Genomic DNA, 54761 nt, shown 5'->3' with positions numbered 1-54761 from the left:
GGCCAGGGATTTTGCGGTGTTCGACATCTCGTGAATTCCTTTCGGTTCTACATGCGGTGTCGTGATGACACGGAAACACTAACCCGAGGTTTTCCGGAGTTTAAGTCACGAGGCCGTGTCTCACATCCGCGTCAGAGCATGTGACCCGAAGGGGTGTGTGAAAGTGACTTAACCGTTTGCTTTAAAGGCGTTTTAATGTCGGTTGAAACAAAGCGGCCCCCGAGTGGGGGCCGCTTGCGTTAAAAATAGGGGGAATTGTTACAGAAGATCCGGCGGGGTGGCTTCCGCCGCCAGCGCCTTTGTAACATTTTCGAGGCTCTCGACCTTGGTCTGCTTTTCACCCAGGCGGCGGACGGAGACGGTGCGCTCCTCCACTTCGCGATGGCCGACGGCGAGAATGACCGGAACCTTGCCCACCGAATGTTCGCGGACCTTGTAGTTGATCTTCTCGTTGCGGATATCGGCCTCGGCGCGCACGCCGGCCTTTTGCAGTTCGGCAACAACCTCCATCACGTAGTCATCCGCCTCCGAGGTGATCGAGGCGACCACCACCTGGCGCGGCGCCAGCCAGAACGGCAGCTTGCCGGCGTGTTCCTCGATCAGGATGCCGATGAAACGCTCAAAAGAGCCCAGGGTGGCGCGGTGCAGCATGACCGGGCGGTGCTTGGCGCCGTCAGCACCGATATAGGTGGCGTCCAGGCGCTCCGGCAGCACAAAGTCCACCTGATGGGTGCCGCACTGCCAGTCGCGGCCGATGGCGTCGGTCAGTACAAACTCCAGCTTGGGGCCGTAGAAGGCGCCTTCGCCCGGGTTCAGTTCCGGCTCGATTCCAGCGGCGCGGGTGGCGGACAGCAGCGCGGCCTCGGCCTTGTCCCAGACCTCATCGGAACCGGCGCGGGTGTCCGGGCGGTCGGAGAATTTGACCGAGAACTTCTCGAAGCCGAGGTCCTTGTAGATGGTCGACAAGAATTCGATGAAGGTGGCGGTCTCGGACTCGATCTGATCTTCCGAGCAGAAGATATGCGCGTCATCCTGGGTGAAGCCGCGCACCCGCATAATGCCGTGCAGCGCGCCCGAGGGCTCATAGCGGTTGCAGGAGCCGAATTCGGCCATGCGCAGCGGCAGGTCGCGGTAGGACTTCAGGCCCTGCTTGAAGATCTCCACGTGGCAGGGGCAGTTCATCGGCTTCAGTGCGTTCACCGCCTTTTCGCGGGCGTGCTCCTCGTCAACCTCGACGATGAACATGTTCTCCTGGTATTTGTCCCAGTGGCCCGAGCGTTCCCACAGCTTGCGGTCGACCACCTGCGGGGTGTTCACCTCGACATAGCCGCCCTTGCGCTGCTGGCGGCGCATATAGTCCTGCAGCTGGGTGTAGACGGTCCAGCCGTTCGGATGCCAGAAGATCTGGCCCGGGGCTTCTTCCTGCATGTGGAACAGGTCCATCTCACGGCCCAGCTTGCGGTGGTCGCGCTTGGCGGCCTCCTCCAGCATGTGAAGATGCGCCTTCAGCTTTTCCTTGCCGGTGAAGGCGACGCCGTAGATCCGCTGCAGCATGGCGCGGGAGCTGTCGCCGCGCCAGTAGGCGCCCGCGATGCTCATCAGCTTGAACGCATCGCCCGGCAGCTGGCCGGTGTGCTGCAGGTGCGGGCCGCGGCACAGGTCCTGCCAGTCGCCGTGCCAGTACATGCGCAGCGGCTCATCGCCCGGGATGCTCTCGATCAGCTCGACCTTATAGGGCTCATTATTGTCGGTGTAATGCTGGATCGCGCGGTCGCGCTCCCACACCTCGGTGCGGACCTCATCACGCTTGTTGATGATTTCCTTCATCTTCTTCTCGATGGCGCCGAGATCCTCCGGGGTGAAGGGTTCCGCACGGTCGAAGTCGTAGTACCAGCCGTTTTCGATCACCGGGCCGATGGTGACCTTGGTGTCGGGCCAGATTTCCTGCACAGCGCGCGCCATGACGTGCGCCAGGTCGTGGCGGATCAGCTCGTTGGCCTGCGCCTCGTCCTTCATGGTGTGGATGGCGATGGTGGCGTCGCCGTCGATCGGCCACTGCAGATCCCAGTGCTGATCGTTGACGGTGGCGGAGATGGCCTTTTTGGCCAGCGAGGTCGAGATGTCAGCGGCCACCTGCGCAGGGGTTACGCCTGCGTCGTAGGATCGTGCATTGCCATCGGGGAAGGTGAGAGAGATTTGGGCCATTGGCTGGCTGCTCCTCGTCGGTTTGGCGCCCACAGAACGCCCGGTTGCGGGTATGTGTTTCGTCCGCGCGTTTTGCGGTCAAAGCCGGTGCAAGTCAAGGCGGCTTTGCACGTGATTGTATTCACGACGGAAAATCGGATTGTGTGCCTGTGCATGCGATGGCACATATGTGTATACTGTTAAGCGATTGAAAAATAACAGAAAAAAATGTTGCCATGCGTGGCAATCCGGGGCAGGGTGGCCGAAATCTTAGGCCCAATGGACATACCAGGAGTGTTCCGATGACCCGCCCGAACCCGAACTTTGACCTGACGGTTGAAGATGTGGATCTGATTGAAACCGCGCTGTGCCAGTCACAAAAGATACTGTCCCAGCGCCATCTGTCTTATGAGCATTGCGCGCATATCGAAGGCGGGGCCAGCCAGGAAAAGGCGGTGCGAACCAAGGAGGCCTTGGGCCGGATCCAGAGCCTGCTTGGCCGCTTGCAGACGCAGAAGGCCGACGGAGCACCGGCTGCCGGCCTGTCCTGATGCCTTACCTTCAGGCGGGCGTCCGGCCCGCCTGAAGGTAAGCGAGGGGCCGGCCCCTCGCGCTCCCCGGGATATTTCCGGCCAGATGAAGGGGATCCCGGCTCAGGGCGCGGGCGAGGGGACGCCTTGGCGGATCACGGCGGAATAGTCCGGGGTGAGGCCATGCGCCCGGGCGATGGGGGTGATGCTGCCGAGAGCGCGCAGCTCTTCGACGCTGCGGCTTTGGTCCAGCACACCCTGCTCCCAGGCGTAATCCGGCAGGTAGCCGTTGGCCAGCACCCGCCAGTCCAGCGGTACTTCTGCGGCGAAAGTGCGGATCAGCGCCATCACCACGGTCGTGCAATTGGTGGTGAGCGAATTGTACCACTGCGGCTGCGCGGCAAGGCTGTTGGCGGCCGCCACATAACGCAGCAGCAGGGCGCGGCCGGTGTCGGGGCTGACGCCGATGCGGAACAGCTGCACGTCTTCGCCGCGGGCGTTGGTGCGGGTGCCGACCAGGTCGCGCTCATCCGCGGCGATCAGCACCAGGGTGTTGGATTTGAAAAGGTCGGCAACGGGGGAGAAGCCGCCGCCCTCCTGGCGGCGCACCTCGACCGACCAGGCGATCTGCCCGCCGTTTTCAAAGCCGAAGCTGACGATCATATGCGCCATCTGCGGCCCTGCCCAGTAGGACATGAACAGGTCCACGGTCTGGAGCGCAGTCAGGTCGTAGCTGCGGGTTTCCCAGTTCACCGTGTAGTCTTCAGGCGTTTCCCAGGTAAAGTTGCGGACATCGGTGAGGGTGAGGATATCGCCCTCCACTTCGCCGGTGACCTGGCGGGCAACATCGGGGGACCAGTTGCCGCCCTCGGGCGGGGTGAGGGTGGACCACCACAGGATCACCGCAGCGAGCGCCAGGGCAAATGTGGTGAGCGCACGCAAGGCGCGTCGGCGGAACAGCCCGGCCATGACGGCCAGGCCCAGCAGGGCAAACCCGCCCGACAGGGCGGCGCGCGGCAATGTGCCGAAGGGCAGCCGGTACCACAGCGCCAGCGCTGCCCAGGCAGTGGCCAGCGCCACGGCGAGGATGGCAACGGCCAGCGCGGCGGTTTTGAAGAATTTGAACATGCGCATGGTCCCCCGGAAAATTTTGGCGGACCATAAGGAGGACGGCGGGGGGCTTGCAAGCAGGCTGTGCTGCCGCTTGCAGGGCAGGCAAAGCCGTGCCACATCTTGAGGAAAAGGACAGGAGACCAAAGACATGCCCGCCACATCGTTTCTCGACACCGCCCAAGGCCGCCGGATTGCCTATCACAAGAGCGAAGGGCAGGGGCCGTGCGTGGTGTTTCTGGGCGGGCTGAAATCCGACATGGAGGGCACCAAGGCGGTGCATCTGGAGGCCTGGGCCAAGGCGCGCGGCCAGGCGTTTTTGCGGTTTGACTACTCGGGCCATGGCGAAAGCTCCGGCACATTCGAGGAAGGCTGCATCGGGGATTGGCATGAGGACACGTTGGCGGCGGTGGAGCAGCTGACCGAGGGCGAGATCGTGCCGGTGGGCTCCTCGATGGGCGGCTGGCAGGCGCTTTTGCTGGCGCGCGAGATGCCGGAACGGATCAAGGGGATGGTGACCATCGCCGCGGCGCCGGATTTCACCGAGGATGGCTATTGGGCGAATTTCTCTGCGGAGCAGAAAGCGGAGCTGGAGAGCAACGGCTATGTGGAGCTGCCGAGCGACTACATGGAGCCCTACCACATCTCCAAGCGGATGATCGAAGACGGGCGCAAGCGGCTGGTGCTGCGCACGCCCCTGTTCCTGCCGTTCAAGGTGCGCTGCCTGCAGGGGACTGCGGACACAGCGGTTTCGACCCATACTGCGCTGCGGCTGCTGGAGCACGCCACCTGCCCGGACATGCGGCTGAACCTTGTGAAAGACGCCGATCACCGGTTTTCGGACGGGCCTTGCCTGAAAATGATCGAAGATGCGGTGCTGGACATTCTGGGCGAGGGCTGACGCCGCGCCATCGTCCCGGTCAGCGCCGGTCAGCGCCGGTCAGGCTGGTCCGGCCGAGGGTGGGCTTTTGCCGCCCGGTCAGCGCGGGCAGCGGCATTTTTGGACGCAGTTTGAAACGCGGGGGAAAGATGGATCAAAGAATAAGCCTGATAACGCTGGGCGTCCCGGACATGGAGAAAGCCGCAGCTTTCTATGAGGCGTTGGGCTGGCAGCGGGCAGACAGCCCGGACGGGGTGATCGCCTTTGACCTGATCTCGCAGACCTTGGGGCTGTACCCGCTGGCGGCGCTGGCGGCCGATATTGGTTTGGAGGAGCGGGAGCTGGGCACCGGTGCCATGACGCTGAGCCACAACACCCGCAGCAAGGAAGCGGTAGCAGAGCTGATGGCGGCCGCAGAAGCCGCAGGCGCCAAGGTTCTGAAGCCGGCAGGATGTGTTCTGGGGCGGCCATCACGGCTATTTCCGCAGCCCGGACGGGCATATCTGGGAGATCGCCTTCAACCCGTTTTCCCCGCTGGCGGAGAATGGCGCCTTTCGCTGGAACGGTTATTGAGCGTGGCGCGGCGGCGGCAGCGGTCGGGCAAATCGCTGGCGGCGGGAGGTTTTTGTTGATCCCCTGGCCGGCTATCCGCAAAGTCGGAACAACGGGTGGCAGGCAAACCGCGAGGGCAGGATATGCCTCAAGACCAGCAACCGAGCCGCGAACCTTTGGTTCTGCTGCCGGGGATGATGTGCGACGGCCGGATCTTTGACACTCAGATCAGGACCTTTTCCGGCAGCATGCCGGTGATGGTGCTGCCGCTGGCAGGCGGCGACACGGTGGAGAAGATTGCCGCCCGGATGCTGAGCCACCTGCCGCCGCGCTTTGCGCTGGCGGGGCTGTCGATGGGCGGGATCCTGGCGATGGAGCTGGTGCGCCGGGCGCCGGAGCGGATCAGCCGGTTGTGCCTGATGGGGGCGAGCCCGCTGGCGGAGACGCCGGAGCAGGCCGCCGACCGGGAGCCGCAGATCATCGCGGCGCGGGCCGGGCGGCTGGAGGATGTCCTGCGCGCGGCGCTGCCGATGGAGGCGCTGGCGCCGGGGCCTTTGCGGCTGGAGGTGCATAACCTGTTTTGCCACATGGGGATGGAACTGGGGCCGGAGCTGTATGTGGCGCAGGCGCGCGCCCTGCAGCGGCGGCCCGACCAGCAGGCCACGATGCGGCGGGTGCACATGCCAACGTTGGTGCTGTCGGGGGAGCATGACACCATCGTGCCGCCGGCCAAGCAGGAGCTGCTGGCACAGCTGATCCCGCACGCGCGTCTGGAGGTCATCCCGGAGGCCGGGCATTTCCCGGTGCTGGAGGCGCCCGATGCGGTGAACCGGGCGCTTCTGCACTGGCTGGCGGTACCTGCCTAAGGATACAGCGCCGCGCGCTGCGCTTTGCTGAGCAATTCGGGCTCGGCCACCGGTTTGCCGGTTTCCGCATCAAAGAATGGCGTCTCTTTCCAGCGGCCCGACAGGCGGGCGGTGATCATCCGGCTGAGGATGCCCCAGGCCATGACACCGCCGCCTTTGGTCCGGGACTGTTTGCCCGGGACAGGGAGGAAGGCCTGGGCGCGGATCTTGCCAAGCGCGGATTTGTCCTCGAACACATCAGAGCGCATCCCGGCAAAGGGCAGGCCGGGCTTGGCCAGCGTATTGGCAAACGGCGTGCCGCAGCAGGCGGCGTACCAGCGCAAAGGGCCGCGGCGGCCGAGGCGGATCGCCTTCAGCTGCTCTGCCCCTTGGGTGATGGTGATGGTATCGGGCGACAGCTGGAACAAATCGACCGGATCCGGGGCCGGATCCGGCTGGCCGTGATACAGCTCATTGGCGCGGCAGTCGGCGCAGTAGCAGACAACGCGGGTGCCGGTCTTGACACCCGCTGCTGAAACTTCGCCGCGCAAGGTCCCGCAATTGCAGGAGAATGCCAGGCCGGCAACCATCCCGTCAGGCGGCCGTGTTCTTGTTGGCCGGCTTGCGGGCCGGTTTGCTGCGACCGTTGGCGTTCATGAAGTCGATCACCAGCGGCCGGATGTTGTCGCGCCAGCTGCGGCCCGCAAAGATGCCGTAGTGGCCAGCGCCCGGCTCCACATGACTGGCCTTCTTGCTTTCCGGCAGGCCGGTGCAAAGGTCCAGCGCCGCGACGCATTGCCCGGGGGCGGAGATATCGTCCTTGGCGCCTTCGACGGTCTTGACCGCCACATCGGTGATCTTGCTGAAATCGACTTTGTGGCCGTTGACGGTAAAGTCGTTCCGGGCGATCTCGCGCTTCTTGAAGATCCGCTCCACCGTCGACAGGTAGAATTCAGCGGTCATGTCCATCACCGCCAGGTATTCATCATAGAAACGGTTGTGGGCATCGTGGTCCGAGGCCTCCCCGCGGGAGACACGCTGGATCTGGTCCATGAAGGCCTTGGTATGGCGCTCGCCATTCATCGACATGAAGGAGGAGAGCTGCAGCAGGCCGGGATAGACCTTGCGCCCGACGCCCGGGTATTTGAACCCGACCTGCTGGATCATGGTCTCCTCCAGCTGGCCCATGGTGACGCGGCGGCCGAAGTCGGTGACCTCCGTCGGGGTGGCGTCCGGGTCCACCGGGCCGCCGATCAGGGTCAGCGAGGAAGGCTGCGCCTTGGGCTCGCGCTCCGCCAGGTATGCGGTGGCGGCCAGCGTCAGCGGCACCGGCTGGCAGACCGCGACGACATGGGTGTCGGGGCCGAGCTCGCGCATGAAATCGACGAGGTATAGCGTGTAATCCTCAATATCGAATTTCCCCGCGGAAACAGGGATGTCGCGGGCGTTGTGCCAGTCCGTCACATAGACTTCGCAGTTGACGATCAAGCTTTTGACGGTGGACCGCAGGAGGGTGGCGTAATGGCCGGACATTGGCGCGACCAGCAGCACCTTGCGCGGCTGTTCCTCGCGGCCGTTGACCTTGAAATGGATCAGGTCGCCAAAGGGGCGTTCCACCACGGTGGTGATATCGACCAAGTGGTCCTTGCCGTCTTCGCAGGTGAAGGTGCGGATGCCCCAGTCGGGTTTCACCACCATCCGCTGGTAAGTGCGTTCGGTCACCTCGCCCCACGCGGCCATCCAGCTGAGCGCGGGATTTGGCAAGGCGGAAAAGACCGGGTAAGATGCCATGGAGAGGGCGGTGGCGCCCAGCCATTGGTTGGTGTTCCGGACGGTCTCCATCAGGTCGTAGGTCATCATGTATCGCATGCGCGTCTCCTTACGGGCTCTGTCCCCGCGTCATCGGACCAGAAAATCCGGAACATCGGACCAATCGCCGCTTTGCCCTGCCTTTTGCAGACGAGTATTCTGCATAGCAGAAAGCCTATGAGGGATTCCTTTATATGACAACTAGTGACGAAGTATCCGCAACGTCCAATTCTGAGAGCTTTGAAAAACTTAAGGAAAATATGAGCCGCGTCGAGGAGTTGAGCAAGCGCCTGGCCGAGGTGATGTCCCGGAAAGTGCCGCATAACCCGGCTCTGGACGGTCCGAATCAAGAACTTTATGCGCGTGCAGCAACCGCCTATTGGACGGAGGCGATGCAGAATCCTGCCAAGCTTTTGGAGCATCAGCTCGAATTCTGGAGTAAATCTGTGCTGAATTTCGCCGAGGCGCAGAAAGCTCTGACCGGACAATTGGACAGCACAGATGACGGCGGCCCCAAGGACCGCCGTTTTTCGAATCCGCTGTGGCAAAGCAGCCCTTACTTCAACTATGTCAAACAGCAGTACCTGACCAACGCCGAAGCGATCCGCAAGGCGGTGCAGAGTGCCGGCGAGATGGATGGCAAGGACAGGCAGCGGCTGAGCTACTTTGCCGATCAGATCATCGAGATGATGTCGCCGACCAATTTCCTGCCCACCAATCCGGATGCGCTGGAGAAGGCGGTGGAAACCGAAGGCCAGTCGCTGGTCGACGGGCTGGAGAACCTGGTCAGCGACCTGGAGGCCAACAACGGCGAGCTGGTGGTGCGGCTGGCAGATGAGAGCGCGTTTGAGCTGGGCGGAAATATCGCCACCACGCCGGGCGACGTGATCTACCGCAACCGGATGATGGAGCTGATCCAGTACAAGCCGGTGACGGAAACCGTGCATGAAACCCCCATCGTGCTGTTCCCGCCCTGGATTAACAAATTCTACATCCTCGACCTCAAGGCGCAGAACAGCCTGATCAAATGGGTGACTGAGCAAGGCTACACGCTGTTCGTGGTGTCCTGGGTCAACGCCGATGCCAGCCTCGCCGATGTCGGGATGGAGGATTACATTCAGGAGGGCTTCCTGACCGCGATCGAAAAGGCCAAGGAGGTCTGCAAGGTCGATCAGGTCAATGCAGTGGGCTACTGCATCGCCGGTACCACCCTTGGACTGACCCTGTCGCTGCTGAAACAGCGCGGCGACAAGTCGGTGAAATCGGCAACCTTTTTCACCACCTTGACCGATTTCGGCGAGCAGGGCGAGTTCACCCCCTTCCTGCAGGACGATTTCGTCGACGGTATCGAGGCGCAGGTGGAGCAGGAGGGGCTGCTGCGGTCGTGGGTGATCGCGCGGACCATGTCGTTCCTGCGCTCCAAGGACCTGATCTATGGTCCGGCTGTCAAAAGCTACATGATGGGCGAGACACCGCCCGCCTTTGATCTGCTTTATTGGAACGGCGACGGCGCCAACCTGCCGGGGCGGATGGCGATCCAGTACCTGCGGGGGCTGTGCCAGAACAACGAATTCGTCGGCGAGGGGTTCGAGCTGATGGGCCACAAGCTGCATATCAAGGACGTGGATGTGCCGCTGATGTCGATCACCTGCGAAACCGACCACATCGCCCGCTGGAAGGACTGCTACCGCGGCGTGCAGCAGATGGGGTCGCGCAGCAAAGGCTTTATCGTGTCGCAGTCCGGCCATATCGCGGGCATCGTCAACCCGCCCAGCAAGAAGAAGTACGGCCATTACACCAACGACGATCTGAAGGGCGACAGCGAGGCCTGGATGGAAGGCGCGGAGTTCCACGAGGGCTCCTGGTGGCCGCGCTGGAATGACTGGCTGAAAAAGCGGTCCGGCAAGCAGGTTACCGCCCGCGAGGTCGGGGATTCGGGATACCCCTCTTTGATGCCGGCGCCGGGGTCCTATGTGAAGGTCAAGGCAAACAGTTGATTCCACGGGATTTACAAACTTTTTCTGCACCGCAGCATAAAAAACCTTGAAATGCTGCGGTGCGGCACGCATATTCCTCTCATGCTAAGAGCGCAGGATGGTCCTGCTGCAGCTTTCTGAGGAATTAGAACTATGGCAAAGACCCAAGACTTCACCGCGATGATGAAAGACTTCATGGGCGCCTTCCCGGTCGACACCAAGGCGATGGAAGACGTGTTCAAGAACACCGCAGCCCTGAACGAAAAGCTGTCCGCCGTTGCGCTGGACGCTGCCGGCAAATCCGCCGAGATCTCGAACAAGTGGACCAAAGAAACCATCTCCAAGCTGGGCGATGTTTCCAAGGTCAAGGCAGAGCCGGCCGACTACGCCAAGGCCGCAACCGATTTCGCTTCCGCTTCCGCTGAAGTGGCTGCTGAAAACATGGCTGCCTTTGCTGAAGTGGCCAAGAAGGTTCAGATGGACACCGTCGAGCTGATGATGGCCGCTGGCAAGGACATGACCGAGGAAGCAACCGCTGCCGTGAAAAAGGCCACTGACGAAGTGACCACCGCAGCGAAAAAAGCTTCGGCAACCGCCAAGTAAGCACGTCCGCGATCCGGCCCTCGCTCTCCTCCCTGACGGAGCCGGACCGTGAAGAAGGGCAGGCCGCAAGGCCTGTCCTTTTGCGTTTCAGGGGGGGTTATTCAGGCAATCCGGCCTGGCGCAGGCCTTCGCAGTAATGCTCCAGGTCCTGTGCCCGGGCAAAGGGCAGCGTCTTGCTGATGCGGGCAACCGAGAATCCGGGCTCCAGGTCCAGAACGCGCCCGCATTCCCGCGCTGCAGCGGGCCGGTTCCCCAGCTGGGCATAGCAGGCGGCCAGATGGCGGTGCGGGACCGGGAACCCCGGGAACAGCTCAATCGCCTTGGTGACCTCGGAAACAGCCGGATCATAGGCCCGGCACATGTACAGGGCGAGCCCCCGGAACCAGTGGAAATATGTCGGGTGGAACGGATTCAGGGCCGTGGCCTGGTCCAGTTCCGCCAGTGCCTTTTCCGGCCTGCCCTGATAGATCAGGGACAGCCCGCGGAAAGCCATGGTATCGGTGTCGTTGGGGTTCAGCATCAAGGCGCGCTGAAAGTGGTCCTCTGCCAGTGTGAAGTTTCCCTTGCACAGATGCATCACGGCAAGCCTGCGCTGCGCAACGCTGTCGAGCGGGTCGATGCGGGCGGCATGGCGCAGCAGCGGAAAGGCCTTGTCCAAGGTCAATTCCGCTGACACGGCCCAGCCGCTCATCCACTCCACCAAATAAGTCAGCGCCAGCCCGGAATAGGCCGCTGCATTGCCGAAGTCGGCATCGCAGGCTTGCTGGTACAGTGTCCTGCACTGTGTGAGCCTGCCGCGGGAATCCAAGATGAGGGACCTGGCTTGCATTACCAGTTCCCGCCCCGTCGGCGTGCCGCGTTTGGCCGCGCGCATGGCTGATTTTTGGCTTGCAACGGACTGAAGCTGCGTCGCGAGGGTCTGGGTGATCTGAGCGGCCAGCGCATCCTGCTGTGAAAAATCGGTGCAATCTTCCCGGTCATAGCGGCCGCTCCACAGGGACAGGCCGCTGGCGCCATCTGAAAGTGTGACAGTGACACGCAGCTTCCCGGGCAGCTGCCGGACGCTTCCTTCAGCCAGAAACCGCACGCCCAGCTCGGCTGCCGCCACTGAGGGGCTGGCTTTGCTGCCGGCGAACTGCAGCGCCGCATTGCGGGACACAACGCGCAGCGCGCGGTACCGGGACAGCCCGATCGTTATGTCCTCAGTTAGCGTTTGCGCCATGTCTTCGGCTTCGGTGCTGGCCGGAGAGGCGCTGGCAAAGGGAAGCACGGCCACCGATGCCTCCGGCGAGGGGCCTTCAGGATCCAGGGCAGGCAGGGAGTTGCCAGCGATGCGGTAGATGCGCACCGGTTCGGCAATGTTGCGGACCTGCTGCAGACCCAAGTCGTCGAATGCAGCGCCGACCCTGCCGCGGACCTGTTCATGCACGGTGCCGGAGAGGCAGATTTCTCCCGGCGCAGCGAGGCTTTGCAGGCGGGAGGCAACATTCACGCAATTGCCCAGCAGGTCATCGTCCGACGGGAACACCGTGCCCGAGTGGATGCCCATCCTCAGTCTGAGGCTCAGCCCGCGGGGGCCGTTGCGGCTGGCTGCTGCCTTGCCGGAAATAGCCATTGCCGCCTTCACAGCTGGCACCGCGGAGCGAAACTCCATCAGGAAACCGTCACCCACTGTTTTGACAACCCGTCCGCCGTGCTCCCCGGCAGCCGGGGCGATGATGCGGTTGCCAAGATCGCGGACCGCCGCAATGGTTTCGGCTTCCTGCGCCTCAACCAATGCGGAATACCCCGCAACGTCTGCGATCAGAACGGCGGCTTGTCTTTGCCTGTCCCCTTGGTCAGCCATCTTCCCCGCTACCATGCACTCAAAGACCTGACATTAATTGTATCACATTGAGAATCTTTTGCTGCTCTTTAGATGCAGAAAATGAAGATTCTGGCGCAGCCTGGTCCGCTTCAGCGTCAAAAATGAGCAGTGCGGAAGCTGGAGTGCTGCACTTTCCAGCCGGTCAGACGGCGCAGCCTGCCGGACGCCATCTGCTGATCCAGTGCCGGCCCCTCGGCCCAAGCGCCGTATTTGATCAGTACATGTTTCAGGCTGCGCACCACATAGCTGGCATCATGCCCGTGGCGGCGGGCGATTTCACCAGTGATTTCCGAAACGGGAACGCCGGTTTCGGCACTGGCATTGAAATGGCCGGTGAGCTGCGGCCGCTCCAGCAGAAGCCGGTAGGCCCGGGCCAGGTCCGCCCGGTGGATCAGCGGCCAGCGGGTGGTGATGCTGCCCCAGATCTCGAACGGTTGGCCGTCGCGGGCGGCCTCCAGATAGCGGGAGAAGGCGCCGCCGCCCTCGTGGTAGACCATCGCCGGGTGCACGACCGCGGCAGAGAGGGCAGGGGACGCCAGCACCTTTTGGCTGTTTTCCTGCATCCAGGCAAAGGGTTTGATCGGCCGCATCGGGCTGGCCTCATCCGCAACCCGGCTGCCGGTGGCGCCATAAAGCCAGCAGCCGCCGGTGTAGAGCAGCCGCAGCGGCTCAGGGCGCAGGGCCGCCTGGCGCAGGATGGCGGTAACGGCGGCGGTGTCGGCCTGCGCCATGCCGTCGTCGAAGGTGGCGGCCAGCTGGATCAGCGCATCAGTGCCGATAACCTCCCCGACCCAGCTGCCGGGGCGGCGCAGATCGCCGCGCAGGGGGCGGGCGCCCATTGCCTCCAGATTGCGGTCCGAGGCCGCCGAGCGGCTGAGGCCGGTGACATGATGGCCGTTGCGGACCAGTTCGTGGGTGACGGCAGTGCCGATGGACCCGGTGCCGCCGAGAATCAGAATTTTCATTTCCTGTGCGCTCCTGCTGCGGTTTGTGCTGCAGGACAGATCTGTAAAAGCTCAAGCCAGGTTCAGGTCAAGGGTTGATACGGCAGGCTGCCGGCGGCCCTTGCGGGAACAAATGTTGCGGAAACTGCGCTGAGGCTTCCCTTTTGTTCTGCAGTGGCATAGGCTTTGCTGCGATGCGTCATGACCGGGGAGGGAGCACATGGCAGAACAGGACAAACCCTTGCTGATCAAACGGTATGCCAGCCGCAGGCTGTATAATACCGAGACCAGCGATTACGTCACGCTGGAGGATATCGCGGGGTTTATCCGGGATGGCCGCGAGGTGCAGATCGTCGATCTGAAAACTGGCGATGACCTGACCCGCCAATACCTGCTGCAGATCATCGCGGAGCATGAAAGCCGCGGGGAAAACGTGCTGCCGGTGAATGTGCTCAACGATCTGGTGCGCAGCTACATGGTGCCCGGCGGCGGGGTGATGCCGCAATTCCTGCAGACCTCATTCGACATGCTGCGCGAAAGCCAGTCGAAGATGATGGAGAACATGAACGCGATGAACCCGATGGCGAAGATACCAGGGTTCGAGGCGGTGAAAGCGCAGCAGGAGGCGTTCCTGAAGGCGATGACCAGCGGCTTTGGCACGGCGGGCTGGACCGGCGGCGCGCGCGATGAGGAGAAATCCGACGGCGGCGGCGAGGATCTGGATGACATCAAAAAGCAGCTGGCGGAGCTGCAGGAAAAGCTGTCCAAGATGAAGTGAGCCTGAGCGGTTCGCACTGACAGCAAAGCCCCCGGTCCAGTTTGGCGGGGGCTTATTTCTTGCGCGGTCTGGCGGGGCGGATCAGGAGCCGGCTTCGACCTTCAGCACGTTGTGCAGCCGGTGATACGGGGCGTTCTTTACGATCTGATCGAGATCCTTTGCCTCAGGAGCGGGGCGCGCGCGCAGGAACAGATAGGCGCTGGCGCCAAAAGACAGGGCGCAGGCGCCGATGATCGTGCTGACGATGACAGTCTCAAGTCCCATGGCTTCAAACATGTGTTTCTCCGGTTGCACTGTCAATATAGGGGAGGAATGCTGAAAATTCCATATCACTTCCCGTCCGGCCCGATTTTGCCAGCTTCCAAAACGTGGCGGGCCAGGGAGTCGGCGCTGTCGCGTGCCTGTGCGTGGCGGCGCATGTTCACCCGTCCGCCGATTCTGGAGGCGGTGGCAAAGACAAAGCCCGAGAACGACAGAAGGGTGAGGCCGAAGGCCAGCCCGCCAGTCACCGTGCCGGCAATCGCCGCACCAAAGCTCGCCAGCAGCGCGCCGGCTGCCAGCCGCTGCGCCCATTGGCCGATGACCTGATCTGCATCGCGGGCTTGGGCTTCTGTCTCTGCCGCTTCGGTGGCAAAGGCGGTCAGCAGGTCGGCCACGGCAAGACCGCAGTCCGGGTCATTCGATGCGCGGATAGCGGCAAGCAGGGCGGCCCGTTCAGCCCGGTCTGAGATAACCGCGCTGATGATCCGGGTCAGGTCGCCCTTGGGGAGGGAATCCCCCATGCTCAGAGAGTTGGCCATGGCAACCAGCGCGGTGGCCGGGCGCCGCTTGAATTCGGACGGGGCTTTCATGGGTGGCAAGGTGAAGGGCACAAGCCTGGATTGCAATCATGAATAACCCCGGCGCAGGGCCGGGGCTTCAATTGTCAGGTCCTGGCTGAGTCTCAGGCGGCGGCCTTGCCCATGGTTTCTTCGACCGCCCCCAGCAGGATGTCCGCGATCACGTCCAGTTCAGCGCGGGTCAGGCGCACCGGCAGGCGCACGTCGCAAGCCTTCATCAGCATGGCGCGGGTCTGCGGCAGCTCGGGCAGGTCGCGCAGGAACTGCCAGTTCCAGAAGGCGCGGGCGTTGTCGGTGGACAGGCCAAAGACCTGCACCTTGACGCCCTTGGCCTCTGCGGTGGCGGCAAAGGTGCGGGTCTGGTCTCCGCTCAGGCCCACCAGGTTGAACTGGATCGAATCCGGTGCGCGGTGTTCCGGGCCCAGCGGCTGGGGCACGTCAAAGAAGCGGGAGGCGTTCAGCCGCTCCGCCACGTAATCGTAGTTGGCGAGGCCATCCCGCACCCGGCGCGCCAGCTCCGGCAGCTGCGGGCGGATCACGGCGGCGGACAGGTTGCTCATCCGCAGATTATAAAGCGGCAGCTGGTTCTGCCACTTTGAAAAAGCTTGCGCCAGATCCGGGGTGTTTTCGCCGTGCGGGCCCTTGTGCTTTTTCCAGTTGTGCTCATAGGCGCCTGACATGATCACAGCGCGGGCAATCAGGTCGGCGTCGTCAGTGATCAGGATGCCGCCTTCGCCTGCGTTGACCATCTTGTAGGACTGGAAGGAGAAGCAGCCGACCTTGCCGATGGTGCCGATGTTCCGCCCGTTCCAAGTGGTGCCCAGCGAATGGGCCGCGTCCTCGACCACCGGGATGCCGCGGGCGTCGCACAGCGCCATGATCGCATCCATGTCGGAGGTATGGCCGCGCATGTGGCTGATGATCACCGCCTGCACGCCGTCCAGCTTGGACTCGAAATCGCCCAGGTCGATGCGGTAATTCTCGCCCACTTCACACAGCACCGGCACGCAGTCGGCATGCACGACCGAGGACGGCACGGCGGCAAAGGTGAAGGCGGGGATTAGCACGCGCGCATCGCGGGGAAGGCCAAGCGCCTTCAGCGACAGGAACAAGGCTGCGGAGCAGGAGGAGACCGCAAGCGCGTATTTGCTGCCCAGCAGTTCTGCATATTCCTGTTCCAGCAGCGTGACCGGCGCGTCCTGGGGCGCGGTGTAGCGGAAGAGATCGCCGGATTGCATCAGGGTGTCGATGGCCTCGCGGGCGGCTGCGGGAATGGGTTCAGCGTCATGAACGTTGGGCGGCAGGGCCATATTTCAAAATCCTGAATTGTTTCTTCAGGAAACGTAAAACTAACTTTGACCGGTGCCAAGAGGGGACGCGGCGAAATCTGCCGCGCCCGGCAAAAATTCACAGAACTGTTGCGAAGTTGCGCGGAAACCGGCCCAAGGTCTGGGGGTCAGACCCCCAGCCGGTCGCGCAGGGCAAACCAGGTCATCGCCAGCACCAGCAGCGGCGAGCGCATCCGCGGCCCGCCGGGGAAGCGCGGAGCAGGCACGCGCGCCATGGTGTCAAACCCCTCTGCCTGCCCCTGGACGGCCTGAGCCATCAGCTGGCCCGCATGGGTGGCAGTGCCGACCCCATGGCCGGAATAGCCGGAGGCGGTCAGCACATTGGGCGCCAGCCGCGCCAGGTAGGGCATACGCTTCATGGTGATGCCCAGGGTGCCGCCCCAGGCGTAGTCGATCTTCACATCTTTCAGGTGCGGGAAGATCTCCGTCATCGGCTTGCGCACGGTGGCGGCGATATCGGAGGGGAAGCGGTAGCCATAGCTTTCGCCGCCGCCGAACAGCAGCCGTTTGTCATGGCTGAGGCGGAAGTAGTTGACCACGAACTTGGTGTCCGCCACGGCAACGTCGCGGGCCAGCACCCGGGCGGCGTCCTCGCCCAGCGGCTCAGTCGCCACGACGAAATTGTTGATCGGCATGACCCGCGCAGCCACCTGGCCGTTCAGTCCGCCAAGATAGCCGTTGCAAGCCAGGATCAGGTGATCGGCGGTGACGCTGCCGCTTGCGGTGCGCACGCGCAGCTTTACGCCTTTCTCAATATCCAGAACCTCGCTGCCCTCATGGAGCCGGGCCCCGGCGGCAGCGGCCGCGCGGGCCAGGCTGAAGACATAATTCAAGGGATGCAGATGGGCTGCGCCATGATCCAGGATGCCGCCCTTATAGGCGGGCGAGGGGCACATGGCCCAGCAGGCGTCCTTGCCGAGCAGCTCAATGCTGCTGTAGCCGTACCGGTCCTGCAAGTGGCGGCCATAGTCGTGCAGCTCCGACGCTTCCTTTTCAGAGAAGGCGGTCCAGGCGACGCCCGGCTTCAGGTGGCAGTCCTGGCCGTGGCGGGCGATCAGCGATTTGACCAGGTCCTTGGCGTCCTCGCCCAGCTGCCAGAGCTTTTGCGCCTCCGGCCCGCCCATCAGCGCCTCCAGCCCCTCCTGATCCATCCGCTGGCCGCTGCCCAGCTGGCCGCCGTTGCGGCCTGAGGCGCCAAAGCCGACGCGCTGCGCTTCCAGCAGCACAACGGACATCCCCGCCTCGGCCAGATGCAGCGCAGCCGACAGGCCGGTATAGCCGCCGCCGACGATACAGACATCCGCCTTCACCTCCCCTTCAAGGGCGGGAAACCGCTCCATCGGAATGGCGGTTGCCGCATACCAGCTGTTTGGATACTCGCCCTTGCGGTCATTGGAATAGAGCAGGTTCATCCCCATCGCGCACCTCATCAGACGCAGGCCCGCCATCAGGGCGCCCGCGCTTCATCTTTCCGTAAATACTCAATTGCACGGGCGCTGCACCGGGGCGCAGCGCCGGAGTTTCTAGACGTTCATCAGCAGATGCTCGCGCTCCCAGGGTGAGATCACCTGCAGGAATTCCTCATACTCGGTGCGTTTCACGATGGAATACACACGGGCGAATTCCGGTCCCAGAACCTCGTGCAGCTCGGTGGCCTCGTCGAACAGGTCCAGCGCCTGGCCCATGACCTGCGGGATATCGCCTTCGCCCTCATAGGCGTCGCCCTTGAACTGCTTGCGCGGGCGCTCCTCCTTGATCAGGCCGAGGTAGCCGCAGGCCAGCGACAGGGCGATGCCCAGATAGGGGTTGCAGTCCATGCCGGCGATGCGGTTCTCCACCCGCCGCGCCTCTGGCCCCGACAGCGGGATGCGGATGCCGGTGGTGCGGTTGTCGCGCGCCCATTCCAGATTGATCGGCGCGGCGTGGTCCTTCACATACCGGCGGTAGGAGTTCACATAGGGCGCCATCACCGCCAGGCCCGCGGGCAGGTGGTTCTGCAGCCCGGCGATGAAGTGATAGAACGCATCCGTCTCGCCGCCTTGCGGGCCGGAGAAGATGTTCTCGCCGGTTTCCACATCCAGGATCGAATGGTGGATGTGCATGGCAGAGCCCGGCTCATTTTCGATCGGTTTGGCCATGAAAGTGGCAAAGCAGTCATGCCGCAGCGCCGCCTCGCGGATCAGCCGCTTGAAGTAGAACACCTCATCCGCCAGCTTGACCGGGTCGCCGTGGCGCAGGTTGATTTCCAGCTGCCCGGCGCCGCCTTCCTGGGTGATGCCGTCAATCTCGAACCCCTGATGCTCCGCAAAGTCGTAGATGTCGTCGATGACGGGACCGAACTCGTCCACCGCGGTCATCGAGTAGGCCTGGCGCGCTGCCGCCGGGCGGCCGGAGCGGCCCATCATCGGCTCGATCTCTTTGGCCGGGTCGATGTTGCGGGCAACCAGGAAGAATTCCATTTCCGGCGCCACAACCGGCTTCCAGCCTTTGTCGCGGTAGAGCTGCACCACGCGCTTCAGCACGTTTCGCGGGCTGAAGGGGACCGGCTGGTCGTTCCGGTCATAGGCGTCATGGATCACCTGCAGGGTCCAGTCGCCGGTCCAGGGCGCGGCGGTGGCCGTGGACATGTCCGGCTTCAGGGTCATGTCCTTTTCGATCCAGCCGTCCTCGTCCGCGGCATCGGCCCAGTCCCCGGTGATGGTCTGGTAGAAGATGCTGTCCGGCAGATGGAAATAATCGGTCTTTGCAAATTTCGATGCCGGTACCGCCTTGCCACGGGCGATACCGGGAAGGTCCGAGATAACGCATTCAACTTCGTCGAGACGACGGCCCTCCAGATAGGTTTTTGCTGCTTCGGGAAGGGCGTCGAGCCAAGCTGACATTAGGTCCTCTCTTTCCTGTAAAACTCTGCGAGGATGGTTGCGATGTTTTGATTGTCCACGGGGGCGTCCAGATCGGCGGCGGCCCTGTCGAGCAGTTCGTCCGGGACCACGCCGCGGCCGCGCTTTTCAATCAGGCCGCCAACAAAGGGGCTGGGGAATTCGGGGTGCGGCTGCCAGGAGATGATGTGGTCGCCATAGGCCAGGATGCCGTTCCGGCAGAAATCATTTCCGCCCAGCACCTGCGCGCCCTCGGGCAGTTCCACCACCTGATCCTGATGCCAGGCGTTCAAGGTCAGCGGGCCGTCGTGCGTCTGGTAGGTGACGCGGCCCACAGCCCAGCCGCCCTCGAACTTGGCGACCTTGCCGCCAAGCGCCTGGGCGATGATCTGATGGCCAAAGCAGATGCCGGCCAGCGGCTGCTTGCTGGCATGAATGGCGCGGATCAGTTCCTCCAGCGCCGGGATCCAGGCGTGATCCTCGTAGGCGCCATGCTTGGAGCCGGTGATCAGCCAGCCGTCGGCGTCCTGCGGGCCGTCCGGGAAGATGCCGTCCACCACGGCCCAGGTCTGAAACGCGAACCCCTTGCCGTCCAGCATGTCGCGGAACATGCCGTCGTAATCGCCAAACGGTTCATACAGGTCTTCGGGGGAGTGGCCGGTTTGCAGGATGCCGATTTTCATAAGTCACCAGTCAGAAGGAGTTCGCTGCGCGGGACGGTAGCCCGCCGCCGGGACGGCGGGCAAGTGGCCGTCAGGTCAGACCGTATCCAGGTAGATCTCCACCCGCTCTTCCGGGGTGAGTTCTTCCATGTAATGCAGCTCCTGGCGCTTGGTCAGCACCATGTTGCGGATCATCTCGGCTGAGAAGAACTGCGGGATGATCTCGGAGTTCTCGAACGCGTCAATGGCGCTTTGCCAGGTGTTGGGCACCTGCGGCAGGTCCAGCGCATAGGCATTGCCGGTGATCGGCTCCGAGGGCTCGATCTTATTTTCGATGCCATAGAGCGCGGCGCCAAGGATGGCGGTCAGCATCAGATAGGGGTTCACGTCGCCGCCGGCAAAGCGGTGCTCGATCCGGCGCGCCTTGGGGCTGCCGGAGGGGACGCGGATGGCGGCGGTTCGGTTTTCGTAGGCCCAGCAGATGCCGGTGGGGGCGTGGGCGCCCGGCACCATCCGGTCATAGCTGTTGCCATGCGGCGCAAAGACCAGGGTGGAATCGCCCATTGCCTTCAGGCAGCCGCCGACAGCGTGGCGCATCGCATCGGTGCCCTTGGGGCCGCCGTCGTCAAAGATGTTGTTGCCGTCCTGATCCAGCACCGAAAAATGCGTGTGCAGGCCGTTGCCGGCGTAATCCTCGTACGGTTTGGCCATGAAGCTGGCGGCAAAGCCGTGGCGGCGGGCCAGGCCCTTGACCAGCATCTTGAACAGCCAGGCGTCATCGGCGGCGCGCAGCGCGTCGGGGCCGTGCATCAGGTTGATCTCGAATTGGCCCAGGCCCGCCTCGGAAATCGCGGTGTCGGCGGGGATGTCCATATCCTCACAGGCGTCATAGAGGTCGGTGAAGAAGGTGTCGAACTGGTCCAGCGCCCGGATCGACATGGTCTCCGCCGCCTTGCGGCGCTTGCCGGACCGCGGCGAGGTCGGCACCTGCAGGTTCTTGCCACTGTCGTCGATCAGAAAGAACTCCAGTTCGACCGCGACCACCGGGGTCAGCCCCAGCGCCTTGTAGCGGTCGACCACGGCGCGCAATGCATGGCGCGGGTCGCCGTCATAGGGGCGGCCGTCTTCGCGGTACATCCAGATCGGCAGCAGCGCGGAGTGCGATTCCAGCCAGGGCATCGGCACAAAGCCGCGCTCAGTCGGCTTCAGCACGCCATCGGCATCGCCGCTTTCAAACACCAGCGGGCTGTCATCAATATCCTCGCCCCAGATGTCCAGGTTGAGAACCGACAGCGGAAAGCGGGTGCCTTCCTCGACCGCCTTGTCGGCAAAGCGGGCAGGGACGCGCTTGCCCCGGGCCTGACCGTTGATGTCCGCCGCCGCAACGCGGATGGTGCGCACATGCGGGTTTTTCCTGAGCCAGTTCTTCATCCAATCACCTGACGGTTTCGGGGGCACCGCCGGCCGCCAGCGCCCCCGGACGGTGCGCAGCAGGGCCGGGGCAGCTTATCACCCCTGGTCCATATTTTTGATCATAATCCGGCGCAGCCTGTAGTTTGCCTATGAACTCACACGATTCTGCGGTCAGACACCCAGGCTTTGAATTTGATCAAATAATGGATACTACCGGATCAGATTAGGACGCAAGCGAAATTTTTTGCGCCGTTCCTGGGGCAGGTGCTTGTTCAGGTGTTTGTTCACGGCGCCGAAGATGGCGATGATCACCAGGGTCAGCAGGATGAAGTAGAACGCCAGGATCGGATAGGGAACGAAGGGGTTGAAGGTCTTGTCCGCGAAATAGCTGGCGTAATAGAGCGCATCGCCCTGCTGCCGCCAGGCCGGAAAGCCGGTGAAGAACACCAGCGTGGTGGCGTGGAACAAGAAGATCGCCTCGTTGGTGTAGGCGGGCCAGGCCAGCCGCAGCATGGTCGGGAAGGTGATGCGGCGGAACCGGGTCCAGCCGGACATGCCATAGGCATCCGCCGCCTCGATATCGCCCTTGGGGATCGACAGCAGCGCGCCATAGAAGATCTCCCCCGAATAGGCGGCGGTGTTGCAGAACAGCACGATCAGCGCGCCCAGCCAGGCCGAGGTGAACGGGTCGAAGAAGCTGGAAACGCTCTTGAGGCTGAGGAAGCAGGCATAGGCAAAAAAGAACTGAATGAACAGCGGGCTGCCGCGGAACACAAAGATGAACCACTCCGCCGGTTTGCGCCACAGCGGGTTGGGGCTGGACTTGCCCACCGCCAGCGCCACTGCCAGGAAAAAGCCGGTCATCAGCGCCAGCGCGCCGAAGTAGACGTTCCAAATCAGGCCGGAGCCGATCAGGGTGAAATGCTCGCACAGGGTATACTCGCCGCGCGGCAGCAGCCGTTCGCCAAACCCCAGGGAGCGGAAGGCATAGGCCTGGATGGTTTCAACGCAACTCATGCCGCTGCCTTTCTTTGAGCTTCGCCGCCGGCGGTGGCCTGGCCTTTGGTCAGCCGCTTCATGATCCGGTCCAGAACCACTTCGGACACTTTGGTGAAGCAGAGATAGAACACCAGCAGCGCGGCAAAGTACCAGACGTGCCAGTTCGGATGCGGGTATTCCGTGAAGCGCGCGGTCTTGGTGCCGCCCAGCTCCCGCGCCCAGTAAACGATGTCCTCGACCCCCAGCAGGAACAGCAGCGGTGTGGCCTTGATCAGCACCATCCACAGGTTCGAAAGGCCGGGCAGCGCATAGACCCACATCTGCGGCACCAGGATGCGCCAGAACGCCTGGCGGGTGGTCATGCCATAGGCCTCGGCGGTTTCGATCTGGGCGTGCGGAACGGCCCGCATCGCGCCGTAAAGGACATTGGCGGCAAAGGCCCCGAACACGATCGAGAAGGTCAGAACCGCCAGGAAGAAGCCGTAGGTTTCATGCACCCACTGCGGGGAGGTCGACAGCGGCAGCTTGGCCGCGTCACACACCACAAAGTCGATGCCCTGACGGATCGGCTGGTCCCAATCCGGGCATTTCACCTTGTGGCGCATCCATTCGAACGCCTGGTCCAGTGCGATGACGAAAAACAGGAAGAAGGCAATATCCGGCACGCCCCGCACGATGCTGGTATAACCCTTGCCGAACCAGCGCAGCGGCAGGAACTTAGAGCGGGCAGCGCTGGCGGCGCCAAATCCGAACAGCAGCGCAACCGGGGCGGTGATGGCCAGCAGGACCAGAACCACGACGACCGAGATATAGAGGTTCAAATGCTTGCCCGTGGTCAGGTAGCAGCTGAGCCAGCTCAGCCCCTCAAGCGTGGACGGGTCCGTGCAATAGGAAAACATGTTGGTGCCTGTCTTTCTCCGGCCGTGCCCGGCAGCATGCCTGCCGGAAGAGAATGAATGAGGCCCGCGCGCCGCAGCGGCGGGCCTGCAGATCCTGGAACAGGATCAGATTACCACTGGGAGGACACTTCCCACTTGGCGATCAGTTCGTTCAGCGAGCCGTCATCTTTCATCGACTGGATCGCCGCATCGAACTTGCCGCGCAGCTCAGCGTCCGACTCGCGGAAGCCCATGCCGACGCCGCCGCCCAGAGCTTCGGTCTTTTCGAGCATCACCAGATCGTCACCAACCACGGTGTCGAGGAAGCTCTTGTCGGCCAGAACCGCGTCAGCTTCGCCGTTGCGCACGGCGGCGACGGTTTCTTCCGGGGTGGCAAACTCAACCAGGGTCCAGCCCTGCTCGGCCACAAAGGCGGCCTGGATGGTGGTGGCCTGGGCGGCAATCACGCCGGATTCCAGGTCGATGTCTGCCGACTGGGCAACATAGGCGGACGGATCCGGCGGCGTGTAGGGCTGGGTGAAGTCAATGACCTCGTCACGCTCGTCGGTGATCGACATGCCGGCGATGATGGTGTCGTAGTTGCCGGACACCAGGTTCGGAATGATCGAATCCCAGTCGTTCTTGACCCACTCGCAGGTCAGCTCGGCACGCTTGCACAGCTCGTCGCCCAGTTCGCGCTCGAAACCGTCGATTTCGCCCGCGTCGTTGACGAAGTTCCACGGCGCATAGGCGCCTTCGGTGCCCAGGCGCACCGTCTCTGCCAGGCCCATGCCCGCGGACAGCGCCAGGGCGGCGGTGCCAAGGATCAGTGATTTCATGAGTATACTCCCGTTTTTGGTTGGTTGTTGGACTTGTTTGTTATTGCTCAATGCGCGTGGCGCGTCGAGGACAGGAAGGCGCGCAGCCGCTCGGAGCGGGTGCCGCCAAAGACTTCGTCGGGGGTGCCTTCTTCTTCGATCAGGCCCTGGTGCAGAAAGACGACGTGGCTGGAGACGTCGGCAGCCATTTTCATGTCATGGGTCACGATCATCATGGTGCGGCCTTCGGCAGCCAGGTCCTTGATCACCCTGATCACTTCCTGTTCCAGCTCCGGGTCCAGCGCGGAGGTGGGCTCGTCAAACAGCAGCGCCTCGGGCTCCATGCACAGCGCGCGGGCAATCGCGGCGCGCTGCTGCTGGCCGCCCGACAGCTGGGCCGGGTAGACGTCGCATTTGTCGCCGATCCCGACCTTGGTCAGGTAATAGCGGGCTTTCTCCTCCACCTCAGACTTGTCGCGGCCCAGCACGGTGACCGGCGCTTCCATCACGTTCTGCAGGATGGTCATATGGGCCCACAGGTTGAACTGCTGGAATACCATGCTGAGATTGGTGCGGATGCGCAGGATCTGCTTGGCGTCGGAGGGGCGGCGGTTCAGCCCCTGGCCGGTCCAGGTGACGGGTTCGCCCTTGAACAGGATCTCGCCTTCCTGGCTGTCTTCCAGCAGGTTGCAGCAGCGCAGAAGGGTGGACTTGCCCGACCCCGAAGACCCGATCAGCGAAACCACATCCCCCTTGTGGGCGGTGATATCCACGCCTTTGATCACTTCCAGCTCACCATAGGATTTGTGCAGGCCGCGGATTTGCAGAACGGGCGTTGTATCGGTCAAGGTGTCGTTGTCCCTATGAGTGGAAATTCGTTCTTATTGGACCGAAAAAAAGACCGAATGCAACGTTCAAACCGCATAAGCTGGCACCGCAGCTGCCGAAATGGCCGGTTGCGGTTCCATTTCGGACGGAGCCGTTACGTCAGCTCCGCGGTGCGGATGCGCTGGCTGGTCAGCACCGGGCCAGGCGGCGTGGGCACCGCCAGGTAGTCGCTGGGGGCGATCTGCACCAGGCCTTTCAGATGCAGCCGTTCGCGGGTGTCCGGGTCCAGGCCGCGGATGGCGGATTCGATGGCGGAAAACAGCGGCTTGGTGTCGTTGCCCAGAGCGGTGATATAGGGCAGGGCGGGCGTTGGCTCGGTGCGCTCGATCTCTGTCAGCCCAGCGGCAAAACCGTCATATTCACGGACCATTTCCCAGCTCAGCGCGTCCAGCGCGGCAAAGTCGGCGCGGCCTTCGGCAACAGCTTCGGCAGACAGCCGGTGGCCGCCGGTTTCCACCAGCGCGCCGGGCAGCACATTGCGGTCGTGAAGATGCACCATCGGCGCCGCCCAGCCCGATTGTGACAGTGCTTCGTTATAGGCAAACCGGCGGCCGGCAAAGCTGGCAAGCGGCTGGTCCGCGTCCTCCTGGCGGGCGACAAAAACGCTGTTGTAATAACCGGGCGGACAGCCGGGCAGACCATAGTCCGGGGTGCCAACAAGCTCCACCTCGCCGTAAAGCCGGGTGCGGTAGGGGCAGCCGCAGGTCTGCGACAGCAGCAGATCAGGGGATTTCCAGACCTCCCAGAAGTCGGCGCCGCGGGTCAGCCGGTCCGGCCCGCCGCCAAGATGATCGCGGATCGAGGCCCAGAACCGGTCGTTCGCCGCAGCGGTTTCCGGGCGGTCGTACATTCCGAGATGAGCAATCATAAAGCAGCCTCTGCCCGTTTGCGCGCCTTGGCGCTGTCCACGTCCGATACGCCCAGCAGGCTGGCAGACAGCCGCAGGAGCGCGTCTTCGTTCGCATCGCGGCGGCCGTCGGCCAGGGCCACCTGCCACAGCGCCTCAATCACGCCGGTGCGGTCCTCATAGACCACCGCGTCCTTGATCGCGCGGGTAAAGCGGACGGTGTCGGGCGCCTCGGCCTCCATCGCCTCGGCCTGTTCGCGCAGGATCAGCGCGCCGCCGGTGTCCAGCCCGTAGCGGGCTTTCAGGATGCGGTCGATGCGGTCTTTCTCCACTTCGGAGTAATTGTGGTCAGAGCGGGCAATCCTCACCAGCAGCGCGGTCAGTGCCAGCCGCGCGCCTTCGTCATCCAGCGTGGCAGGTGCGGGCTCCAGCAGGCGGTGCAGAAGCTCCCTGAACATCAATGCTCTCCAGCGGTGCTGCCGAGTTTCTCCTCGGCGCGCTCGCGGGCTTTCTGGCTGTCGGCGTAGGACAGCCCCATCGCCTTGCGGGCGTCCTCGACGATGGTGACCTCGCCCTCATGGGCGCTGCCGTCGGCCAGAACCACTTCCCACAGGGCGTCCAGCGCAGCGAGGCGTTCCTCAAGGCCGGTGGTTTCGCGGATCAGCCGTCCGAAGGTGTCGGTTTCCGGCGCGGCGGCGTGCAGTTTCTCGCAGGTGGCGCGCACCTTGGCGGCCTCAATCGCGTTGTGCTGGTAAAGCCGGGCCAGAATCCGGTCGATCAGGCTGATTTCCTCCAGCTGGTAGTCGCGGTCGGACTGCGCCACCCGCACCAGCAGCGCCCCCAGCGCCAGTTCGGCGTCCGGATCGGGCAGGGCCGGCGGTTCGGACGGGCGGAAAGCTTGGAAGAATTTCTTGAGCAGGGGCATTCGGTGACCTCAGTCAGCTGCGCAGCTGGGCGCGGGATTATTCGCCGTAGCCTTCGATGATTTCCATATCACCGGCGGACACCGGATCACGCAAGGCTTTGGCGTCTTGGTAGGCCACTGAATCATAGCAGGCTTTTGCGGTTGCGAAATCCTTGAATTCGATCACCACCGTGCGCGATCTCATCTGCCCTTCGCGCACTTCCTTCTGGCCGCCGCGCACCAGGAATTTGGCGCCGTAGTCGGCAAAAACGGGACCGTTGGCGCTGACGTAATCCTTGTAGCGCTCCATCTCCGCCACATCCACATGGGCCACCCAGTATCCTTTGGGCATCGGCTGCAGTCTCCCGTCTTTTTATGGTTAAATGCAGGCTGGAACAAAAGCGCGGCAAAGACAATGGGCCGGTTGTTAAGAATTTCCCCGTTCCGCCGGAAATTGCGCTCGCTTCACAGCCTCCGCGCCGGAATGCAGAACCCCCGCCTGCAAGGCGGGCGCTTTGCAGTCATGATTGCAGCAGCGGCAGGGCCGGGTCAGCCGATCTCGGCCAGGCGAGCCAGCGCTTCCTTGACCTTGGCTTCTTCCTCTTCGCGCGCGGCAAGGTTTTCACGGGCTTCTGCCACAACCTCTTCCGGGGCGGAGGCCGCGAATTTCGGGTTGTTCAGCCGCCCGCGCAGGCCGCCCAGCTCCTTGGCCAGCTTGCCCAGGGTTTTCTCGAGCCGCGCCTTCTCGGCGCCGACGTCGATCACATCCGCCAGCGGCAGGCCGAAGGAGGCGCCGGGGGCGGCGACAGAGGCGCAGCCTTTGGGGAAGCTCTCCACCTGTTCCAGCGAGGTGATGCGGGCCAGCTTCTTGATCATCGCCTCGTTCTTGTCCCAGGCCGCGCGGGCCTGATCGGAGAACTCGGTCACCACCATCGGGATCTTCGCACCGGCCGGCACATGCATCTGCGCGCGGGTCGAACGGATGTTCTCGATCGCGGTGATCACCCAGTTCATTTCGGCATCCGCTTGCGGGTTGACCAGCTCGGCGCCGTAGGCCGGCCAGTCTTCATGCACCAGCATGTTCGAACGCTTGGCAGTGTTGCCCCACAGCTCCTCGGTGATGAAGGGCATGATCGGGTGCAAGAGGATCATGCACTGATCCAGCACCCAGCCCAGCGTCTGGCGGGTTTCGGCGATCACCGCCTCATCCTCGGAGCCGAACAGCGGCTTCGACAGCTCAATATACCAGTCGCAGACCTTGCCCCAGACAAAGGCATAAAGCGCGTTGGCCGCATCGTTGAAGCGGAACGCCTCAAGGGCGGCGTCCACCTCAACCCGCACCTTGGCGGTTTCACCGATGATCCACTGGTTCACGGCCGTCTGCGCGTCTGGGCAGGCGTAGGCAGGGACGTTCGGGTCATAGACGTTGTTGAAGTGGGCAAAGTTCACCGCATTCCACAGCTTGGTGCCAAAGTTCCGGTAGCCCTTGAGCCGCTCCATATCCAGCTTCAGCACGCCGCCAAGCGCCGCCATCGCGGCGGAGGAGAAGCGCAGCGCGTCGGCGCCGAATTCCTCGATGATCTCCAGGGGGTCGACCACGTTGCCGGTGGATTTTGACATCTTCTTGCCCTTGGCGTCGCGGACCAGGCCATGCAGGTAGACGGTGTCGAAGGGGATGCGTTTCTTGACCGGCAGGTTTTCGTCCAGAACTGCCAGCTGCATCATCATCATCCGGGCGACCCAGAAGAACAGGATGTCCTGCCCGGTGACCAGGGTCGAGGTCGGGAAGTACTTCTCCATTTCCGGAGTGGTGTCCGGCCAGCCCAGCGTGCCGATCGGCCAGAGGCCGGAGGAGAACCAGGTGTCCAGCACGTCCGGGTCGCGGAACATCGGCACCTGCATCGGCCCGTCAAAGCTGCGGATCGCGCCTTCGTCCTGCACATCCATCAGCTTGACCTGTTCGGCCAGAACCTTCGCCGCTTCGTGCTGATCTGCAACGATGCGGAATTCGGTGCCTTCGGCCGACTGGAGGCGCGCCTTTTCCAGCGCCTCTTGCTCAGTTGCGGCACAGATCGGGTACCAGTCCTCCTCGCCGGGGATGTACCAGACCGGGATCTGATGGCCCCACCACAGCTGGCGCGAAATGCACCAGGGTTCGATGTTTTCGAGCCAGTGGTAATAGGTCTTCTCACCCGACTCCGGCAGGATCTTCACATCGCCGTTCTTCACCGCATCCAGAGCCGGGCCCACAACCTTTTCCGCGTCCACGAACCACTGGTCGGTCAGCATCGGCTCGATCACCACCTTGGAGCGGTCGCCGAAGGGCTGCATGATCGGCTTGTTCTCAACGTAAGGCACCTGCACCTGGACGTCTTCGCCGGTGTCCGGGTCGGTCTTGGTGACGGTCTGCATCACCGCCAGGCCTTCGCTGGTGATCTGCTCCACCACCAGTTTGCGCGCCTCGAACCGGTCGAGGCCGCGCAGGTCGTCGGGAACGAGGTTGATGGCGTCGGCCTCATTCTCTGTCAGGGTTTGCTCGCCCCTGGCCACTGCCATGGCAATACCCGCAGCCTCGGCATAGGGCGCGCCGTCGTTGCGCATCTGGCCCCTGGTGTCCATCAGGCGGTACATCGGGATGCCGCCGCGCTTGGCGACCTGGTAGTCGTTGAAATCATGCGCGCCGGTGATCTTCACCGCGCCGGAGCCGAAGTCCTTGTCCGGGTATTCGTCGGTGATGATCGGGATCAGGCGGCGGTGCTCTTTGGGGCCGACCGGGATCTCGCACAGCTTGCCGACGATGGGGGCATAGCGCTCATCCGAGGGGTGCACCGCAACCGCGCCGTCACCCAGCATGGTCTCGGGCCGGGTGGTCGCGATGGAGATATAGTCGCGTTCTTCCTCAAGGATGACGTTGCCGTCTTCGTCTTTCTCCACATAGGTGTAGGTGGCGCCGTTCGCGAGCGGGTATTTGAAGTGCCACATGTGGCCCGCGACCTCGATGTTCTCGACCTCAAGGTCGGAGATCGCGGTTTCGAAATGCGGGTCCCAGTTCACCAGCCGCTTGCCGCGGTAGATCAGGCCCTTGTTGTACATCTCCACGAACACCTTGATCACGGCGTCATGGAAGTTGGGGGAGTTCTCGTGGCCCACGCGGGTGTCGCCGTGCGCGCCCGCCATGGTGAAGGCGGTGCGGGAGAAGTCGCAGGAGGCGCCAAGGCGTTTCAGCTGCTCAACGATGGTGCCGCCGGATTTCTCTTTCCATTCCCAGACCTTCTCCAGGAACTTCTCGCGGCCCAGCTCGCGGCGCGAAGGCTGCTGGGTCTTGGCCAGCTCACGCTCGACAACCATCTGGGTGGCGATGCCCGCATGGTCGGTGCCGGGCTGCCACAGGGTGTCGTAGCCCTGCATCCGCTTCCAGCGGATCAGGATATCTTGCAGGGTGTTGTTGAAGGCATGGCCCATGTGCAGCACGCCGGTGACGTTCGGCGGCGGGATCATGATGCAATATGTGGAGGCCTCAGGCTTGGCATTTGCGCCAGCCTTGAAGCAGCCGGCCTCTTCCCAGGCCTTGTAAAGTCGGCTCTCGGCTTCGGCCGCGTTGAATGTCTTTTCCATCGCCATGCGCTCGATCCTGCGTGCGTGTAATTTCGGGTCGCGCTATCCCTTACCGAAAGGGGCGGCAAAGGGAAAGTCCCAGCGGCAACGGGGGGGGGCGGCGGCCTGCTGTGCGTTGCATCCTTCAACTTTTATGGAACCAGCGGCGGGCAGGCGCGTTTCTCTTACACTGTGCGCCCCGCGGACCCGAGGGGGACGCACCGGTCTTTCAGGCGCCATGCAGCGGCGCCGCATCTGAAGACGCCCGGCCCTTGCTGACGCGCATTCCGCGGTACGGGCCGGGCGCACGATTTCCCCTATAGCGTATTGGCCGGCTGACAGGGTCAGCCCGTGTTCCAGATTTTGCGGCGGCGTTTCTTGACCATTTCGTTGCCCGCTTCGGTGCCGTCATGGAACGTGTTGAACCATTTGTCCCAGGGGGTCTCCCAGGTGCCATAGTTGCAGTCGAAAAACCGGTGATGCAGCTGGTGAAAGAAATCGCCGACCAGGAGCTTGGCCTTGTTGCCGAATTTCACATGCTCGAACCCGGCGTGCGATGCCGGGGCGCCGATGCCATGGTGGAACAGCAGGAAGATCGCATGCACCGGATGCGAGGGCAGCAGGAAGAAGATCACCGTGTCGAACATCAGAAAGAAGCTCTCCACCGGGTGCATTGCCAGACCGGACCAGGGGCCGGTGTTGATGTTGCGGTGATGCCAGGCGTGGACCCTGGTATAGAGCACGCCGACATGCAGCAGCCGGTGCAGCCAGTAGAAGTGGAAGCCTGCCCAGATCGGGATGAAGATGGTCATGACCGTGAACCAGACCGGGTTGCTCTCCAGCGTGATCATCGTGACCCACCCGTTGGCATAGGCATAGAGGATGAAGCTCTCCCAGAAGGTCCAGAAGGTGAGCGCCGGGCCAAGGGTCCAGAACATGTTGTCCCAGACCTGGTTATTGAAGGTGAAGACCTTGGCGCCCTTCATCATCGGGCGCATGTCATAGCGGTATTCGTCCGCCTGCGTTCGGAATTTCCACAGCACCAGGTGCAGGCCGCCCGCAACCACCATCAGGATGCAGAAGTTGCGCAGCCAGATCTCGAACACCCAGTCCCAGCTGAAGGCTGCGGTGCGGTCCAGCGAAGGCGTGAAGAACATCCAGGTGAGGATCGCAAAACCCAACAGCAGCGCCCGGAGGGCCAGCGGGTTCCAGCTTTGCAGCAGGTATTTGATCGAGGCCAGCGGCTTTACCGGCCAGTCCCAATAGGGCGCAATCCGGATTGGCAGAGGGGGTGTGAAGTTCCAGACCTTGCGTTTGGGGCGCGGGCTGTTGGCGGGACCTGTCATGTCGCGTCTCTCGTTCGTGTGGTGGATATGCTGCCGGAAACCCTAGGCGGGCGGCAGGAAAACCCAGCACGGTATGTCTTGCCGGTTAGGCTAAGTTTTGCTTAGCCTGCTGCCATGACGACCCGGATTCCCTCACTCAACTGGCTGCGCGTGTTCGAGGCAGCAGCGCGCACTGAAAGCTTTGCCCGGGCAGCGGCGCAGCTGAACATGTCGGCGGCCGCAGTCAGCCAGCAGGTGAAGGCGCTGGAGACGCAGCTGGGCACGCCGCTGTTTCACCGCCACGCCCATGCGGTGACGCTGACGGAGGCGGGCAGGGCCTATCTGCCTTCGGTGCAGCAGTCGCTTTTGATGCTGGAAACTGCCACCACCGGCCTTTTCGGAGAGAGCCGGGAGCAGCGGCTGTTTGTGCAGTCGGTGCTGTTGTTTGCCCATGGCGTGCTGGCGCGCGGGCTGCCGCAGTTTCAGGCGGCGCATCCGCAGATCAACCTGGCGCTCAGCACCGGCAACCTGGCGGCGGATTTTGCCAATCAGTTCACCGATCTGCAGATCGTCTTTGGCAACCCGTCGCTGTTTGGCACCCAAGGAGACGAACTGCAGCGCGAGGTGCTTTATCCGGTTGCCCCGCCAGAGATCGCGGCGCAAATCCAGGCGCCGCAGGATTTGTTCCGCTTCGCGCTGATTGAGGTGTCCACCCACCGCGCCAGCTGGGTGCAAGTCTTTGAGCAGTTGCGGCTGTCCCACGGGCAGGCGCGCTATTTCTTTGCCGACAATTCGTTGATGGCGGCGGAGCTGTCTGCGCAAGGATTAGGCATTGCGCTGGCACGGGCGCCTGCTTCGGATGCGGCGGTCCGGGCCAGCGGGCTGGTGCGCTGCCTGCCGGACGTCGAAGTGCCGGGGCAGGAGGCTTACCATCTGATCTACCCCGACCGGGGCGCCATGCGTCCGGCAGCCAAGATGTTCAGGGACTGGCTGCTGGATTATTTGAGAACGGCCTGACCGTTACTGTCCTGTGCGGTCCAGCTTGGTGGCCAGGTGGATCAGGCTTTCCGAGGACCGCACTCCGCGCGCTTCGGCGATACGGTCGATGGTGTCATCCAGTTCCGCAGTGCTTTGCGCCACCACCTGCGCCAGCAGATCAAACCGGCCGGAGGTCGTGTGCACCACTTCCACCCCCGGCAGCTTGCGCAGCCGCGCCAGCACCTCAGGGCCAGAGCGCGGCTCGATCGACATCAGAACCGTCGCCTGCAGAGGCGGCCGGGCGTCGGCGGAAGACTTGAGCGTATAGCCGGTGATCACGCCGGTGGCTTCCAGCCGTTCGATCCGCGCCTGCACGGTGGTGCGGGCAAGGTCAAGGCGCCGGGCAAGCTCGGCCACCGGCCGGCGGGCATTCTCCCGCAGCAGGGTCATAAGGCGCTGATCGGTGTCGTCGTTCTGCATAAGTTGCCTGCGATATGACGGAAATTTTCGTCACTATAGGCAGAGTGACGAGCGGAATCGACGGAAAACTCGCGGAAAATATGTAAAACGAATGAGGGTTACCCGATGCAGCAGATTCCCCCGCTATGGCTTTCGCCTGAATCCCACCTGGCCCGCAGCGCGCCGGATCATCCGATCCTGTATTTCTCGCCGCGGGTCCTGCACGAGGTGGCGCGGCGGTTCAGCCAGGGGTTTCCGGGGCTGGTGACCTATGCGGTGAAGGCAAACCCGCATCCGGCGGTGCTGTCCAATCTCGTGGCCGCGGGGATCACGGCGTTTGACGTGGCCTCGCCCGCCGAGATGGAGGCGGTGCGCGCCGCCAGCCCGGATGCGGTCATGCACTACAACAACCCGATGCGGTCAGAGGCAGAGATCGCCGCTGGCATCGAACACGGTGTCGCCAGCTGGTCGGTGGATGAGCTGAGCGAGCTGGAGAAGCTGGATGCGGTGCCGCGCTCCTGCGAGATCGCCGTGCGCTTTGCGTTGCCTGTAGCGGGCGCGGCCTATGATTTCGGCAGCAAATTCGGTGCTGCACCGGACGAAGCGGTGGAGCTGCTGAAACAAGTGGCTGCCAAGGGCTGGACGCCCGCCTTGTGTTTTCACCCGGGCACCCAATGCGAAGATGAGACGGCCTGGGTCGAATATGTCCACGCGGCAAAACGGATTGTCGGTGCGGCTGGGGTGCAGATCGCGCGGCTGAATGTGGGCGGCGGTTTTGCCGCCAACCGCGACGGCGTGGCGCCGGATCTGGAGAAGGTCTTTGCCGCCATCGGCACCGCGGCGGACCAGGCGTTCGGCACGGACAAGCCCACGCTGATCTGCGAGCCGGGCCGGGCGATGGTGTCAGAAAGCTTTACCCTGGCCGCGCGCATCAAGGGGATGCGCAAGGACGGCGCGGTGGTGTTCCTGAATGACGGCATCTATGGCGGGCTGGTGGATATCCGCGACATGGGCCTGCCGGGGCGGGTGGAGGTCGTGGCCTCCGACGGCACCCACCGCAGCGGTATCCGCAAGCCGCGGGTGGTGTTCGGTCCGACCTGCGACAGCCTTGACCGGCTGCCGGACGGGCTGCCGCTGCCTTGCGATTGTGCGTCGGGGGACTATGTGCTGTTTCCAGGGCTAGGCGCCTATTCCTCTGCCATGAGCACGCAGTTCAACGGTTATGGCCTGTCTGACGTGGCGACGGTGATTGAGCTGGCTGGACAAGCGGCCAGCTGACAGTAGTCTCGCCCCCGCAACAGCAGCCAGCGCGGACAGGGGGCGAGCATGGAAAAATTCGGGAAAAGCCAGCCGGTGAAACGGGTCGAGGATGTCAGGTTCCTGACCGGCCAGGGCCGGTACATCGAGGATGCCGCCCCGGCGGATGCGTTGCGTGCCTGGGTGCTGCGCAGCCCGGTGGCCCATGGGGTGATCACCGCGCTGCACACAGAGGATGCGCTGGAGGCCGAGGGCGTCCATGCGGTGATCACCCTGGCGGAGCTTGAAGCCGCGGGCATCAGCGTCTCGATGGATGGCACCACGGTGAAGAATCGGGATGGCACCAGCGGCGCATCGCCGGAACGCCCGATGCTGGCCCGCAACAAGGTCCGCTATGTCGGAGAGCCGGTGGCCGTCGTCGTGGCTGAAACGCTGGATCAGGCCCGCGACGCGGGTGAGCTGATCGAGTTGGAGATTGATGACCTGCCGGTCAAGCTCGACCTGATGCCCGGCGGTGAGCCGCTGCACGGCAGCGTGCCGGACAACAGGGCCTTCGACTGGGGCATGGGGGATGAAGCGGCAACTGAAAAGGCGTTCCGCACCGCCGCCCATACCGTCGCGCTGCAGGTCGAAGACAACCGGATCATGGTCAGCACCATGGAGCCGCGCGGCTGTTTTGCCGAATGGCAGCAGGGGCGGCTGCATTTCACCTTCGGCGGTCAGGGGGTCTGGGGCATGAAAAGCCAGCTGGCCGCCAAGCTGGGGCTGAATGAGGATGACATCAGGGTCACGACGCCGGATGTCGGCGGCGGCTTCGGCATGAAGGCTTTTGCCTACCCTGAGTATTTCGCCGTGGCCCATGCCGCCACGGTGCTGAGCCGTCCGGTGTTCTGGATGTCGGACCGCAGCGAGGCGATGCTCAGCGACAACGGCGGCCGCGATCTGACCTCGCTGGCGGAGCTGGCCTTTGACGAAAACCTGAAGATCACTGCCTACAGGGTCTCCACCCGCTGCAACCTTGGCGCGTACAATTCCCATTTCGGCCAGCCGATCCAGACTCAGCTGTTCAGCCGGGTGCTGGCGGGGGTTTACGACATTCAGACCGCCTGGCTGCAGGTGGAGGGGATCTATACCAACACCACCCAGGTCGATGCCTACCGCGGCGCCGGGCGGCCGGAGGCGATTTATGTCCTGGAACGCGTGATGGACCGGGCCGCGCGCGAATTGGGCGTGGACCCGTGGGAGCTGAGGCGGCGGAACTTCATTCAGTCCGGCGCGTTTCCGTACGACACCGTGACCGGAGAGACCTATGATGTGGGTGATTTTAATAAAGTCCTGAGCCGCGCCGCGCAAGAGGCTGATCTTGCAGGATTCGCAGCCCGCCGGGCCGAAGATGGTAAACGCGGCAAGTTGCGGGGCGTTGGGCTTTGTTACTATATCGAAAGCATTTTGGGTGATCCTTCGGAAGGCGCGGAAGTGGAGTTTCTGGAGGACGGCCGAGTGAACATCTATGTCGGCACGCAGAGCAACGGACAGGGGCATGAAACCGTCTATGCCCAGTTCCTGGCCGACCAGAGCGGAATTCCTGCGGAAATGATCCAAGTGATCCAGGGCGACAGCGACCGCATTGCCCAGGGCGGCGGTACCGGCGGGTCACGCTCTGTCACCACCCAGGCCAACGCGACGCTGGCCGCAGTTGAAACCATGATTGCCGCCTTTACCCCCTTCCTGGCGGAGGAGATGGGGGTGGCGGAGGAGGCCGTCGCATTCGACGGCGAAACCTTCCGCGCACCCGGGTCGAACCTGACGCCCACCATGCTGGAAGCGGCAGAGATGGCCCGCGCGCACGGGCGGATCGATCTGCAGCGTCACGCGGCGCGGGCCCGGCTGCCGGGACGCTCGTTTCCGAACGGCGCCCATGTTGCCGAGGTCGTGATCGATCCGGAGACTGGGAATTCCGCTGTGGAGCGCTACACTGTAGTTGACGATTTCGGTAATCTGATCAACCCGGTGCTGGCTGAAGGCCAAGTGCATGGCGGGGTGGCGCAGGGGCTGGGACAGGCCATGCTGGAGCGGGTTGTCTACGATGAGGACGGGCAACTGCTCACGGCTTCGTTCATGGACTATGCCTTGCCGCGGGCCAGCGGCGTCCCCATGATTGGATTCACCTCCGAGCCGGTGCCTTCGACCCAGAACCCGATGGGGATGAAGGGCTGCGGCGAGGCGGGCACCGTCGGCGCGCTGGCAGCGGTTGCAAACGCGGTGCAGGACGCGGTCTGGGACCGCGGCGTGCGGCAGGTGGATATGCCGTTCACCCCGCTGAGGATTTGGGAAGTGCTTAGGGATGTTTCTGCGGCAGCTGAGTAAAAGGGTTTTAGGGTGGCTGGGACGGCCGCTGCGCTCGGAACATTCCGGCGAAACCAAGCTGCGCGGGCCGCAAGCCCATGTGATCATCCTGGACGGCACCATGTCGACGCTGGAGGAGGGGCACGAAACCCATGCCGGTCAGTTGTACCGGCTTTGCAGCCAGACCAGCGGGCAGGTTTCGGTCTTCTATGAATCCGGCGTCCAGTGGAAGGGCTGGGGCAGCGCGCCCGATGTGATGATGGGGCGCGGCATCAACCGCCAGATCCGACGCGCCTATGGCTATCTCGCCTCGCGCTACCGGCCGGGCGACAGGATCTATCTGTTCGGCTATTCCCGCGGCGCCTATGCGGTGCGGTCGCTGGCCGGGGTGATCGACCGGATCGGCCTGCTGAAGCCGGAGCACGCCACTGTGCGCAACATCCGCACGGCGTACCGCCATTACCGTCTGAACGGACGCTCCAAGACCGGCGCCGCCTTTACCAAGGCGCATTGCCACGATGAGGTCGGGATTGAGATGGTCGGCGTTTGGGACACGGTCAAGGCGCTGGGCCTGCGGCTGCCGCTGCTGTGGCGCTGGGCGGAAAACCGGCACAATTTCCACAACCATGAATTGGGCCCCCATGTTAAAAGCGGCTATCACGCGCTGGCGCTGGATGAGACCCGCGATGTGTTCAAACCGGTACTGTGGGATTGCCCCAAGGGCTGGGACGGGCATGTGGAACAAGTCTGGTTCCGCGGCGCTCATGGTGATGTCGGTGGTCAGCTGGGGGGGTATGAAGAAGCCCGGCCGCTGGCCAATGTCTCTTTGATCTGGATGCTGGAAAAGGCGGAGGACCGCGGCCTGCCGCTGCCCCTGGACTGGCGGATGCGGTTTCCGGTGGACCCGAATGCGCCGTCGGTCGGCACTTGGCGCGGCTGGGGCAAGATCTTTCTGCTGCGCAGCCGCCGCCGGGTCGGGCTGGACGGCAGCGAACGGTTGCACAGCAGCGTCGATGCAGGAAAACGGAACACCGCTTCCTCTGGCGGCTGGCTGGCGATGTTCTCCAAGACTTGAGGCTGAGCGGGGGCTCAGCTGTTTCCCAGCGCTTTTAGAAGGTGTTTGTGCCGCCGGTCCGGCCAGAAGCGGCCAATCGTGATGCCGTCAGCCCGTGGCGCTGCGCTGCTCCAGCGCCTGGCGCAGGCGTTTCAGCGACATGGCGACGATCAGCTTGTGGGCGGGCCGGACCGGGATCATGTAAGCCCGGCCGAACATGTTGTGTGTCTTGACGGATGAGGTCACGGACAGAATGCCGTTGCTGCTGGACAGGCAGGTCATCACGTCCAGATGCCTGTCCCGCACGGTCAGAGTCAGGAGTGTGTCCGACACGGCCTCCACCAGGAAGAAATCCAGCTTGTCACCGGTCTGCACGTCTGTGTGCGGCTTGCTGGAAATGCCGCCGATGCGTTTGACGCCGAAACACGCGGATACCGCGTCGCGCAGTTTGAACGCCAGTTTCAGGCCCGGCAGCGGCCGGGCGTGCATCAGGGTCCAGGCCTCCAGCGGGGTGATCTGCACCGGCAGGACAATGGATTGCGTATCCAGGAAATCCAGTTCCGCGGCGGGGGCCAGGACTTGAATGCGGGCGGTGGCAGCCCGCGCGAGTGAGGTTGGCGCCATGGTCGGCCCTTCCGCTGCTTGTCAGTTTACTGCCTTGAAGATAATTGGAAAAAGGCGGCTGGCAAGGCGTGGGGCAAAACCCTGCAACCCGTTTCAGGCAATTTTCATCACAATGCAGGTGGTGGACCCGGTTGCGTAAAGCCGACCGTCTTCGACCCCGCGAAGCTCACCATGCGCCACGCCGGTGGAGCGGCCCGCATGGTCGACGGTGCCGGTGCAGCCGATCAGTGTGCCCAGCGGGATCGGCCGCAGGATGTTGATCTTGAATTCCAGCGTTGTGTAGACCGACCCCAGCGGCACCTTGGTCATCACTGCGCAGGCCATGGCGCTGTCCAGCAGCGTGCCGTACCAGCCGCCATGCACGGTGCCCATCGGGTTGGTGACGTGGAATTCGGGGGTGCCGCGGAACACGACCCTGCCTTCTTCGACCGCGTGCAGGTAATACCCCAGCGTCTTGGCAATCGGCGGGCCGGGCAGGCGGCCCTCCAGAATGCCTTGCATGAAATCGAGGCCGGAGATCCGGGCAATCTGCTCTATCGTCAGCAGGTCGGAGGGCTGTTTGGCGTAGAACATGGCGCGCGGGTCCTTGGCAGGGGTGTTCCCCGCATTAGAAACCGCACGCCAGGGCCTGCAAGGCTTACGCCACGTTCTCCAGCGCGACCTTGGGAGTGACGCCCAGGGCAAAGCAGACGTCGCGGGTCAGTTCCGGCCGGTTCAGCGTGTAGAAATGCAGCTTGTCGACGCCGCCCTCCAGCAGGTCCGAGCACAACTCGGTGCACAGCGCGGTCGCCAGCAGGTCTTCGCGGCCGTCGCGCAGCGCCTTGTCAAAGGCGTTTTCGACCCAATCCGGGATGACGGTGCCGCAGCGCTTGGCGAAATTCCGGGCGCCTTTCCAATTTTCGATCGGCAGGATGCCGGGCGTCAGCTTGCTGCCGTCGATCCCCGCCTTTTCGCAGGCGTCGCGGAAGCGGAAGAAGGTTTCCGCCTCAAAGAAGAACTGGGTCAGTGCCTCATCAGCGCCGGCATCCAGCTTGCGCTTCAGCCATTCCACATTGGCGTCCTGGCTGGCAGCCTCCGGGTGGCAGTCCGGGTAGGCGCCAACGCGGATGGTGAAGCCGCCGCGTGCCGCCAGACCCTTGATCAGCTCCACCGAGTCGGCAAAGCCTTCGGGGTGCGGCGTGAACTTGCCCTCGCCCTTGGGCGGGTCGCCGCGCAGGGCGACGATCTCGGTCACGCCAGCCTCGGCAAACTGGTCTGCGATCTCCAGCGTTTCCGCCTTGGAGGCATTCACGCAGGTCAGGTGCGCAGCCACATTCAGGCCGGAGGAATTGTGCAAGGTGTCCACCGCATCGCGGGTCAGCGTGCGGGTGGTGCCGCCTGCGCCATAGGTCACAGAAACAAAACGCGGATCCATCGGGGCGAGGACCTGCACGGTGTCCCAAAGCCGGAAGGAGGCTTCGAGATTTTTCGGCGGAAAGAATTCGAAGGAAATCTTGGGCGTCGTCATCTCAGGTCTCTCGCTAGGTTTATGTCTGCCCTTGTTGCACGCGCAGCATTGTGAGACAATTTCATAATACTCAAGATTAACATGAGCGATCTGATAGGATGCATATAGAATTCCGCCACCTCCGCACCATCAAGGCCATCCATGAGGCCGGCGGTCTGGCCCGGGCTGCCGAGCAACTGAACATTACTCAAAGCGCGCTGAGCCATCAGGTGAAGGGGCTGGAGGATCAGGCCGGAGTGGAGCTGTTCATCCGCCGCTCCAAGCCGATGAAGCTGTCCCCCGCGGGCCTGCGGCTGTTGCGCCTGGCGGACCAGGTGTTGCCGCAAGTGGAGGCCGCGCAAGCAGAATTCTCCTCTCTGCGCGACGGCAACACGGGCCGCATGCACATCGCCATCGAATGCCACGCCTGTTTTGAATGGCTGTTCCCGGTGCTGGAGGGCTTTCGCAAGAACTGGGGCGATGTGGATGTGGATATCCGGCCAGGGCTGGCCTTTGACGCTTTGCCTGCGCTGGTGAAAGAAGAAGTGGATCTGGTGGTTTCTTCCGATCCGGAAGACATCAACGGCGTCGAGTTCATCGAGCTGTTTGACTACAATCCTGTCTTTGTCGCTTCGGCGCAGCATCCGCTGGCCGCGAAACCCTATGTGGAGGCAGAGGATTTCATCGGTCAGAACCTGATCACCTACCCGGTGGACAAGACCCGGCTGGATGTGTTCAGCCAGCTGCTGATTCCCGCCGGTGTGGAGCCCGCCTCGATTCGGCAGGTGGAGCTGACGGCGGTGATCCTCTTGCTGGTCGCCTCCAACCGCGGGGTTTCCGTGCTGCCGGACTGGGTGGTGCGGGAGGTGAAATACTCCTCCGATTACGTGACCCGGCCGCTGACCAAATCAGGCATCACCCGCAGCCTTTACGCGGCAATCCGGACCGAGGACCGCGGGAAACCCTTCATGCAGGAACTGATCCGTCTGGCCAAGGTCGAGGCGCGCAAGCTGCAGCATCAATAGATACTGCCGCCGGAGAGGCGCGGAACGGCCTGCGCCGGTCCGGCGCCTGTGCCCGCTCCGCGCGGTTGCGTGATCCGGCAGGTGCCGGCACGCGGCTCAGACCAGCTTGACGATCTGCTTGCCGGTATTGCCGCCCTGCATCATCGACAGGAAGGTCCGGGGGGCGTTTTCCAGCCCCTCGGCGATATCCTCCAGATACTTGATGTCACCGCTGGCGATCCCGGGGCCCACTTCGCCCAGGAAATCGCCGTAACGGTCGTAGTGGTTGAAGATGATGAAGCCGTTCACGGACAGGAACTTGGTCAGCACCGACCGCCAGATCGCGGGCGCAGTCAGGTCGGTTTCAGCGCTGTTGTACCAGGCGATCATGCCGCAGACCGGGATGCGGCCGAAGTTGTTCATCAGCGGCAGCACCGCCTCCAGCACCTTGCCGCCGACGTTTTCGTAATAGATGTCGATACCGTCGGGGCATTCCGCCGCCAGCGCCTCGTTCAAGCCTTCGGCACTGGCATAGGCGCGGTGGTCGAGGCAGGCGTCAAAGCCGAAGGTGTCCACCGCCAGCTTGCATTTGTCGGCACCGCCGGCGATGCCCACCACCCGCAGGCCCTTCTGTTTTGCGAGCTGTCCCACCATCGAGCCGACCGGGCCGGTGGCGGCGGCAACCACCAGGGTTTCGCCCGCCTGCGGGCGGCCATAGGCGTCCAAGCCATGCCAGGCGGTAAACCCCGGCATGCCCAGAGCGCCAAGCGCGGTTGTGAGCGGCGCCATATCCGGGTCCAGCTTGCGGATGTCGGAGCCCTGCGCGCAGGCGTGGCTGGCCCAGCCGAACGCGCCAAGCGCAAAGTCGCCGGGCTGGAAATCCGGGCTGTTGGAGGCAATCACCTCGCCCACGCCGCCTGCGGTCATGGTTTCGCCGATTTCAACCGGATCGGCATAGGATTTGCCCGCGTTCATGCGTCCGCGCATGTAGGGGTCCAGCGACATATAGTGAACCCTTACAAGCACTTCGCCCTCTTCCGGCTGGGGCATGTCCACGCTCTCCAGGCGAAAATTTTCCTCGCTGGCCTGGCCTTCGGGGCGGCTGGCCAGCACGATACGCTGCATCTGGTCGGGCATGGGAGTTCTCCTGTCATTGCTGCTGTTGAGACTGGGCCCCACAGGAGCGGAATTCAACCGCTTACCGGGCCGTAACCGCGCGTCAGAGCGGCTGCCCTCTTGCCGGCAAAGCCCCTTGGCAATCGGGGGCAGGGGGCGTATAGGCACGGTTTGACCCGGCATCTCCCCGACGTGACAGGATTCTGCAGACATGATTGGCAGCGCAAACCTCAATGTGATGATCAAAGCCGCCCGAAAGGCCGGCCGTTCCCTGGTGAAAGACTTCCGCGAGGTGGAAAACCTGCAGGTGTCGATGAAAGGCGCGGGCGACTTTGTTTCCAAGGCTGACATCGCTGCCGAGAAGATCATCAAGGAAGAGCTGCGCAACGCCCGCCCGACCTATGGCTGGATCGCGGAAGAGGGCGGCGAGATCGAAGGTGAAGACCCGACCCGCCGCTGGATCGTCGACCCGCTGGACGGCACCACCAACTTCCTGCACGGGCTGCCGCACTGGGCGATCTCCATCGCGCTGGAGCACAAGGGCAAGATCGTCGCCGGCGTGGTCTATGACGCCGCCAAGGATGAGATGTTCTTTGCCGAGAAGGGTGCCGGTGCCTGGATGAACGACACCCGTATTCGCGTGTCGGGCCGCCACCGGATGATTGAGTCAATCTTTGCCACCGGCGTGCCGTTCGGCGGCCGCGCCGACCTGCCGCTGACGCTGCAGGATCTGGCCCGCCTGATGCCCGCCTGCGCCGGCGTGCGCCGCTGGGGCTCTGCCGCGCTGGACATGGCCTATGTGGCGGCAGGCCGTTACGAGGGCTTCTGGGAGCGCCGCCTGAACTCTTGGGACCTGGCCGCAGGCATCATCATCGTGAAAGAGGCCGGCGGTCTGGCCGAGGCGATCGACCCGGATGCGGGCATCATCGACAGCGGCTCTGTTGTCTGCTCGAACGAGCCGATCTTTGAGAACTTCGCCAAGGTGATCCGCGGCTGAACCGGCCTGAGAAAATGAGACTTTTAAGCGCGGCCACTGTGCCGCGTTTTTTGTTGCGGAGAGTATTTTTCCACGATGAGGGCAGTGCCCGTCCGCGGGTGGAAGCGAAGCGCCCGCCCATGGGGGCGGACGGGCGCTGCCCGGCCTATCGGCCAGGCGGAAGAGTTATTGGTCCGACGGATGGTTCACCCCGTCGTTCCAGGGGATCTCGCCATAGGTCTCCGGATGCGTGCGCGGATTGGCGCCTTCGATACAGCCCAGGTTGACGCCGCATTCCTTGGGATCGGAGCGGCGCTGGTGGTGAGTGTAGATACCGCAGGTCCTGCAGAAATAGTGCTTCGCGGTATGGCTGCCCCAGGTGTAGAGGCTGAGGTTTCCGGCGCCTTTCAGCACCTTCAGGCTGGCGGTCAGGGCGGTGACGGCAGCCGCCCCGCGGCGGCGGCAGAAGGAACAGTCGCAGCGCGCGGCCGATGCGAGGCCCTCGGGAAACTCCGCCTCGATCTCAACGGCGCCGCAGTGGCAGGTGGCTTTCAGATGGGCCATTCAAAGTTCCTTTCTGGTTCATATGCGGCGCAAGGTTGAGTTATCCCGCAAATAATTCCCCGCAAAATCCATAGGGGCAGCTCTACCATTTACTTGCCCCGATGCCCGTCGGGGCGGCGGCCTGCGTGTTTACCAGTAGCTTGTTCCGACAGTGGCGCAGGCCGCCTCTTTCAAACCTCGTGGCATCAAGCCAGGCGCTGTTTCACTTCCCCCAAGGGCCCGGATTGCGCTTCTTGCGCGGCAGCTTGGGGATGCGGCTGGCAGAATATTCGTACGCGCTCTCCGGATGCGGCGGGGTGCCATGGGTGCGGTTCCAGAACGCCGGGCCGCCGCGGCGCAGCCATAGGGGCAGGCACAGGATCAGACCCACCGCAAAGCCGCCGGCATGGGCCCAATAGGCGACGCCGCCCTGGTTGGGATCAGAGCCGAGGCCCCCGAAAAACTGCATCGCCAGCCACACGCCCAGCATGACAAAGGCGGGGATGGTGAAGATGCGGAAGTAGACGATCAGGATCAGCAGGATATCGACGCGCGCCCTTGGGAACATCAGCAGGTAGCCGCCCATGACGCCGGCAATGGCTCCGGAGGCGCCAACCGTGGGCACCATGGACCCGGGCGCGGACATCACATGGATCAGCCCGGCGCCAAAGCCGCTGAGAAGGTAGAACAGCAGGAAGGGGAGGTGGCCCATCTCCTCCTCCAGGTTGTCGCCGAAGATCCACAGGAACAGCATGTTGCCGCCCAGATGCATCAGACCGCCATGGATGAACAGGGAGGTGAAGAGCGTTTCGAACCCGTAGCCATGGATAATCTCGGCCGGAACGATTGCATAGGCGTCATAGAAATAGGCCAGCGCACGCGGCGAGGCATAGCTGGCGGTGTAGTAGATATAGGCCAGGACGTTTGCGGCAATCAGCGCATAGACGACAAAGGGCCTGCGGCCGGACGGGTTGTGATCGCGGATCGGAAACATGGGGGAACGCTGGGCCGGAAATGGCCCAGCGTCAAGTGCTTAGCGCCGATAGCTCAGGCGTTGCCGCCCAGCAGCTGCGCGTTGCCGCCAGAGGCGGTGGTGTCGACGCAGACGTGGCGCTCAGCCAGGACGCGGGCGAGGTCGGGCTTGCCGGGGATCAGCGGGATGATCGGGCCATCGCGCTTGGCAAGGCATTGCTCGATGTCGCGGCCCGCCGCTTCATCGCCCCACCACAGCACGCCGGAGATACCGTCAATTGTTTCCAACTGGTTCAGCCCCAGAAGGCCATGCGCCTCAATCGCGGTGCCGCCGAGGCTGATCACCTGCTTGGCCTGTTCGGCGGCGGCCTCCGGCCCCGGGCCCATGCACAGGAGCGGCGGCCGGGCGGAGACCGTCAGGCGGTTTGATTCACCGGTCGGGCCGGGCAGGGTGGTGGTCACAGGCTGCGCCGGGACGCCACTTGCGCCTGGCAGCGCGGCGGTCTCAGTGTCCCATTCGGCGCTGACCTGCTGCCGGTCGGGCGCGCAGAAGCGGTTGAGGTAGAAGGGGCCGCCGGCCTTGGGGCCGGTGCCGGACAGGCCCTCGCCGCCGAACGGCTGGCTGCCGACAATGGCGCCGATCTGGTTGCGGTTCACATAGATGTTGCCCGCATGGACCCGGTCGCAGACATGCTGCACCCGGTCGTCAATGCGGGTGTGCAGCCCGAAGGTGAGCCCGTAACCGGTTGCATTGATGTCGGAAATCACCTGGTCCAGCTGGTGCGATTTGAACCGTGCCACATGCAGGACGGGGCCAAAGATCTCGTCCTCCAGCGCGCTGATGCCGGGCACTTCGATCATCGTGGGCGCCACAAAAGTGCCGCCCTGCGGCGCCATCAGCTCCTTCATCACCCGGCCCTCGGTGCGGGCCTGGTCGATGTGGGCCAGGATGCCTGCGCGGGCGCCTTCGTCGATCACCGGGCCGCTGTCGGTGGACAGGTGCCACGGATCGTCCAGGCGCAGGCAGTCCATTGCACCCTTCAGCATCTTCAGAACGGTGTCGGCGATGTCGTCCTGCAGGTAGAGGCAGCGCAAAGCTGAGCAGCGCTGGCCCGCCGACTGGAACGCGCTTTCGATCACCGATTGCACGGTCTGTTCCGGCAGCGCGGTGGAGTCGACGATCATGGCGTTCAGGCCGCCGGTCTCCGCAATCAGCGGGGAACCCGGCTGCAGGTTGTCGGCCATCGCCTTGCGGATGCGCAGGGCAGTGGCGGTGGAGCCGGTGAAGGCGACGCCGTTCACCCGCGGGTCAGAGGTGATAGCCGCCCCGACCACGCTGCCGCGGCCCGGCACCAGCTGAAGGGCGCTGCGCGGCACCCCGGCCTCATGCATCAGCTGCACGGCGCGGTGAGCGATCAGCGGCGTCTGGTCGGCGGGCTTGGCCAGCACGGCGTTGCCCGCGGCCAGTGCGGCAGACACCTGGCCGGTGAAGATTGCCAGCGGGAAGTTCCAGGGCGAGATGCAGGAGAAGATGCCCGCAGACGGCGCATCGGGAATGCGCGCCGCGTAGTAGCGCAGGAAATCCACCGCCTCGCGCAGTTCGGCCACCGCGTCGGGAATTGTCTTGCCGGCCTCGCGGGCGAGGATGGCGAACAGCTCGCCATAGTTTTCCTCATAGAGATCCGCAGCCTTGTTCAGGATCGCCGCGCGTTCCGCCGCCGGGGCCTCCCAGGGCTCGGCCAGCGCCAGAGCCAATTCGATATCCTCGGGGCTGCACTGGCTGACGGTGCCGACGGCACTCAGGTCGGTGGGGCTGGTCACATCCTTGGCGGCCTCCGGCTGGGCGTCGCCCGCCAGCAGCGGTCCGGCCTGCCACTGGCGGCTGCGCCAGGGCGCGCGGGCCTCCTCGATCTTTGCCAGCGTCGGCGCGTGGCCCAGATCAAAGCCCTTGGAGTTGATCCGTTCAGGCAGGAAGAGTTCCGGCCCGGTCGGGATTTTGCGGGTGATATCGGCCACCGCGTCGAAGGGGTCGGCGGCGACAACCTCCGGCGGGACATTTTCGTCCACGATCTGGTTCACAAAAGAACTGTTGGCGCCGTTTTCCAGCAGGCGCCGCACCAGATAGGCCAGCAGGTCGCGGTGCGCACCGACGGGTGCGTAGATTCTGCAGTTGGTCTTGTTCTGCTCCAGCACCATCTGGTGCAGCGTCTCGCCCATGCCGTGCAGGCGCTGGAATTCAAAAAGCCCCTTATCCATGCCTTCTGCCATGTGCAGGATGGCGGCAACGGTATGGGCGTTGTGGGTCGCGAACTGCGGATAGATCCGGTCCGTCAGCCCCAGCAGCTTGTGGGCGTTGGAGATATAGGAGACGTCGGTCAGCGGCTTGGAGGTGAAGACCGGGAAGCCATCGACGCCCTCGACCTGCGCCTGCTTGATTTCGGTATCCCAATAGGCGCCTTTCACCAGCCGTACCATGAAGCGGCGGTTGTATTTCTCTGCCATTTCATGCAGCGCGTCGATCGCCAGCCCGGTCCGGGGCCCGTAGGCTTGCACCACGACGCCAAAGCCGTCCCAGCCCGCCAGCGCCGGATCGGAGACCACGGCGTCGATCACTTCCAGCGACAGCGACAGGCGGTCGGCTTCCTCGGCGTCGACATTCAGACCCATCTTGGCCGCCTTCGCCAGCAGCGCCAGCGCCTTCAGGCGCGGCACCAGCGCTTCCATCACGCTGTCTTCATGCGCCAGCTCATAGCGCGGGTGCAGCGCCGACAGTTTCACCGAGATGCCGGGGTTCTTGCGGATGTCATCGCTGTTGCAGGCGGCGGCAATGGCCGAGATCGCCTTGGAGTAGGACAGGTGGTAGCGGGAGGCATCGGCCTCGGTCCGGGCGGCCTCGCCCAGCATGTCATAGGAATAGGTGTAGCCCTTGGCTTCCATCCCCGCGGCGCGGTTCATCGCGCTTTCGATGGTTTCGCCCAGCACGAACTGGCGGCCCATTTCCTTCATCGCGCGGCTGACGGCGGTGCGGATCACCGGCTCGCCCAGGCGCTTGATGGCGCCGCGCAGGGCGCCGATGGGGCTGCGGTCCTCGTCCAGCACCTTGCCGGTCAGCATCAAGGCCCAAGTGGAGGCGTTGACCAGCGAGGAAGTGGACTTCCCCAGGTGCTTGCCCCAGTCGGACGGCGCGATCTTGTCTTCGATCAGCGCGTCGATGGTGTCGGCATCCGGCACCCGCAGCAGTGCTTCGGCCAGGCACATCAGGGCGATACCTTCCTCGGTCGACAGGCCGTATTCGGCCAGGAAGACCTCCATCAGCCCGGGCGCCGAATGGCCGCGGATATCGCGCACCAGGGCGGCGGCGCTGGAACAGATCCTGGCCCGGTCGGCCTCGGACAGGGCGGCTTGGGCAATCAGCTGGTCGCGCATGGCGGTCTGATCGGCGTAGGTGCCGGAATCAATCCGGTAACGCAGCTTGGATTGGGTTGTCATGCAGGGAACTCCACAGAAAACATGCAGGGCTTTTGCAAAGAATACACGCTTTCTGGCGGGACAATCGCCTGAATATGTGTAATATGCAGGGCAAGTGTCAAAAAGGCGGGCGGAAGGACAGTTCAAATGACCTTTCCTGATATCGACAGGTTCGACCGGGCGATTCTGAACGTGCTGGCGGAGGACGGGCGGATCTCCGTCGCCGATCTGGCGCGCCGGATCGGGCTGTCGAAAACCCCGACCCAAACCCGGCTCAAGCGGCTGGAGGCGGAAGGTATCATCACCGGCTACCGCGCCCTGGTCGATCCGATCCGGCTGGGGCTGGACCACGTGGCCTTTGTCGAGGTGAAGCTGGACGATACCCGGCAGGCGGCACTGGCCAAGTTCAATGCCGCGGTGTCCAAGCTGCCGGAGATTGAACAGGCCTATATGATGGCCTCGCATTTCGACTACCTGCTGAAGGTGCGCACCCGTTCGATGACCGATTACCGGGCGGTGCTGGGAGAGAAGATCTCCTCGTTGCCGCATGTCTCCTCGACCTCCACCTATGTGGCGATGGAAGCGGTCAAGGAAGACGGCGCGCTGGGGCCGCTTTAGTGTGTAGAGGATGAAGCGCGCGCACAGGTGACTTGATCGAAACCGCAAATGTGCCAGCATTGGGGGCATGTTTTGCTTTGTGTTCCGACCCCCGCGACGTCCGGCCATATGTGTTGCGGCGGCTGCTGCCGCCCTGTTGGCGGTGCAAGCCGCCGCCGCCGGCTGCCCTTCCGCACCTGACCACAGCACGCCGCTCGAAGGGCTGCTGAGCGAGGTCCAGCAGGCTGACAGCGAGGCGCAGGCGCGCGAGATCGCCAACCGGATGTGGGAATTCTGGGCCGATGCCCCGGATGAGCGCGCGCAGGAGATCCTGAACCGCGGCATGACCCGTCGCTCGTCATTCGATTTCCTCGGCGCGCTGGAGGATTTCGATCAGCTGATCGCCTATTGCCCTGCCTACGCCGAGGGCTACAACCAGCGCGCCTTCGTGCATTACCTGCGCCGCGATTTTGCCGCCGCGCTGCGGGATCTGGACCGGGCGCTGGAGCTGTCGCCGCGCCATGTCGCGGCGATGAGCGGGCGGGCGCTGTCGCTCTATGGCCTGTCCCGGCTGGAGGAAGCACGGGAGGCACTGGCAGAGGCGCTGGCGCTGAACCCCTGGCTGCCGGAGCGCTACCTGGCCGATCCCGGCGGTCCGCTGGCGCCGCCGGGAGCCGGGGATGTGGAGCTGTAGCAGCACGCCCGCACGTTGCAGAAAATCCCGGCAAATGCCGAAAACAGATTGTCTGTCTGAAATCAGACGGCTAGATCTGCAGCTGTGGCGCCGCCCGACGGTGCCGCTGGCGGACGTGGTGGAATGGTAGACACCGGAGACTTAAAATCTCCTGGCCTTATGGCCGTGCGGGTTCGAGTCCCGCCGTCCGCACCACTGTTATCTTTGCAGTATCAGCCCTCCTGACAGAACCACCTGCGGCTAAGCATTGCCTGCGGCTTCAGCGCAGATGACTCTCCGCGCGATCACGTAAAGATTGCATTGCTGTAACGTTAATATTATGCAAGATGTCGCACAAAATGTGAAAGATCTTTGGCATATGGCGCTGATCCACCAGAAAATCTCCGCTTTGCTTGCGGATATGAATCTGTCCAACCGGCAGGCCGCGCTGAAATGCGGCATTCCCTACGGCACATTTAACAGCGCGCTTAAGAATGAGCGCGAGATTGGCTGGAGCACGCTGGACGCATTGTCGCGCGGGCTCGGGGTGTCGTTCCGCTACTTTTCGTCCGATACCGCCGGGCTGGAGCTGCTGCCGGACCGGCAGCCAGGCGGGCCCGGCAGCAAGGCGTTTGAGATTCTCAATGCCCAGATGCAGGCGGCCACCCGCACCCGCCAGTACAGCGGCTGCGATGTCTCGCTGCAGGACTTCCTGGACTGGTGGTTTTCCAACAGCGGCCGCCTGGAAGGGTTTGACCAGCTGCAGCACACGGTGGACATGTTCGATCCGCCGGATCCGGAAAAGAACCGCATCCAGCCGATCCAGTCCGGGCCGCACAGCCTGGCGTCCGTCTGCTTTGAGGTGTCCAGCAGCGGCCAGCTGCGCGATACGCTGAACGGGTTCAGCGACAAGGTGAATGCCGATCTGGTGATGGCCCACAGCGAGGCGATCAACCGGGGCGAACCGGTGATCACCCACCCCTCGCTTGACGTGAAGCTGCTGAACGGCCGCCGCTTTACCCGGCAGTACCGGCGGGTCCTGGCGCCGGTTTACCTGCCGGATGGCAAGCTGCTGGTGGCCAATTTTTCACAGGATATCAAATTCGGCTAGGTCGCTTTGCAGCATGTGCTCCATCTCCAGCCGGGAAGAGCCGACAAACCATTCAGTGCTGCTGCGCACCTCCGGCTCCGGATCGCGCCATTTCTGCGCGCGGGGGATGGCCCGGCTGAAGCCATAGACCAGATCCAGCCGCGCCTGCATGTGGCGGTCGGGAATGAAGGCATAGATCCAATCCACATCCCATTTCTGGATCGCCAGAATCTGGAATATCCGCATGAATGGCGCCAGCCGCTCCGCCCGTTTGCCGCGGCGGCCGGGCAGGAAATTCAATTCTCCGATATAGGCCAGCCGCCCGCTCACTTCGCGCGCCAGCGGCTCCGCCACGCTTTCGACGCCGCCGCCGGCTGCATTGGGGAATTGATGGCGTGAAGTGCGCAGCAGGAAATCGGCCAGTGTTTCCCGGCCTAAGTCTTGCAGCATTGCCGCCGCGCCGCCGATATAGGTGCCGTTCTCCTTCAGGAACAGCCAGAAAGCCGAATTCTCGGTGTGGTCGGCGCGCTCAATCGCGAAACCCGGCATCTGGAACTGCCGGCCTGACAGGGCGGCGGTTTCGGGCACTTTCTCGAAATCGGTGAACATTTCGACCTGAAGGCCGGCCTGCGACAGCGTATGCAAGTACCCCGAAAGCGCTTTTCCCATATCGAGTGAATTCATTAAGGTCCCCTGTCGTAAAGTCTCCTATTCGAATAGCCCGAAAAACGCCCCTGCGCCGCCAAAGAGTGCAAGTTGCATAAAATCTTAAATAAAATTTCGGAAAATCATCTGCTTTACCGGAGGGAAGGTAATGCAGCTATGAGCTGCAAGAGTATTGGCGGTAGAAAGGATCACAATAACGGCTGGCCACGGCATTCGATTTGATCGCAGAATTCCGGTTGCGGGGCGGCTGTTGCAGGGCAGGGCGGCCGCCCCTGGTGTCAAGCGCCGAGATAACTTGGCCAGCACGGCGGCGGCGCCGTGCCAGTCTGTCATGTGCTGTTAGATGCGCGCGCCGGGTCTAAGCGTCTTCAACCGGAAGGCTGGCGTCTTTCCACGCCTGCAGGCCGCCCTCGATGATGGCGGCGTCGTACCCCATTTGGCAAAGGGTGTGCGCGGCCAGCGCGGCCCGGGCGCCGGAGGCACACAGCACATAGATTTTCGCGCCGTCCCGCCGGCTGGTCAGGGAGTCCTCGGCGGCGCCGCTGTCCGGATCGGCCTTTGATTCCAGCACGCCGCGGGGGATATGCAAACTGCCGGCGACGGTGCCCTCCTGCTGCAGTTCGCCGGGTTCGCGCACATCAAGGATCACGCGGTCTGCTGCGGCCGCCTCATGGGCCTCGCGGGGGCTGGCCGTTTCGGTCTGCGCCTTGGCGTCTTCGACCATCTCTTTCATGCTTCGTGCCATCCGTCTCACCTCAGAACTTGTTGACAGGGATTTTCAGGTAGTGATTGCCGTCGCTTTCCGCCGCGCCCAGGCGGCCGCCGCGCAGGTTTACCTGCAGGGCTGCCAGCATCCGGTCCGGCAGGGAAAGGCTCTCGTCGCGCTCGGTGCGCTGCTTGATCCAGTCTTCCTTGCGGGTCCCGGCCTTCACGTGCGGGTTGCGCGCCAGATGCTCTGCCACCGTGGCCTCCCAGGCGGGGGTGTCACGCTCGTTGGTGCCGTAGTCATGGCCGATAAACAGGCGGGTGTTGTCCGGCAGGGACAGGATCTCCTGGATGGACTGCCACAGCTCCTCAGCGGAGCCGCCGGGGAAGTCGGCGCGCGCGGTGCCGGTGTCGGCGTGCATCAGCGTGTCATGGACAAAGGCCGCATCACCGCAGACATAACTGACCGAGCCCAGCGTGTGACCGGGCGACAGCATCACCCGGATCTGCATATCACCCAGCGCGATTGTGTCGCCATCCGCCAGCAGCCGGTCAAAGTCGCGGCTGGGATCAAACGCTTCGGGCATGTGGTAGTAGCCGCGCCAAAGTTCAGCAATCTCGCGGGTCTTCTCGCCGATTGCCGTGGGCGCGCCCGTGCGCTCCTTCAGCCGGGCGGAGGCCATGAAGTGATCGGCGTGCGGGTGAGTGTCCAATATCCAGGCGGGCTCTAGCCCTTCGCTCTCGACCACCCGCATCACGTGGTCGATACTGTCCTGGGCAGTGCGGGCACTTTGCGGGTCGAAATCCCACACCACGTCGATCAGCGCCGCCTTGCGTGTGGACGGATCGGCGCAGATGTACTGGACCGATCCGCTTTCCGGTTCATAGAGGCCCCAAACATCGGGGCTGTTGCTGCTGCCCGCTGGTGAATGCCGGACAATCCGGTCGCCTTGCGTGTAATCCGTTGCCATCGCTTCCCCTCTTTCGCGCAATTGCTGTGCTGATGGCCGCAGGGGCCGGGGCGCCTGCGGCATTGGAAGCATAACGTTTGACGGAAAGACCGGTTCCCGCGCGAACCAGCCCCGCGGCGGCTATGGCGCGCAAGCTGCGCCGGCAGCCAGAAAAAAACGGCCCGGAAACCATCAGGTCCCGGGCCGTTCTCATCTCTGCTGCAATACCGGTTCAGCCGCGGCCTCGGTAGGGGGGCACGCCCTGGTCCGGAATCCAGACGCCTTCGGGCATCGGCCCGGTTTGCCAGAACACGTCGATCGGAATGCCGCCGCGCGGGTACCAATAGCCGCCGATGCGCAGCCACTGCGGCTCCAAAAACTCCGCCAGGCGGCGGGCGATGGAAACGGTGCAATCTTCGTGGAAAGCGCCGTGATTGCGGAAGGAGGTGAGGAACAGCTTCAGCGATTTGCTTTCCACCAGCCACTCACCCGGCACATAGTCGATCACCAGATGGGCAAAATCGGGCTGCCCGGTCATCGGGCAGAGCGAGGTGAACTCCGGCGCGGTGAAGCGCACGTTATAAGCCACGTCACCTTGCGGGTTCTGGACGCGCTCCAGCTCCGCCTCTTCCGGGCTGCTGGGAACGACGGTGTCGCCGCCCAGCTGTTTCAGGTTGCTGTAGATGCTGTCGGACATATCAGGGTTCCTATGTTCAGACGCCGCGCTTGTTGCCCCAGACCAGCACATGCAGCTGCGGCAGGACGCGGGGGGTGAACCAGCCGTCGCCGGTCACTTTTTCGATGAGCCACAGCAGACGGTCAGTGGCCTGCTGCAAGTCGACCGGCTGGGCGGGGTCGACCTCCGGGTTGCCGGGCTGCAGGTACAGCGGCAGCTCCGGGTGGCGTTCAGCGGCGGCCTTGGCCCAAGCGTAATCCTTGTCGTCAAAGATCACGATCTTCATCACCGCCTGGCCGCAGCCCTGTGCCGCCTCAAGGCATTGATCAAAGGCCTTCCAGTCCACGGTTTCGCCGCTGGAGGGCGGTTTAGGGCTCAGGACCAGCGTATCCAGATCCGCAAACCAGGGTTTGCTGACCGACCCTTGGGTCTCGCAGGCAAAGCGGTAGCCTTCGGCCTTGCCATAAGCGATCACCGGGGCAAAGTCCTGGATCGCCGGGTTGCCGCCGGAGATCGACACTGTCAAAGGCTTGCCGCCAGAAAGGCGGCGCACCTCGGCCATGACCTCCTCGGGCGCCATCACCGCCCAGTCACGCCGGTAGCCGCTGTCGACCGCGTGCATGCTATCGCACCACGAGCAGCGGTAATCGCAGCCGCCTGCGCGCACAAACACCGTGGGCTCCCCGATCAGGGCGCCTTCGCCCTGGATGGTGGGGCCGAAGATTTCAGCGATGCGCAGGGTCACGGCCCAACCTCCGGCCTGTACTCCGCCCAGGTCTTAGGCGTCTCCGAGACCTTCACCGCGGCCACTTCGGGCCAGCGCGCATGGCACCAGTCATAGAAATGCTTCGCCATGTTTTCCGCTGTTGAATGCCCGTCCAGAACGTCATTCAGATGCCGGTGGTCGAAGGTTTCGTCGATATACTCCTTCAGCGGCTTCAGCTCGTGATAGTCGCGCACGAAGCCGTCACTGTTCAGCTCCTTCGCCGCCAGCTCCACCACCACGACATAGTTGTGCCCGTGCAGCCGGGCGCATTGGTGGTCCGGCGGCAGATGGGTCAGCTGGTGAGAGGCGGAGAAGTGGAACTCCTTGGTGATCCGGAACATCAGGCGCCGTCCTTGGCGGCTATTGCCGCCTTCCAGAACTCCGGGTCGGCGTAGTCCGTCGGATCCTCGACCCCAGCCAAGTGGAACGCCTCGCGCCGCTCCACGCAGGTGCCGCAGCGCCCGCAGTGCCTCTCGCCGCCCTTGTAGCAGGACCAGGTCTCGGCAAAGGGGGTGTTGTGCTTGGCACCGGCGGTGACGATGTCGCCCTTGGTGCGTTGCACAAACGGGGTATACAGCCGCACGTCGGCATAACCGTCCAGCGCGGCCCGCTGCATGGCATCAAAGGCCTCAGTAAAGGCCGGGCGGCAGTCCGGATAGATGAAGTGATCACCGCCATGCACTGCGGTTGCCACCGCGTCGTCTCCGTTTGCGGCAGCAATGCCATAGGCGATGGTCAGCATGATCGCGTTCCGGTTCGGCACCACGGTGACCTTCATGGTCTCTTCCTCGTAGTGGCCGTCCGGCACGTCGATGTCATCGGTGAGGGCCGAGCCCGAAAGCGCGGCGCCTATGCCTCTCATGTCGATGATGTCATGCGGCA

The 54761-nt window shown here is 63.5% G+C and carries 54 protein-coding genes, 1 tRNA gene and 1 pseudogene (2 of these 56 running past the window's edge); 17 read left to right on the top strand and 39 right to left on the bottom strand.

Annotated features, from left to right (window positions below; translation table 11 throughout):
• Both CAER_RS0125900 and thrS read right to left on the bottom strand, forming a co-directional pair.
• Positions 1-27, bottom strand: the start of a protein-coding gene (locus CAER_RS0125900) for a BufA1 family periplasmic bufferin-type metallophore (RefSeq protein ID WP_027238096.1). The gene continues 279 nt to the left of window position 1, outside the view; the window shows 27 of its 306 coding nt (coding positions 1-27); the start codon lies at positions 25-27; its stop codon lies off the left edge, out of view.
• Between the two features lie 231 nt (positions 28-258).
• Positions 259-2205: a threonine--tRNA ligase gene (gene thrS / locus CAER_RS0125895; RefSeq protein WP_027238095.1), complete on the bottom strand. Its 1947-nt coding sequence runs from the start codon at positions 2203-2205 to the stop codon at positions 259-261.
• A 281-nt stretch (positions 2206-2486) separates the two neighbouring features.
• Here thrS and CAER_RS0125890 point away from each other — a divergent pair, with 281 nt between their 5' ends.
• A complete protein-coding gene (locus tag CAER_RS0125890) occupies positions 2487-2735 on the top strand; it encodes a hypothetical protein (RefSeq protein ID WP_027238094.1) in 249 nt (82 codons plus the stop codon).
• Positions 2736-2837: 102 nt separating this feature from the next.
• On the opposite strand, the gene CAER_RS0125885 is transcribed toward CAER_RS0125890, so the two are convergent.
• On the bottom strand, positions 2838-3842 hold the full coding sequence (locus CAER_RS0125885) for an Lnb N-terminal periplasmic domain-containing protein (protein WP_027238093.1): 1005 nt from the start codon (positions 3840-3842) through the stop codon (positions 2838-2840).
• A 133-nt stretch (positions 3843-3975) separates the two neighbouring features.
• On the opposite strand from CAER_RS0125885, the gene CAER_RS0125880 reads away from it, so the two are divergent.
• The 3 genes and pseudogenes from CAER_RS0125880 to CAER_RS0125870 all read left to right on the top strand — a co-directional run bounded on the left by CAER_RS0125880 (position 3976) and on the right by CAER_RS0125870 (position 6122).
• Entirely contained in the window at positions 3976-4725 is a 750-nt protein-coding gene (locus CAER_RS0125880; RefSeq protein WP_027238092.1) for an alpha/beta hydrolase, read from the top strand.
• Positions 4726-4853: 128 nt separating this feature from the next.
• A pseudogene (locus CAER_RS28560) lies at positions 4854-5277 on the top strand (VOC family protein).
• Between the two features lie 122 nt (positions 5278-5399).
• Positions 5400-6122, top strand: a complete 723-nt coding sequence (locus CAER_RS0125870) for an alpha/beta fold hydrolase (RefSeq protein WP_027238091.1) — start codon at positions 5400-5402, stop codon at positions 6120-6122.
• Here the strand turns inward: CAER_RS0125870 and CAER_RS0125865 are convergent.
• A complete protein-coding gene (locus CAER_RS0125865) occupies positions 6119-6691 on the bottom strand; it encodes a DUF6151 family protein (RefSeq protein ID WP_027238090.1) in 573 nt (190 codons plus the stop codon). The two genes, CAER_RS0125870 and CAER_RS0125865, sit on opposite strands and share 4 nt — an antisense overlap.
• Positions 6692-6695: 4 nt before the next feature.
• Positions 6696-7970, bottom strand: a complete 1275-nt coding sequence (phaZ, locus tag CAER_RS0125860; protein WP_027238089.1) for a polyhydroxyalkanoate depolymerase — start codon at positions 7968-7970, stop codon at positions 6696-6698.
• A 134-nt stretch (positions 7971-8104) separates the two neighbouring features.
• On the opposite strand from phaZ, the gene CAER_RS0125855 reads away from it, so the two are divergent.
• A complete protein-coding gene (locus CAER_RS0125855; RefSeq protein ID WP_027238088.1) occupies positions 8105-9907 on the top strand; it encodes a PHA/PHB synthase family protein in 1803 nt (600 codons plus the stop codon).
• A 132-nt stretch (positions 9908-10039) separates the two neighbouring features.
• A complete protein-coding gene (locus tag CAER_RS0125850) occupies positions 10040-10489 on the top strand; it encodes a phasin, PhaP (protein ID WP_027238087.1) in 450 nt (149 codons plus the stop codon).
• Between the two features lie 97 nt (positions 10490-10586).
• Here CAER_RS0125850 and CAER_RS0125845 read toward each other — a convergent pair whose 3' ends face one another.
• Together CAER_RS0125845 and CAER_RS0125840 are read right to left on the bottom strand one after the other, a co-directional pair.
• Positions 10587-12335: an adenylate/guanylate cyclase domain-containing protein gene (locus tag CAER_RS0125845; protein ID WP_027238086.1), complete on the bottom strand. Its 1749-nt coding sequence runs from the start codon at positions 12333-12335 to the stop codon at positions 10587-10589.
• Positions 12336-12451: 116 nt separating this feature from the next.
• The gene (locus CAER_RS0125840) at positions 12452-13321 is read right to left on the bottom strand and encodes an NAD-dependent epimerase/dehydratase family protein (protein WP_027238085.1); all 870 of its coding nucleotides are present in this window, start codon (positions 13319-13321) and stop codon (positions 12452-12454) included.
• A gap of 199 nt (positions 13322-13520) precedes the next feature.
• On the opposite strand from CAER_RS0125840, the gene phaR reads away from it, so the two are divergent.
• Positions 13521-14078 (top strand): polyhydroxyalkanoate synthesis repressor PhaR, encoded by a 558-nt coding sequence (phaR, locus tag CAER_RS0125835; RefSeq protein WP_027238084.1) that lies wholly within the window; start codon positions 13521-13523, stop codon positions 14076-14078.
• An 81-nt stretch (positions 14079-14159) separates the two neighbouring features.
• On the opposite strand, the gene CAER_RS0125830 is transcribed toward phaR, so the two are convergent.
• From CAER_RS0125830 to CAER_RS0125750, 17 genes are all read right to left on the bottom strand, one after another.
• Complete coding sequence (locus CAER_RS0125830; RefSeq protein ID WP_027238083.1) at positions 14160-14354, bottom strand: hypothetical protein; 195 nt, start codon at positions 14352-14354, stop codon at positions 14160-14162.
• Between the two features lie 53 nt (positions 14355-14407).
• The gene (locus tag CAER_RS0125825; protein WP_036798025.1) at positions 14408-14929 is read right to left on the bottom strand and encodes a hypothetical protein; all 522 of its coding nucleotides are present in this window, start codon (positions 14927-14929) and stop codon (positions 14408-14410) included.
• Positions 14930-15021: 92 nt separating this feature from the next.
• On the bottom strand, positions 15022-16227 hold the full coding sequence (locus tag CAER_RS0125820) for a DegT/DnrJ/EryC1/StrS family aminotransferase (protein WP_027238081.1): 1206 nt from the start codon (positions 16225-16227) through the stop codon (positions 15022-15024).
• Positions 16228-16373: 146 nt separating this feature from the next.
• The gene (locus CAER_RS0125815) at positions 16374-17684 is read right to left on the bottom strand and encodes an NAD(P)/FAD-dependent oxidoreductase (RefSeq protein WP_027238080.1); all 1311 of its coding nucleotides are present in this window, start codon (positions 17682-17684) and stop codon (positions 16374-16376) included.
• Positions 17685-17789: 105 nt separating this feature from the next.
• Entirely contained in the window at positions 17790-19148 is a 1359-nt protein-coding gene (locus CAER_RS0125810; RefSeq protein WP_027238079.1) for a glutamine synthetase family protein, read from the bottom strand.
• Positions 19148-19828 (bottom strand): type 1 glutamine amidotransferase, encoded by a 681-nt coding sequence (locus CAER_RS0125805; protein WP_027238078.1) that lies wholly within the window; start codon positions 19826-19828, stop codon positions 19148-19150. The genes CAER_RS0125810 and CAER_RS0125805 overlap by 1 nt, the downstream gene beginning before the upstream one ends.
• Positions 19829-19903: 75 nt before the next feature.
• Positions 19904-21238, bottom strand: coding sequence for a glutamine synthetase family protein (locus CAER_RS0125800; protein WP_027238077.1), 1335 nt, complete (start codon positions 21236-21238; stop codon positions 19904-19906).
• A 192-nt stretch (positions 21239-21430) separates the two neighbouring features.
• Positions 21431-22237 carry an ABC transporter permease gene (locus CAER_RS0125795; protein ID WP_027238076.1) on the bottom strand — a complete coding sequence of 269 codons (807 nt, stop codon included), beginning with the start codon at positions 22235-22237 and terminating at the stop codon, positions 21431-21433.
• On the bottom strand, positions 22234-23118 hold the full coding sequence (locus CAER_RS0125790) for an ABC transporter permease (RefSeq protein ID WP_027238075.1): 885 nt from the start codon (positions 23116-23118) through the stop codon (positions 22234-22236). The genes CAER_RS0125795 and CAER_RS0125790 overlap by 4 nt, the downstream gene beginning before the upstream one ends.
• Before the next feature lie 110 nt (positions 23119-23228).
• Positions 23229-23936 (bottom strand): transporter substrate-binding domain-containing protein, encoded by a 708-nt coding sequence (locus CAER_RS0125785; protein ID WP_027238074.1) that lies wholly within the window; start codon positions 23934-23936, stop codon positions 23229-23231.
• Positions 23937-23983: 47 nt separating this feature from the next.
• Positions 23984-24763 carry an ABC transporter ATP-binding protein gene (locus CAER_RS0125780; protein WP_027238073.1) on the bottom strand — a complete coding sequence of 260 codons (780 nt, stop codon included), beginning with the start codon at positions 24761-24763 and terminating at the stop codon, positions 23984-23986.
• A 134-nt stretch (positions 24764-24897) separates the two neighbouring features.
• Entirely contained in the window at positions 24898-25671 is a 774-nt protein-coding gene (locus CAER_RS0125775; protein ID WP_027238072.1) for a phosphate/phosphite/phosphonate ABC transporter substrate-binding protein, read from the bottom strand.
• Complete coding sequence (locus tag CAER_RS0125770; protein WP_027238071.1) at positions 25668-26108, bottom strand: tellurite resistance TerB family protein; 441 nt, start codon at positions 26106-26108, stop codon at positions 25668-25670. Before CAER_RS0125770 ends, CAER_RS0125775 begins: the two co-directional genes overlap by 4 nt.
• Positions 26108-26569, bottom strand: coding sequence for a tellurite resistance TerB family protein (locus CAER_RS0125765; RefSeq protein WP_027238070.1), 462 nt, complete (start codon positions 26567-26569; stop codon positions 26108-26110). Before CAER_RS0125765 ends, CAER_RS0125770 begins: the two co-directional genes overlap by 1 nt.
• A 43-nt stretch (positions 26570-26612) precedes the next feature.
• Entirely contained in the window at positions 26613-26906 is a 294-nt protein-coding gene (locus CAER_RS0125760; RefSeq protein ID WP_027238069.1) for a DUF1330 domain-containing protein, read from the bottom strand.
• A gap of 197 nt (positions 26907-27103) precedes the next feature.
• Complete coding sequence (locus CAER_RS0125755) at positions 27104-30175, bottom strand: valine--tRNA ligase (protein WP_027238068.1); 3072 nt, start codon at positions 30173-30175, stop codon at positions 27104-27106.
• Between the two features lie 317 nt (positions 30176-30492).
• Entirely contained in the window at positions 30493-31494 is a 1002-nt protein-coding gene (locus CAER_RS0125750) for a sterol desaturase family protein (protein ID WP_027238067.1), read from the bottom strand.
• 114 nt (positions 31495-31608) lie between these two features.
• Here CAER_RS0125750 and CAER_RS0125745 point away from each other — a divergent pair, with 114 nt between their 5' ends.
• The gene (locus tag CAER_RS0125745; protein ID WP_027238066.1) at positions 31609-32490 is read left to right on the top strand and encodes a LysR family transcriptional regulator; all 882 of its coding nucleotides are present in this window, start codon (positions 31609-31611) and stop codon (positions 32488-32490) included.
• A 3-nt stretch (positions 32491-32493) separates the two neighbouring features.
• On the opposite strand, the gene CAER_RS0125740 is transcribed toward CAER_RS0125745, so the two are convergent.
• Positions 32494-32931, bottom strand: a complete 438-nt coding sequence (locus CAER_RS0125740; protein WP_027238065.1) for an Lrp/AsnC family transcriptional regulator — start codon at positions 32929-32931, stop codon at positions 32494-32496.
• A 105-nt stretch (positions 32932-33036) separates the two neighbouring features.
• On the opposite strand from CAER_RS0125740, the gene CAER_RS0125735 reads away from it, so the two are divergent.
• From CAER_RS0125735 to CAER_RS0125725, 3 genes are read left to right on the top strand one after another with little or no spacing between them, the layout of a single operon-like run.
• The gene (locus tag CAER_RS0125735) at positions 33037-34188 is read left to right on the top strand and encodes a type III PLP-dependent enzyme (RefSeq protein WP_027238064.1); all 1152 of its coding nucleotides are present in this window, start codon (positions 33037-33039) and stop codon (positions 34186-34188) included.
• A gap of 48 nt (positions 34189-34236) precedes the next feature.
• Positions 34237-36534, top strand: a complete 2298-nt coding sequence (locus tag CAER_RS0125730) for a xanthine dehydrogenase family protein molybdopterin-binding subunit (protein ID WP_027238063.1) — start codon at positions 34237-34239, stop codon at positions 36532-36534.
• Positions 36512-37588: a DUF2235 domain-containing protein gene (locus CAER_RS0125725; RefSeq protein ID WP_027238062.1), complete on the top strand. Its 1077-nt coding sequence runs from the start codon at positions 36512-36514 to the stop codon at positions 37586-37588. Before CAER_RS0125730 ends, CAER_RS0125725 begins: the two co-directional genes overlap by 23 nt.
• Before the next feature lie 87 nt (positions 37589-37675).
• Here CAER_RS0125725 and CAER_RS0125720 read toward each other — a convergent pair whose 3' ends face one another.
• The 3 genes from CAER_RS0125720 to CAER_RS0125710 all read right to left on the bottom strand — a co-directional run bounded on the left by CAER_RS0125720 (position 37676) and on the right by CAER_RS0125710 (position 39698).
• Positions 37676-38191 (bottom strand): DUF2867 domain-containing protein, encoded by a 516-nt coding sequence (locus CAER_RS0125720; RefSeq protein WP_036798024.1) that lies wholly within the window; start codon positions 38189-38191, stop codon positions 37676-37678.
• Between the two features lie 93 nt (positions 38192-38284).
• Positions 38285-38764, bottom strand: coding sequence for a PaaI family thioesterase (locus tag CAER_RS0125715; protein WP_027238060.1), 480 nt, complete (start codon positions 38762-38764; stop codon positions 38285-38287).
• 64 nt (positions 38765-38828) lie between these two features.
• Positions 38829-39698 (bottom strand): methylenetetrahydrofolate reductase, encoded by an 870-nt coding sequence (locus tag CAER_RS0125710; protein ID WP_027238059.1) that lies wholly within the window; start codon positions 39696-39698, stop codon positions 38829-38831.
• Positions 39699-39796: 98 nt separating this feature from the next.
• On the opposite strand from CAER_RS0125710, the gene CAER_RS0125705 reads away from it, so the two are divergent.
• Complete coding sequence (locus CAER_RS0125705) at positions 39797-40702, top strand: LysR family transcriptional regulator (protein WP_027238058.1); 906 nt, start codon at positions 39797-39799, stop codon at positions 40700-40702.
• Between the two features lie 96 nt (positions 40703-40798).
• Here the strand turns inward: CAER_RS0125705 and CAER_RS0125700 are convergent, their stop codons facing one another.
• Positions 40799-41818, bottom strand: coding sequence for an NADP-dependent oxidoreductase (locus tag CAER_RS0125700; RefSeq protein ID WP_027238057.1), 1020 nt, complete (start codon positions 41816-41818; stop codon positions 40799-40801).
• A 190-nt stretch (positions 41819-42008) separates the two neighbouring features.
• Here CAER_RS0125700 and CAER_RS0125695 point away from each other — a divergent pair, with 190 nt between their 5' ends.
• Positions 42009-42794: an inositol monophosphatase family protein gene (locus tag CAER_RS0125695; protein WP_027238056.1), complete on the top strand. Its 786-nt coding sequence runs from the start codon at positions 42009-42011 to the stop codon at positions 42792-42794.
• Positions 42795-42959: 165 nt separating this feature from the next.
• Here the strand turns inward: CAER_RS0125695 and CAER_RS0125690 are convergent, their stop codons facing one another.
• From CAER_RS0125690 to putA, 3 genes are all read right to left on the bottom strand, one after another.
• Positions 42960-43337 (bottom strand): GFA family protein, encoded by a 378-nt coding sequence (locus tag CAER_RS0125690; protein ID WP_027238055.1) that lies wholly within the window; start codon positions 43335-43337, stop codon positions 42960-42962.
• A 202-nt stretch (positions 43338-43539) separates the two neighbouring features.
• Positions 43540-44310, bottom strand: a complete 771-nt coding sequence (locus CAER_RS0125685; protein WP_027238054.1) for a rhomboid family intramembrane serine protease — start codon at positions 44308-44310, stop codon at positions 43540-43542.
• Positions 44311-44363: 53 nt separating this feature from the next.
• Positions 44364-47777 (bottom strand): bifunctional proline dehydrogenase/L-glutamate gamma-semialdehyde dehydrogenase PutA, encoded by a 3414-nt coding sequence (putA, locus tag CAER_RS0125680; RefSeq protein WP_027238053.1) that lies wholly within the window; start codon positions 47775-47777, stop codon positions 44364-44366.
• A gap of 126 nt (positions 47778-47903) precedes the next feature.
• Between putA and CAER_RS0125675 the strand changes: the two genes are divergently transcribed.
• The 4 genes from CAER_RS0125675 to CAER_RS0125655 all read left to right on the top strand — a co-directional run bounded on the left by CAER_RS0125675 (position 47904) and on the right by CAER_RS0125655 (position 50137).
• On the top strand, positions 47904-48374 hold the full coding sequence (locus CAER_RS0125675) for an Lrp/AsnC family transcriptional regulator (RefSeq protein WP_027238052.1): 471 nt from the start codon (positions 47904-47906) through the stop codon (positions 48372-48374).
• 142 nt (positions 48375-48516) lie between these two features.
• Positions 48517-49047, top strand: coding sequence for a tetratricopeptide repeat protein (locus CAER_RS0125670; protein WP_036798062.1), 531 nt, complete (start codon positions 48517-48519; stop codon positions 49045-49047).
• A gap of 109 nt (positions 49048-49156) precedes the next feature.
• Positions 49157-49242: transfer RNA gene (locus tag CAER_RS0125660), tRNA-Leu, on the top strand.
• A 145-nt stretch (positions 49243-49387) separates the two neighbouring features.
• Positions 49388-50137 (top strand): helix-turn-helix domain-containing protein, encoded by a 750-nt coding sequence (locus tag CAER_RS0125655; protein ID WP_245597428.1) that lies wholly within the window; start codon positions 49388-49390, stop codon positions 50135-50137.
• Here the strand turns inward: CAER_RS0125655 and CAER_RS0125650 are convergent.
• From CAER_RS0125650 to queC, 7 genes are all read right to left on the bottom strand, one after another.
• Positions 50114-50800, bottom strand: a complete 687-nt coding sequence (locus CAER_RS0125650; protein WP_154667864.1) for a hypothetical protein — start codon at positions 50798-50800, stop codon at positions 50114-50116. The genes CAER_RS0125655 and CAER_RS0125650 overlap by 24 nt on opposite strands.
• A 340-nt stretch (positions 50801-51140) precedes the next feature.
• Positions 51141-51527, bottom strand: a complete 387-nt coding sequence (locus CAER_RS0125645) for a rhodanese-like domain-containing protein (protein ID WP_027238048.1) — start codon at positions 51525-51527, stop codon at positions 51141-51143.
• Positions 51528-51537: 10 nt separating this feature from the next.
• Positions 51538-52458 carry an MBL fold metallo-hydrolase gene (locus CAER_RS0125640; RefSeq protein WP_027238047.1) on the bottom strand — a complete coding sequence of 307 codons (921 nt, stop codon included), beginning with the start codon at positions 52456-52458 and terminating at the stop codon, positions 51538-51540.
• Between the two features lie 211 nt (positions 52459-52669).
• The gene (gene queF / locus CAER_RS0125635; protein ID WP_027238046.1) at positions 52670-53134 is read right to left on the bottom strand and encodes a preQ(1) synthase; all 465 of its coding nucleotides are present in this window, start codon (positions 53132-53134) and stop codon (positions 52670-52672) included.
• Positions 53135-53150: 16 nt separating this feature from the next.
• Positions 53151-53858, bottom strand: coding sequence for a 7-carboxy-7-deazaguanine synthase QueE (queE, locus tag CAER_RS0125630; protein WP_027238045.1), 708 nt, complete (start codon positions 53856-53858; stop codon positions 53151-53153).
• Complete coding sequence (queD, locus tag CAER_RS0125625; protein ID WP_027238044.1) at positions 53855-54220, bottom strand: 6-carboxytetrahydropterin synthase QueD; 366 nt, start codon at positions 54218-54220, stop codon at positions 53855-53857. Before queD ends, queE begins: the two co-directional genes overlap by 4 nt.
• A protein-coding gene (gene queC, locus CAER_RS0125620; RefSeq protein ID WP_027238043.1) for a 7-cyano-7-deazaguanine synthase QueC crosses the window boundary here: on the bottom strand, positions 54220-54761 show its 3' portion. 160 nt of this gene lie beyond the right edge of the window; the window shows 542 of its 702 coding nt (coding positions 161-702); its start codon lies off the right edge, out of view; the stop codon is at positions 54220-54222. The genes queD and queC overlap by 1 nt, the downstream gene beginning before the upstream one ends.

The sequence above is a fragment of the Leisingera caerulea DSM 24564 genome, assembly GCF_000473325.1.
Taxonomy (GTDB): domain Bacteria; phylum Pseudomonadota; class Alphaproteobacteria; order Rhodobacterales; family Rhodobacteraceae; genus Leisingera; species Leisingera caerulea.
The sequence above is the reverse complement of the archived record's forward strand: the minus strand, read 5'-3'. Positions and strand labels throughout refer to the sequence as shown.

What these genes read in the sequence shown, in the direction of transcription:
- thrS (WP_027238095.1), bottom strand. Translation starts at nt 2,205, where the DNA reads ATGGCCCAAATCTCTCTCACCTTCCCCGATGGCAATGCACGATCCTAC.
- CAER_RS0125890 (WP_027238094.1), top strand. Translation starts at nt 2,487, where the DNA reads ATGACCCGCCCGAACCCGAACTTTGACCTGACGGTTGAAGATGTGGAT.
- CAER_RS0125885 (WP_027238093.1), bottom strand. Translation starts at nt 3,842, where the DNA reads ATGTTCAAATTCTTCAAAACCGCCGCGCTGGCCGTTGCCATCCTCGCC.
- CAER_RS0125880 (WP_027238092.1), top strand. Translation starts at nt 3,976, where the DNA reads ATGCCCGCCACATCGTTTCTCGACACCGCCCAAGGCCGCCGGATTGCC.
- CAER_RS0125870 (WP_027238091.1), top strand. Translation starts at nt 5,400, where the DNA reads ATGCCTCAAGACCAGCAACCGAGCCGCGAACCTTTGGTTCTGCTGCCG.
- CAER_RS0125865 (WP_027238090.1), bottom strand. Translation starts at nt 6,691, where the DNA reads ATGGTTGCCGGCCTGGCATTCTCCTGCAATTGCGGGACCTTGCGCGGC.
- phaZ (WP_027238089.1), bottom strand. Translation starts at nt 7,970, where the DNA reads ATGCGATACATGATGACCTACGACCTGATGGAGACCGTCCGGAACACC.
- CAER_RS0125855 (WP_027238088.1), top strand. Translation starts at nt 8,105, where the DNA reads ATGACAACTAGTGACGAAGTATCCGCAACGTCCAATTCTGAGAGCTTT.
- CAER_RS0125850 (WP_027238087.1), top strand. Translation starts at nt 10,040, where the DNA reads ATGGCAAAGACCCAAGACTTCACCGCGATGATGAAAGACTTCATGGGC.
- CAER_RS0125845 (WP_027238086.1), bottom strand. Translation starts at nt 12,335, where the DNA reads ATGGCTGACCAAGGGGACAGGCAAAGACAAGCCGCCGTTCTGATCGCA.
- CAER_RS0125840 (WP_027238085.1), bottom strand. Translation starts at nt 13,321, where the DNA reads ATGAAAATTCTGATTCTCGGCGGCACCGGGTCCATCGGCACTGCCGTC.
- phaR (WP_027238084.1), top strand. Translation starts at nt 13,521, where the DNA reads ATGGCAGAACAGGACAAACCCTTGCTGATCAAACGGTATGCCAGCCGC.
- CAER_RS0125830 (WP_027238083.1), bottom strand. Translation starts at nt 14,354, where the DNA reads ATGTTTGAAGCCATGGGACTTGAGACTGTCATCGTCAGCACGATCATC.
- CAER_RS0125825 (WP_036798025.1), bottom strand. Translation starts at nt 14,929, where the DNA reads ATGAAAGCCCCGTCCGAATTCAAGCGGCGCCCGGCCACCGCGCTGGTT.
- CAER_RS0125820 (WP_027238081.1), bottom strand. Translation starts at nt 16,227, where the DNA reads ATGGCCCTGCCGCCCAACGTTCATGACGCTGAACCCATTCCCGCAGCC.
- CAER_RS0125815 (WP_027238080.1), bottom strand. Translation starts at nt 17,684, where the DNA reads ATGGGGATGAACCTGCTCTATTCCAATGACCGCAAGGGCGAGTATCCA.
- CAER_RS0125810 (WP_027238079.1), bottom strand. Translation starts at nt 19,148, where the DNA reads ATGTCAGCTTGGCTCGACGCCCTTCCCGAAGCAGCAAAAACCTATCTG.
- CAER_RS0125805 (WP_027238078.1), bottom strand. Translation starts at nt 19,828, where the DNA reads ATGAAAATCGGCATCCTGCAAACCGGCCACTCCCCCGAAGACCTGTAT.
- CAER_RS0125800 (WP_027238077.1), bottom strand. Translation starts at nt 21,238, where the DNA reads ATGAAGAACTGGCTCAGGAAAAACCCGCATGTGCGCACCATCCGCGTT.
- CAER_RS0125795 (WP_027238076.1), bottom strand. Translation starts at nt 22,237, where the DNA reads ATGAGTTGCGTTGAAACCATCCAGGCCTATGCCTTCCGCTCCCTGGGG.
- CAER_RS0125790 (WP_027238075.1), bottom strand. Translation starts at nt 23,118, where the DNA reads ATGTTTTCCTATTGCACGGACCCGTCCACGCTTGAGGGGCTGAGCTGG.
- CAER_RS0125785 (WP_027238074.1), bottom strand. Translation starts at nt 23,936, where the DNA reads ATGAAATCACTGATCCTTGGCACCGCCGCCCTGGCGCTGTCCGCGGGC.
- CAER_RS0125775 (WP_027238072.1), bottom strand. Translation starts at nt 25,671, where the DNA reads ATGATTGCTCATCTCGGAATGTACGACCGCCCGGAAACCGCTGCGGCG.
- CAER_RS0125770 (WP_027238071.1), bottom strand. Translation starts at nt 26,108, where the DNA reads ATGTTCAGGGAGCTTCTGCACCGCCTGCTGGAGCCCGCACCTGCCACG.
- CAER_RS0125760 (WP_027238069.1), bottom strand. Translation starts at nt 26,906, where the DNA reads ATGCCCAAAGGATACTGGGTGGCCCATGTGGATGTGGCGGAGATGGAG.
- CAER_RS0125755 (WP_027238068.1), bottom strand. Translation starts at nt 30,175, where the DNA reads ATGGCGATGGAAAAGACATTCAACGCGGCCGAAGCCGAGAGCCGACTT.
- CAER_RS0125750 (WP_027238067.1), bottom strand. Translation starts at nt 31,494, where the DNA reads ATGACAGGTCCCGCCAACAGCCCGCGCCCCAAACGCAAGGTCTGGAAC.
- CAER_RS0125745 (WP_027238066.1), top strand. Translation starts at nt 31,609, where the DNA reads ATGACGACCCGGATTCCCTCACTCAACTGGCTGCGCGTGTTCGAGGCA.
- CAER_RS0125740 (WP_027238065.1), bottom strand. Translation starts at nt 32,931, where the DNA reads ATGCAGAACGACGACACCGATCAGCGCCTTATGACCCTGCTGCGGGAG.
- CAER_RS0125735 (WP_027238064.1), top strand. Translation starts at nt 33,037, where the DNA reads ATGCAGCAGATTCCCCCGCTATGGCTTTCGCCTGAATCCCACCTGGCC.
- CAER_RS0125730 (WP_027238063.1), top strand. Translation starts at nt 34,237, where the DNA reads ATGGAAAAATTCGGGAAAAGCCAGCCGGTGAAACGGGTCGAGGATGTC.
- CAER_RS0125725 (WP_027238062.1), top strand. Translation starts at nt 36,512, where the DNA reads ATGTTTCTGCGGCAGCTGAGTAAAAGGGTTTTAGGGTGGCTGGGACGG.
- CAER_RS0125720 (WP_036798024.1), bottom strand. Translation starts at nt 38,191, where the DNA reads ATGGCGCCAACCTCACTCGCGCGGGCTGCCACCGCCCGCATTCAAGTC.
- CAER_RS0125715 (WP_027238060.1), bottom strand. Translation starts at nt 38,764, where the DNA reads ATGTTCTACGCCAAACAGCCCTCCGACCTGCTGACGATAGAGCAGATT.
- CAER_RS0125710 (WP_027238059.1), bottom strand. Translation starts at nt 39,698, where the DNA reads ATGACGACGCCCAAGATTTCCTTCGAATTCTTTCCGCCGAAAAATCTC.
- CAER_RS0125705 (WP_027238058.1), top strand. Translation starts at nt 39,797, where the DNA reads ATGCATATAGAATTCCGCCACCTCCGCACCATCAAGGCCATCCATGAG.
- CAER_RS0125700 (WP_027238057.1), bottom strand. Translation starts at nt 41,818, where the DNA reads ATGCCCGACCAGATGCAGCGTATCGTGCTGGCCAGCCGCCCCGAAGGC.
- CAER_RS0125695 (WP_027238056.1), top strand. Translation starts at nt 42,009, where the DNA reads ATGATTGGCAGCGCAAACCTCAATGTGATGATCAAAGCCGCCCGAAAG.
- CAER_RS0125690 (WP_027238055.1), bottom strand. Translation starts at nt 43,337, where the DNA reads ATGGCCCATCTGAAAGCCACCTGCCACTGCGGCGCCGTTGAGATCGAG.
- CAER_RS0125685 (WP_027238054.1), bottom strand. Translation starts at nt 44,310, where the DNA reads ATGTTTCCGATCCGCGATCACAACCCGTCCGGCCGCAGGCCCTTTGTC.
- putA (WP_027238053.1), bottom strand. Translation starts at nt 47,777, where the DNA reads ATGACAACCCAATCCAAGCTGCGTTACCGGATTGATTCCGGCACCTAC.
- CAER_RS0125675 (WP_027238052.1), top strand. Translation starts at nt 47,904, where the DNA reads ATGACCTTTCCTGATATCGACAGGTTCGACCGGGCGATTCTGAACGTG.
- CAER_RS0125650 (WP_154667864.1), bottom strand. Translation starts at nt 50,800, where the DNA reads ATGAATTCACTCGATATGGGAAAAGCGCTTTCGGGGTACTTGCATACG.
- CAER_RS0125645 (WP_027238048.1), bottom strand. Translation starts at nt 51,527, where the DNA reads ATGGCACGAAGCATGAAAGAGATGGTCGAAGACGCCAAGGCGCAGACC.
- CAER_RS0125640 (WP_027238047.1), bottom strand. Translation starts at nt 52,458, where the DNA reads ATGGCAACGGATTACACGCAAGGCGACCGGATTGTCCGGCATTCACCA.
- queF (WP_027238046.1), bottom strand. Translation starts at nt 53,134, where the DNA reads ATGTCCGACAGCATCTACAGCAACCTGAAACAGCTGGGCGGCGACACC.
- queD (WP_027238044.1), bottom strand. Translation starts at nt 54,220, where the DNA reads ATGTTCCGGATCACCAAGGAGTTCCACTTCTCCGCCTCTCACCAGCTG.